The following is a 56,298-nucleotide window of genomic DNA, read 5'->3' on the forward strand; positions in this document are numbered from 1 at the left end:
CATGGCTTCATCTTCTCAGGAGTTGAAGCCTCCGCGAAACCCGGGGCGGTTCAGTGGTGGCAGTCCCTGTGCGTTCAGAGGCGTCGCCGACGCTTGGTGGTTCGAGTTGATTGAAGGTCCTCAACGCGTTCTAAATATTGCTGGTGTATGCGTCAAATCAGGATGCGACTGCGGGGTGAGGTAGTGATGGCAACCACAGGCTTTAGAAAGAGTGATAGTTAAGAGGAGGAGTTAGGCAATAACGTTGCTACATTTTTGCTAAATTGAATTTATTGAAATTTGTAAGGCCTTGAATTTAAAAGATTATTTTTGATTCTCTTTCCAGTCCATCATCGGCGCAACGCTGAAGCGGCGATTGGGCTCCGGTCGTTTTGTTGCTGGGCTGGATGGTGAGTCTGAGCGCATTTTTTACTGCCTTCGGGTGCTTGAGCGGTGCTGACAATAGCGGTTCGATCCGCCAAGGATGCATGTTCGTGGGCGCTGGCGTCGCGCCAAGCGGATCGGACGGCATTTTATCAGGAAAGCCGGCGCAGGGAGAGCAGGGCGCGGCGGCGTTGCAACCGCGCAGCATCATTCAGCTATCACTGTCCGTAAAGGAGTCACCTCCTTACAATGCGAGCCTTTTCGCAAAAGCTCAGTGTTTATGACGTCTCTGATCCGTTCGTTAGTGGTACTGCTGTTTACCTGCTCCTATGCATTTGCCGATGCGCCTGCCAGTTTCTCTGCGGCGAAAGCCGTGGCCAAGCAAAGAATATTCTTTGACCAACTAGCCGTGGATCAGGGGGATTTGTACTGCGGTTGCCGCTGGGATTGGGTGGGGCGCTCGGGCGGCCGTGTTGATGCCCGTTCCTGCGGGTATGAGACCCGAGCCCAGCAAACTCGGGCCGAGCGTATTGAGTGGGAGCACATTGTACCGGCCTGGGTGTTTGGTCATCAGCGCCAGTGCTGGCAGAACGGTGGCCGGGCCAACTGCGTGGCGAATGATGCGCTGTTCCGGGTGATGGAAGCCGATCTATTCAATCTGTATCCGGCGGTGGGCGAAGTGAATGGCGACCGCAGCAACTATCAGTATGCGATGGTGGGCGGGGCGCCTGTGCAATATGGCGCCTGCATGTCAAAGGTCGACTTTCGGGCACGCTCGGCTGAGCCGCGGGACGAAGTCAAAGGGTTGGTCGCTCGGGTGCATTTTTACATGTATGACCGCTACGGGCTGACGATGGCTCGTCAGCAGCAGCAACTGCTGATGGCGTGGGATCGGCAGTATCCGGTGACGGACTGGGAACGTGAGTGGAGTGATCGTACGGCGCGGGTGATGGGGCACGAGAACCCCTTCGTGACCGGTGCTGCGGTCTGGACGCGAGGTTACAAGCCGTCTCGCGCGGGGTTGATGCTTTCCAATCCGGGTACAGCGAGCGTCGCAACGGTCAGCGATGGCGCAATTATTGGTAACCGAAACAGTCGGGTGTACCACCTGCCGGAAGGGTGCCCAAGCTATGGTAGTGTCGCGGCGCGCAATCAGGTGCATTTCCAAACCGAGGCTGCCGCACAAGCCGCGGGATTTAGAAAGGCAGGCAATTGCCGGGATTGATCGCTGCGCAGGCGCTACGCGCCAAGGCGGGCTGTCTCAATAGAGCCAGCCCCGCCCCGGCGGGAATTACGGCTCGGCGCAGCTATTTGGGGAACAACGCGGTCACGATCAGTCGCGCACCTAACCCCTCTGGACCGTTCTCTGTGCTGTCGACCCAGTAACGTAGGCCTGCGCCGAAACTGAAAAGCTGCCCCCCTATGGGAACCACCTTGGAGACGACAAAGTTGACCGGCACCGCGCTGTCGTTGTTCTCCCAGTCGCGAGTAGCCTCGCTGTTCAACGTGTAGGTCACCGCAGACGGGGTGGTGTAGCTGGCGAAGGGCTGAATGAAGGTGGTGTTGATGTCGGTATCCCGGCCTGCATCGGCGACATCGACCAGATGATTGAACAGCATGCCAATGGTCCATGGGCCGCTCTGGCGCAGTGCAACGCCTGTTGGGCCGGCAGCCCAGGTGTCGGCGGTCAGCTCATCTTCGGAGCCAGTAGGCAACAGGAACACTGGACCGGCGCCCCAGATCCAGCCGCTGGCGGTCGGCTCCTTGGGCGAGAAAAACAGACTCTGAACGATATCGCCGGTGCCTGTCTGGCTGCCTGCGCCGGGGAAAATGTCGCTTTGGTGGGTGATCGGCAGGATGGTGCGGGAAATTATGTTCCAGTCATCAGTGATGGAGATCGGGACCACTGGCTGGATGTTAAGGGTATGTCGATCGCCATCGTTGTCAGGGCCAATGTTGTGGTCGTAGTTGTACTGGAACGGCACGCTGATCAGAGCGGCGACGGGGTTGCTCAGCGACTTGGCGAGGTCTTCGGCACTCTGCTGGGCCATCAGGTCGAGCGGCGTGCAGAGCAGCAGGGTGGCTATCGACGTTGCATAGACGGGGTATTTCATTAACGGTCCTCTTCCTTGGGCACCTATGGCCGGTATTCCGTCAAGCGTAGCGGAGCGCTCTGCATTCGTCATGGCGGTAATCCTCTTTACTCTCGATGTTTACCATTCATCCCGTTGATGGCGTTGTGATCACGTCAGGCCTAGTGCTATTCGACCGCCCCCTTGATCGTCCAGACTGCCTCTAAAATGCGTTCCAGAGGCGTTCAGCCTGCCAAGCAGCAAGGCGCTACAACAATAGAGAGGTCAGTCCATGCAACAGCCACAACAAGCCAAGAATGCCTGGCGGGTGCTCTTTCTGTTATTTCTGGCGAACATGTTCAACTTTTTCGATCGAACCATCCCGGCGATTATCATTGAGCCGTTGCGCATGGAGTGGGATCTCAGTGACTTTCAGCTGGGGCTCGGGGGTACCGCGTTTACCGTAATTTATGCGCTGGCTGGCATCCAGCTTGGGCGCATGGCCGATATTGGTTCGCGGCGCAAGATCATGGGCTGGGGCCTTGCGGTATGGAGCGGTTTTACCGCGCTGACCGGTGCTACCTGGAATTTCTGGAGCTTCCTGATCATTCGCATGGGAGTGGGTGTAGGGGAGGCGAGCTACGCGCCGGCGGCCAACTCATTGATCGGAGATCTGTTTCCTGCGCACAAGCGGGCTCGCGCCATGGGGATCTTCATGCTGGGGCTGCCGCTTGGTCTGCTGTTGGCGTTCTTTACGGTCGGGGCGATGGTGGAAGCGTTCGACAGCTGGCGAGCGCCCTTCTTCATCGCTGCCGTACCCGGGTTGGTGCTTGCGGTGTTTATCTTCTTGATCAAGGAGCCGGCACGCGGCGCCGCTGAGGTAGTCAGGACGAGCAGCGCGCCGGTCGACCAGCCGATCCGCAAAATTTTTGCCGTGCGCACGTTCTGGTGGCTAACGCTGGCTGGCCTGGCTTATAACTTTGCGTCGTATGCGTGTAGCTCGTTCATGGTGCCGATGCTGCAACGCTACTTTCATCTGTCGCTGCAGCAAGCAGCGGTGTCGACAGGTGTCATCGTTGGGGTGACCGGTTTGATTGGCTTGACTACCGGTGGCTGGATTGCTGACAAGGTGCATCAACGCTGGGCTACCGGTCGCTTGATGTTCGGAGCAATCAGCATGCTGATCTCCGCGTTGGCTACTGGTTATGCGCTGTTGGCAGGTGAAATCGAGATCGGTGTCTTTATTGGGATCTTCGCCTTTGGCTGGTTGTTCTCCTACAACTATTTCACCAGTGTTTACACGGCGATTCAGGATGTAATCGAGCCGCGTTTACGCGGCACGGCGGTAGCGCTCTTTTTCGCCTGCTTGTATCTGCTGGGAGGGGCTCTGGGGCCGGTTGTCGTGGGCTTGCTGTCGGATCATTTCGCCGAAGCTGCGCGTGTCGCTGCCGGTGCTGCGGAGATGAGCGAGGTGTTCAAGGCGCAGGGCTTGCATGATGCAATGATCTCCATTCCTGTCGCGTTGCTGGCGGCGATGGCAGCCCTGTTAGTCGGTGCACGGTACTTTGTTGCCGATGCGAAAAAGATGGAGGCAACGATGACCTCTGATGCGCAACTGGTGGATGACAGCGACGAGGCAGTTGCTCCAGCCTGACCTCCAGAGGCAGCAATAAAAAACCCGGCATTTGCCGGGTTTTTTATTGCTGCCAGTACAGAGTTACTGCTGGCCTTTCTCAAGGAACTCAGGTACCAGCTCCGACATGTTGAAGCTCTTGGCGGCCTGTACCGGCGGGTAGTCGGCCAGAGACTTCAGGTGGGCACCAAGTAGTTCACCCATCGGTGCCATCTGCCAGGAAACCTTCTGCAGCAGGTGACCATAGGCGTCGACGGTGTCATAGCTCTCGAACGGGTCCATGCGCAGGTTGAACACCATGGGTGCGGTGCGGCCGACCACGTTGTCGTAATAGTCTTCCTTGAGCGAGAAGTGCCACTTCCATTGGCCCATGCGTACTGCGGTCAGGTTCGACTCGTAGTAGTAGATCTCGGTATTACGCGCGGAGTGATCGGATTCGCCAGTCCAGTACGGAACATTGTTGATGCCGTCGATGTACTGCTTCTTCTCATTCATGACTTGAGCCGCGACGTCCTCAACGCCAGCAGCGGTAGCCAGGCTGGTGAACATGTCCTGGTGATCCTGGATGCCGTTGAGGATGATGCCCGGCTGGATCTTGCCCGGCCATTTGAGCAGCGAGATAACCCGTACGCCGCCTTCGTAGGTGGTCATCTTCTCGCCACGGAACGGGGTGGTTGCACCGTGCGGCCAGGAGTTGTGCTCGGGGCCGTTGTCGGTCGAGTACCAGACGATGGTGTTGTCCTCCAGGCCGGAGTCCTTGAGAAACTGCAGTACCACACCAATGTCGTGGTCATGCTGCAGCATGCCAGAGCCGTGCAGGTCAGCTTCACTGGTGAAGTTCTCGGCCGCATAGCGCCACTCATCATTCAGGCGGGTGTACACGTGCATGCGGGTCGAATTCAGCCAGACGAAGAAGGGTTTGTTTGCCTCCTGGGCTCTCTTCATGAAGTCGATGGCCAGAGGAGTAACTTCGCCGCCGTCAAAGTCTTTCATGCGCTCCTGGGTGAGCGGGCCGGTATCTTCGATGGTCTGTCGGCCAACCACGCCGAACCGGGGATCCTCGGTGCGGTCGTTTTTGTCGGAGGCGTAGGAATGAATGACTCCGCGCGCTCCAAACTTCTTGCGATACTCCTCTGCACCGCCTGGATAGGCGTTGGCAAAGTTCTGGTAGTCGCGCTGCTCTTCCTCCTCCATCACGTTCAGGTGATAGAGAATGCCGAAGAACTCGTCAAAACCGTGTGCGGTAGGGAGGTGCGCGTTGCGGTCGCCCATGTGGCTCTTGCCGAACAGGGCGGTGGCATAGCCTTCGCCTTTCAATACTTCCGCCAGGCTGGGTGACTTGTCGCTCCAGCCCAGTGCATCGCCGGGCTGGCCGACGGTAGTCATGCCGGAGCGAATCGGGAACTGACCCGTGATGAATGCAGCGCGGCCCGCGGTGCAGGAGGGTTGCGCGTAGTGGTCGGTGAAACGCACGCCCTGCATGCCAATGCTGTCAATGTTGGGGGTGGTGTAACCCATGGTTCCCATCCCATAGGCGCTGACGTTCTGCCAGCCGATGTCATCACCCCAGATGACCAGGATATTGGGCTTGCTGTCTGCCGCCTGCGCCCCGGTAGCGCAGACTAGTACTGCAGCGGCGAGCAGGCTGCGGGTTTTTGAACGGGTGTCCATGTGTGCTTCCTCGTAAATGACAGTCCATCGTCCCGCGCCGTACAACGTTCATCGGGCGAGCGTGGGAATCAGTCTAGACAAGGATTTTGCCGGCCGCGCTGACTTAGAGCACTTTTTGCAGGGCGTCGAGCAGATTGCTGACCTTGGTCAGGGTCTCCTGATATTCGGCATCCAGCTCGGAGTCGGCAACGATGCCGCCGCCGCCCCAGCAGTAGATCTGCCCCTCTTGGCAGACGAGGCTGCGGATGGCGATATTGAAGTCCATCTGGCCCTCGCAGCCGAGGTAGCCGACGCTGCCGCAATAGAGACTGCGACGCACGGGTTCCAGTTCTTCGATGATCTGCATGGCGCGAATCTTTGGTGCGCCAGTGATTGATCCGCCGGGGAATGCGCGCATCAGCAGGTCTATAGCGTCGCAATCACTGCGCAGCTGGCCGGTAATGCTGCTCACCAGATGGTGCACGTTCGGATAGCTTTCCAGGCTGAACAGCTCTGGCACTCGGATGCTGCCCGGCTCGCAGCTGCGGCCCAGATCATTGCGTAGCAAATCGACAATCATCAGGTTTTCGGCACGATCCTTCGCGCAGCCTTGCAGTTCAGCAGCTAAGGCTTCGTCTTGGGCCGGCGTCTGCCCGCGCGGTCGGGTGCCTTTGATCGGCCGGGTCTCGACGCGGCCGTTCTGGACTTCGATAAAGCGTTCCGGCGACAGGCTGAGCAGGGCGCCGCCGGCGGTTTCCAGATAGGCGGAAAACGGCGTTGGACTGCGCTCGCGCAGGGCCGCGTAGGCGGTCAGAGGATCGCCGCAGTAGCGGCTGCTGAAGCGTTGCGCGAGGTTGATCTGATAGCAGTCGCCAGCGTGAATGTAGTGTTGGATACGCGAAAACGCAGCGGCGTATTGCCCTTTGTCCTGTTCGGCGACAAAGGGCGCAGCCAGTTCAAAACCGTCTTGTGGTGGAGTGGCCTGATCGAGTTGCGCAATCAGCCGCTGCCGGCGTTCGGCGCTGACCTGTGGGTGGAATACCATCCAGCAGCGCTGAGTTTGATGATCGCTGACCAGGCACCAGTCATACAGGCCGAAGCTCAGATTCGGCAGGCCGATGTCGTGACGGGCGCTGCTGGGCAGGGTTTCCAGTTGGCGGCCGTAGTCGTAGGCCAGATAGCCCACCAGTCCGGAGCCGAACGGGAGCTGCAGGCCGTCAGGCCAGCGGGCAGGGCCAAGCTGTTGCAGCGCGGCGCGCATGAGCTGCTGTACGACTTCAGCGGGTTGGTCGTCGGTAATCTGCAGCAGCGGCCCCGCGCACAGCAGACTGTAGCGCCCGAGCTGGCTGCGCTGGTCGGCCGAGTCGAGCAGTACCGGTGCGCCCAGCTCCCGGACTGCATTGAGTCGCGGGACTGGGTTGGCCTGATAGCTGAGCGGGTGAAGCTGATACTCGGGAAGGGTGCCGGTCATGCGTTGCTGGCGTTCGCCTCTTCGCTGGACAACGGGGCGTCCAGCAGCTTGGCAAAATGCTTCTGGGAGAAGGCTACACGTTCTTCGACGGACTCTTCGCGGCCTTCTTTCTTGAGTTGCGCGATGTGCCGTTCGACGATGTGGGCGCGGGTGGTCAAGCCCGCGTCATTGGCGATCTGAATGTTCAGGCCGGGGCGCGCATTGAGCTCCAGAATCAGCGGGCCCTTGTCCTGGTCCAGTACCAGATCGACGCCGATGTAGCCGAGGCCGGACAGCTCGTAGCAGGAGGCAGCGAGACGCATGAAGCCGTTCCAGTCCGGCAGCTGTACGCCGTCCACCTCGTTGGTGGTGTCTGGATGCTTGCTGATGATCTTGTTCAGCCATGTGCCTTTCAGGGTGATGCCCGTTGCCAGATCCACGCCAACGCCGATGGCCCCCTGGTGCAGGTTGGCCTTGCCGCCAGATTGGCGGGTCGGCAGACGCAGCATGGCCATGACCGGGTAGCCCATCAGGCAAATGATGCGGATGTCCGGCACACCTTCGTAGCTGATGCTTTTGAAAATCTGATCCGGGGTGACTCGGTACTCAATCAGTACGCGATCACGGTGACCGCCCAGCGAGTACAGGCCGGACAGAATGCTGGAGATGTGGTGGCCGATCTCGTCACGGCTGATGATCTTGCCAGAGACGGTCCTGTACATGCCCTCAAAGCGGTCGGCGATGACGATGATGCCGTCACCGCCGGCGCCCTGCGCCGGCTTGATCACAAAGTCGCGGTGCTCGGCGACGATGCTGTCGAAGGTGTCGAAGTCCTTCTCGGTCTCGATAATGCCGTACAGCTCCGGTACGTGAATGCCGGCGGCAATGGCGCGCTCCTTGGTCAGGATCTTGTCGTCCACCACCGGATACAGGTGCCGCTTGTTGTACTTGAGCACGTAGTCGGCGTTGCGGCGGTTGATGCCCATCACACCGGCGTCGGATAGCGCTTTCCAGGTTTTCCAGAAGAACATGTCGTTTCCTCAGCTCTTGGTCAGCGCCTTGAAGCGCACCAGTTCGGTGAGGCGGTAACCGCGGTAGCGACCCATTGCCAGCATGAAAGCTACCAGGATCAGCAGCACTGCCGGGAAGGTAAATACGAAGTAGGTCAGCTCCGGAATGGTCATCAGCAGGTGCGCCAGTGTTGCCGCGATCAAGGTGCCAACGGCCGCCTTGAGTGACTGCGCGCCACCGCGCTCTTCCCAGGTAATGGACAGGCGCTCGATGGTCATGGTCAGAATCACCATCGGGAACAGCGACACGGCCAGAGCCTTTTCCATGCCCAGCTTGTGGCTAAACAGGCTGATGGCGGCGATGACTAGCACCACGAAGGTCAATACCACTGACAGGCGCGGCAGCATCTGCAACTTGAGGTGTTCGAGGTAAGAGCGCAGTGACAGACCCAGGGCGGTGATCAGAGTGAACAGCGCAATACCCCAGCCGAGCTCGGTCTCGCGGAAGGCGAGGGCGATCAGCACGGGGGTAAACGTACCCAGGGTCTGCATGCCGATCAGGTTGCGCAGAATCAGGATCACCAGCACGCCAACCGGGATCATGATCATGACCTGGTAGACGCGCTGGGCCTGCAGCGGCAGGCCATACAGGGAGTATTCCAGCAGCGCCGATGCGCTGTTCTGGGTAGTCAGCTTGGCCAGGCGCAGGGCGTTCATTTCACTGTTGCTGACAGTCAGGGTGACGTTCGCCTGACGACCGCCTTCCAGAGCCAGCAGCGGATCACTGCCAGTCCACCAGACCAGACGGTTGTCGGGGATGCCCTGTTGCCCGGTCTCCGGGTGGAAATACAGCCAGCGCTCGCCGTTGTAGCTGCGCAGCCAGAGTTCAGGCGTCTGGGCTTCGGTGTTTTCCAGGCGGATGGTGTGAACCAGCTCCAGCGGGATGCGCGCGTTGGACAGCAGCAGATCGATGACCCGGGCCTTGTCCATCGCAGAGGTACCACCGGCGAGCAGCAGCTTGACGTTGTCGTCAGTGATGTCGTTGACCCGGCGGATAGTTTCGCTGATGAAGGTTTCGATATCAGCCGAGTGCTGCCGAATTGGGTTGATCAGCGCGTCGGCAGCAACCTGTTCCGGGCCTTCGAGCTGGATCGGTTGTGGCGGTGGCGGCGGTGCGGCCTTGGCCTGCTCCTCGCTGTAGCGCTTGGTCAGTACCAGGCGGTAGTAAAGCGTCTGGGTGCCGCTGGCGCGACGAGACGACCAGGTCACGCGGCGGTTGCTTTTCTGGTTGTTGATGCTGACGCCGTAGTTGTTGGAGATAAAGCTCTCGTTCAGGCTGACGTAGTCCTGATTGAGCGGTGGAATAAAGAACTGCGCCTTGATCGGCGTGCCGGGTGCTGCGCGAAACTCCACTTTTGCGTCCAGACTCCAGATGTCGTCGGTTTCATCCTCGGTAACCGGGATATCGAGGACATAGATCTGGTAGCCGGTAATGAGTACGCCAAGGGCAACAAGCGTAGCGATCAGGATCTTCAGGTGCAGATTTATTGATTGCATAGTTATCTCAACAACTGTTGTAGGTCGGCCTGACTGTGGGGCACTCCGGCAGGCGCGGCAGGCTGGCGGCATCTTAGCATGCGCGCACGGCGCCTCGTAGATACCCCGCAGAGCCTTTTTTTCGGCCCATCGGCAGACCTGCACGACGCCGAGGGGTTCCCCTGACGTTGCTGACAATCGCTGCACGAATCGGCTGTTTCAGCATAGATCAAAGCCCGTTATTTGGTGGATTGTTGACAATCTAGTGTTTTTAGGCGCAAAATCTCGCCTGTTTTCAACCCCGTGAATAGGATTGTAGACAATTGGTTGATGCCACTCTTGAGTCGCCCGCCCAGACCCTGTCCGACGGTGCCTTTGAACGCATTCAGGCAGCGATCGTCAAAGGCGAGATCGCGCCCGGCACGCGTATCAGCGAGCAATACCTGTCCACTACCTTTGGTATCGGTCGCGGCCCTCTGCGTGAGGCGATCCGCCGCCTGGAAGGTCGGCGGCTGGTGGTGCGCATTCCCCATGCCGGGGTGCGAGTGGTGTCGCTGGACTACGCTGAGCTGATCGAGCTGTATCACGTGCGAGAGGCGTTGGAAGGCATGGCGTGTCGTCTGGCTGCACAGAACATGACCGACGAGGAGATCGCCGCGCTGCGCGATGTGCTCGCCATGCATGAGCAACACAGCGGGCTCAAGGCCAACAAGTCCTACTATCAGCAAGAAGGCGATCTGGATATCCACTATCTGATCGTGCAGGGGAGCAAGAATCGCACCCTGAGTCACATGCTCTGCGATGAGCTCTACCAGCTGGTGCGCATGTACCGCTACCGCTTCTCTACTACCCCTAAACGGCCAAAACAGGCCTTTGCCGAGCACCACAATATTATTCAGGCCATTGCTGATCGCGATGGCGAGCTGGCGGAAATGCTGATGCGCCGTCATATCAGCGCATCACGCCGCAACATCGAGCGTCGACTGCAGGAGCAGGGCGATGCTGTCACTTCCTCAGGAGGAACAGTCTGATGTCGAAAACCCCGGGTAAACGTTTCCGCGAAGCACTCGCCGCCGAAAGTCCGCTGCAGATTATCGGTGCCATTAACGCCAACCACGCGCTGCTGGCCAAGCGCGCCGGTTTCCAGGCTATCTACCTGTCGGGTGGCGGTGTGGCCGCCGGTTCGCTGGGTCTGCCGGATCTGGGTATCAACACTCTGGAAGATGTGCTGATCGACGTGCGTCGCATCACTGACGTTTGCGACCTGCCGCTGCTGGTCGACATCGACACCGGCTTTGGCCCTAGCGCGTTCAACATTGAGCGTACCGTCAAGAGCCTGATCAAGGCAGGCGCAGCGGCTGCCCACATCGAAGACCAGGTCGGCGCCAAGCGCTGCGGCCACCGTCCGGGCAAGGAAATCGTCTCCACCGAAGAGATGGTCAACCGCATCAAGGCGGCAGTCGATGCCAGGACCGATCCGGACTTCTTCCTGATCGCCCGTACCGATGCCATCCAGGCCGAAGGTGTCGATGCGGCCATCGAGCGCTGCAAGGCCTACGTTGAAGCAGGCGCCGACGGCATCTTCGCTGAAGCCGCCTACGATCTGCCGACCTACGAGCGTTTCGTGAAAGAGCTGAATGTACCGATCCTGGCCAACATCACCGAGTTCGGCGCTACGCCGCTGTTTACCCGTGACGAGCTGGCTTCGGTTGGTGTTGCGATTCAGCTGTACCCGCTGTCTGCCTTCCGTGCTGCCAACAAGGCTGCCGAGAATGTGTACAACGCCATTCGCACCGAAGGCCACCAGCAGAACGTGATTGACACCATGCAGACACGTGCCGAGCTTTACGATCGCATCGGTTACCACGCGTTCGAGCAGAAGCTGGACGCCCTGTTCGCTGCCGGCAAGAAGTAAGCACCGGTATTGGCCCCGCGCTGGCGGGGCCGTCATTCATTTATATAAGAACGATCCGTGAGGAGACCAACGCATGACGTCCAACACCGAGACCCCGACTTTCAAGCCGAAGAAGTCTGTCGCCCTGAGCGGCACGGCTGCCGGCAACACCGCGCTGTGCACCGTCGGTCGCAGCGGTAACGATCTGCATTACCGTGGCTACGACATCCTGGATGTCGCCACCACCTGCGAATTCGAAGAAATCGCCCACCTGCTGGTCCACGGCAAGCTGCCGACTATCGCCGAACTGGCTGGCTACAAGGCCAAGCTCAAAGCCCTGCGCGGCCTGCCTGCTGCGGTTATGGCTGCGCTTGAGCAGCTGCCGCCGTCTGCCCACCCGATGGACGTGATGCGTACCGGTGTCTCCGTTCTGGGTTGTGTGTCTCCGGAGAAGGATGATCACAACCACCCGGGCGCCCGTGACATTGCCGACAAGCTGATGGCTTCTTTCGGCTCCATGCTGCTGTACTGGTACCACTTCAGCCACAACGGCAAGCGCATCAACGTTGAGACCGACGATGACTCCATCGGTGGTCACTTCCTGCACCTGCTGCACGGCGAGAAGCCGCGTGAGTCCTGGGTTCGTGCCATGCACACCAGCCTCAACCTGTACGCCGAGCACGAGTTCAACGCCTCTACCTTCACCAGCCGTGTTATCGCCGGTACCGGTTCCGACATGCACTCGTGCATCGCCGGTGCCATCGGCGCACTGCGCGGTCCGAAGCACGGCGGCGCCAACGAAGTCGCCTTCGAGATCCAGAAGCGCTACGACAACCCGGATGAGGCTGAGGCCGACATCCGTGCCCGCGTCGAGAAGAAGGAAGTTGTGATCGGCTTCGGTCACCCGGTTTACACCGTCTCCGACCCGCGCAACAAGGTGATCAAGGAAGTCGCTCGCCAGCTGTCTGCCGAGCAGAACAACACCAAGATGTATGACATCGCCGAGCGCCTGGAAAGCGTGATGTGGGAAATCAAGAAGATGTTCCCCAACCTCGACTGGTTCAGCGCCGTGAGCTACCACATGATGGGCGTGCCCACCGCGATGTTCACTCCGTTGTTCGTGATTGCTCGCACCGCTGGCTGGTCCAGCCACGTGATCGAGCAACGTATCGACGGCAAGATTATTCGTCCGAGCGCCAACTACGTTGGCCCAGAAGATGTGCCGTTCGTGGCACTCAAGGATCGCAAGTAAGATGAATACCCAATTCCGCAAAGCCCTGCCGGGTACCCAGCTGGATTACTTCGACGCCAAAGAGGCGGTTGAAGCGATCCAGGCCGGTGCCTGGGCCAAGCTGCCCTATACCTCCCGCGTTCTGGCTGAACAGCTGGTGCGTCGTTGCGATCCGGCAGACCTGACCGCCTCCCTGGAGCAGCTGGTTTACCGCAAGCGCGATCTGGACTTCCCCTGGTATCCGGCGCGCGTGGTGTGCCACGACATTCTCGGTCAGACTGCGCTGGTCGACCTCGCTGGCCTGCGTGACGCCATCGCCGAGAAGGGTGGTGACCCGTCCAAGGTCAACCCGGTGGTGCCGACTCAGCTGATCGTTGACCACTCGCTGGCCGTTGAAGCGCCCGGTTTCGACCCGGATGCGTTCGAGAAGAACCGCGCCATCGAAGATCGTCGTAACGAAGACCGCTTCCACTTCATCGAGTGGACCAAGACCGCGTTCAAGAACGTCGACGTGATCCCGGCCGGGAACGGCATCATGCACCAGATCAACCTGGAGAAGATGAGCCCAGTGATTCAGGCGCGCGGCGGTGTTGCTTTCCCCGATACCTGCGTCGGTACCGACTCGCACACGCCGCACGTTGACGCTCTGGGCGTTATCGCTATCGGTGTCGGTGGTCTGGAAGCCGAGACCGTCATGCTGGGCCATCCGTCGATGATGCGCCTGCCCGATATCGTCGGTGTCGAGTTGACCGGCAAGCGTCAGCCGGGCATCACCGCGACCGACATCGTTCTGGCGCTGACCGAGTTCCTGCGTCAGGAGCGTGTGGTCGGTGCCTACGTCGAGTTTTTCGGCGAGGGCGCAGACAGCCTGACCATCGGTGACCGTGCGACCATCTCCAACATGTGCCCCGAGTACGGTGCCACCGCCTCGATGTTCTACATCGACGGCCAAACCATCGACTACCTCAAGCTGACTGGTCGCGAGCCCGAGCAGGTGGCGTTGGTCGAGACCTACGCCAAGGAGCTGGGTCTGTGGAGTGATGCGCTGAAGACCGCCGAGTACGAGCGCGTGCTGCGCTTCGATCTGGGCAGTGTCGTGCGTAACATGGCTGGCCCGTCAAACCCGCACCGTCGCCTGCCAACCTCGGCGCTGGCCGAGCGTGGCATTTCCGACGAAGCCAAGTGGGAAGCCGGCAAGGGTGAAGAAGCCCAGGGCCTGATGCCCGATGGCGCGGTGATCATCGCCGCCATCACCAGCTGCACCAACACCTCTAACCCGCGCAACGTGGTGGCCGCCGGTTTGCTGGCCAAGAAAGCCAACGATCTGGGTCTAGTCCGCAAGCCGTGGGTGAAAAGCTCCTTTGCGCCGGGTTCCAAGGTTGCCAAGCTGTACCTTGAGGAAGCAGGTCTGCTGCCGGAGCTGGAGAAGCTGGGCTTCGGTATCGTTGCCTACGCCTGCACCACCTGTAACGGTATGTCCGGTGCGCTGGATCCAAAGATCCAGCAGGAAATCATCGACCGTGACCTGTACGCCACTGCGGTGCTGTCCGGTAACCGTAACTTCGACGGCCGTATCCACCCGTACGCCAAGCAGGCGTTCCTGGCGTCGCCGCCGCTGGTTGTGGCTTACGCCATCGCCGGTACCGTGCGCTTCGACATCGAGCAGGACGTGCTGGGCACTGACAAGGACGGCAATCCGGTCACCCTGAAAGACCTGTGGCCGAGCGACGAAGAGATCGACGCCATCGTGGCCTCCAGCGTCAAGCCGGAGCAGTTCCGGCAGATCTATATCCCGATGTTCGATCTGGGCAGCGTGCAGGAAGCCGAAAGCCCGCTGTACGACTGGCGCCCGATGTCTACCTACATCCGTCGTCCGCCGTACTGGGAAGGCGCGCTGGCTGGTGAGCGTACCCTCAAGGGCATGCGTCCTCTGGCGATCCTGCCGGACAACATCACCACCGATCACCTGTCGCCGTCCAACGCGATTCTGATGAACTCGGCGGCGGGTGAGTACCTGCACAAGATGGGCCTGCCGGAGGAGGACTTCAACTCCTACGCAACCCACCGTGGTGACCACCTGACCGCGCAGCGCGCGACCTTCGCCAACCCGCAACTGGTCAACGAAATGGCCGTGGTGGATGGTGAAGTGAAGAAGGGCTCGCTGGCCCGGGTTGAGCCGGAAGGCCAGGTCATGCGCATGTGGGAAGCGATCGAAACCTACATGAACCGCAAACAGAACCTGATCATCATCGCCGGTGCCGACTACGGTCAGGGCTCCTCCCGTGACTGGGCGGCCAAGGGCGTGCGCCTGGCGGGGGTTGAAGTGATCGTGGCCGAAGGCTTCGAGCGCATTCATCGCACTAACCTGGTGGGCATGGGTGTGCTGCCGGTCGAGTTCAAGCCGGGTACTACTCGCCTGACGCTGGGGCTGGACGGTACTGAGACCTATGACATCAAGGGAGAAGTATCGCCGCGCTGCGATCTGACCCTGGTGATCAATCGCCGCAATGGTGAAGTGGTAGAGGTGCCGGTCACCTGTCGCCTGGATACCGCTGCCGATGTCAGCGTGTACAAGGCTGGCGGTGTGCTGCAGCGCTTCGCCAAGGACTTCCTTGAGTCAGAGCAAGGTTGATCCAGTACCGGGGCGCTTGCGCCCCGGTGTTCTTTTCAGGAGACGTTTTCATGGCTCATGCAGCCCAAGTCAAAATTCCCGCTACCTACATTCGTGGCGGTACCAGTAAAGGCGTGTTCTTCCGTCTGCAGGATCTCCCCGAGCGTTGTCAGGTGCCGGGCGAGGCGCGTGACAAACTGTTCATGCGCGTGATCGGCAGCCCCGATCCGTACAGTGCGCATATCGACGGCATGGGTGGCGCCACCTCGTCGACCTCCAAGTGCGTGATTCTGTCGAAAAGCAGCCAGCCCGAGCACGACGTCGATTACCTGTACGGTCAGGTCTCGATCGACAGCGCGTTTGTGGACTGGAGCGGCAACTGCGGCAACCTGTCGACTGCAGCAGGCGCCTTTGCCATTCACGCGGGCCTGGTTGACCCGGCGCGGATTCCCGATAACGGCATCTGCGTGGTCCGCATCTGGCAGGCCAATATCCAGAAGACCATCATCGCCCATGTGCCGATCACCAATGGTGAAGTGCAGGAAACCGGTGATTTCGAGTTGGATGGCGTGACCTTCCCGGCGGCTGAAATCGTGCTGGAGTTCCTTGATCCGTCCGACGACGGCGAAGAGGGCGGCTCGATGTTCCCCACCGGCAATCTGGTCGACGACCTGGAAGTGCCCGGTGTCGGTACCTTCGAGGCGACCATGATCACCGCGGGTATCCCGACCGTGTTCGTCAATGCCGAAGACATCGGCTATCAGGGCACCGAGCTGCGCGAAGACATCAACAGCGATCCGGCCCAGCTGGCACGCTTTGAGCAAATTCGCATCGCCGGCGCGCTGCGTATGGGGTTGATCAAAACCCCGGAAGAAGCCGCCAAGCGTCAGCACACCCCGAAGATTGCCTTCGTGTCGCCGCCCAAGACCTATCAGGCTTCCAGTGGCAAGCAGATCGAGGCATCTGACGTCGACCTGCTGGTGCGCGCCCTGTCCATGGGCAAACTGCACCACGCCATGATGGGTACCTGCGCGGTCGCCATCGGCACCGCAGCAGCCATTCCGGGCACGCTGGTCAACCTGGCTGCCGGTGGTGGTGAGCGCGAAGCGGTGCGCTTTGGTCATCCGTCCGGATCGCTGCGCGTCGGCGCTGAAGCCAAGCAGGTCGACGGTCAGTGGGTCGTTACCAAAGCCATCATGAGCCGCAGTGCGCGGATTCTGATGGAAGGCAACGTTCGGGTACCGGGCGACGCGTTCTGATGTGCTGCTCCCCGTCGCGTGCTAGGCTCGAGCGAGTCTGCTAACGCGGTGGGGAGGAGTGATGAATCTGGATCTGTCGGGCCGGCGTGCGCTGGTCTGTGGTGGTAGTCAGGGGCTGGGTGAGGCGTGCGCCCGGCAACTGGCCGAGCAGGGTGCAGAAGTGGTGTTGCTGGCCCGTTCGCTCGACAAATTGCACGCGGTGCGCGACAGCCTGGTGGCCGAACACGGCCAGCGCCATGCTGTGCTGGCAGTCGATGCCCACGACCGCGCTGCGCTGACGCTTGCGCTGGTTAACGAGCTGGAGCGGGGTGGAGCAATCCACATCTGGCTCAACAACACCGGTGGGCCGGCACCCGGGCGCGCCAGTGACGCCTCACCTGATGCCTATGCCGATGCGCTGACGCAACACATGGTGCACGCGCAGGTCATCCTCAAACACCTGCTGCCCGGTATGCGCGAAGCCGGTTACGGGCGCATTCTTAATGTGCTGTCTACCTCGGTAAAACAACCGTTAAGCAACCTTGGTGTATCCAATACCGTGCGGGCAGCCGTGGCCAACTGGGCCAAGACTCTGGCGAATGAATTAGCCGGTGATGGGATTACCGTCAATAACGTGTTGCCGGGGCTTACGCAGACACCACGGCTGGATAGCTTGATCGCCAATGCAGCCGCCAGTAGTGGGCGCTCGGTTGAACAGGTGGCTAAAGCCATGGCGGCCAGCGTGCCGGTCGGCCGTTTCGCTGAGCCTGCCGAGTTTGCCAATGCGGTCGGTTTTCTGGCTTCGCCCGCAGCAGCCTATATAAGTGGAATCAATCTGCCGGTGGATGGCGGGCGCACCGGCAGTCTCTGATTGGCTGCCTAGATACGAAAACGCCCGGCACTGGCCGGGCGTTCTTCTCTCTGCTGCTGCGAATTACTTGTGCAGGTGTTCGCAGGCGTGCAGGGTGTTTTCCAGCAGGCAGGCGCGGGTCATCGGGCCTACGCCACCCGGTACTGGGGTGATCCAGCTGGCACGCTCGGCCGCTGGGCCAAACTCGACGTCGCCAACCAGGCGGCCGTCGTCCATGCGGTTGATGCCCACATCAATCACGATTGCGCCAGGCTTGATCCATTCACCCTTCACTAGCCCCGGCTTGCCGGCAGCAACCACTACCAGATCCGAGCGACGGATATGGTCTTCGAGGTTCTTGGTAAAGCGGTGAGTCACGGTGGTGGTGCAGCCAGCCAGCAGCAGCTCCAGCGCCATGGGGCGACCAACGATGTTGGAGGCGCCAACGACCGTTGCATCCAGGCCATAGAGATCAACGCCAGTGCTCTTGAGTAGGCGAACGATACCCATTGGAGTGCAGGGGCGCAGCAGCGGCATGCGCTGGGCCAGGCGGCCAATGTTGTAAGGGTGGAAGCCATCGACGTCTTTATCGGGGCGGATACGCTCCAGCAGCTGGGAGGCTTCCAGGTGTGCCGGCAGCGGCAGCTGGACCAGAATGCCGTCGATCTCCGGATCGTCATTCAGGTTGTCGATCAGGTCGAGCAGCTCCTGCTGGCTGGTGGTTGCCGGCAGGTCGTGCGAACGGGACAGGAACCCGACTTCTTCGCAATCCTTGCGCTTGTGCGACACATAGACCTGCGAGGCTGGGTCGCTGCCGACCAGAATTACCGCCAGGCCCGGCAGGCGCTGACCGTTATTCTTGCGTTCGGTGACTTTGCTGGCGATTTCCTTGCGGAGGTTGGCGGCAATCTGCTTGCCATCAATGAGTTGGGCGTTCATGGGGTTCCTGACGCAGAAAAAAGTGGCGCTATTGTGGCACGCCGAACCCCGCGGAAAAAGGGCGAGCAGGGCAGGTTGTCGGAAAACCCCGATGACTGCGCTGAATCGTCGCGCCGATAGCCGCGAATAAATGAGGGAATCAGGATAACCTCCTCATGTGATTAAATTTTTTTGAAAGGGACGTTGACGTGGTGGGCGTCGCTAAGTATTATTCGCCCCGCTTCACAAACACAGCGACACCGGTTTGGAAGGCGACCAGGCAGCACCGAATGAGCGTCACAAGTTCACTCGGAAATCTGATCCCTAGCGGGTGATAGGTTGCACAGGGCGCCCGTAGCTCAGCTGGATAGAGCATCCGCCTTCTAAGCGGATGGTCGCAGGTTCGAGTCCTGCCGGGCGTGCCATTAAGGCAAGGCTGTGTTGGTCGAGAAGCATGTAGTGGTGGGCGTAGCTCAGTTGGTAGAGCACAGGATTGTGACTCCTGTTGTCGTGGGTTCGATCCCCATCGTCCACCCCACTTATTCAAGAAAATGCCAGGCACTGCCTGGCGTTTTCGTTTGAAGCGCTGCAAAGCGGACGTGGTGAAATTGGTAGACACACCAGATTTAGGTTCTGGCGCCGCGAGGTGTGAGAGTTCGAGTCTCTCCGTCCGCACCATATTGATGTACATGCTTGCTGCTGGATTGTGAGCAAGTGGCTTAAAAGCCGCCCTTCGGGGCGGCTTTTTTGTTTGCCTCTCAATTAAAGGGTGCTTCGGTATGTGGCGCTCTTTTGCTTCAGGGTGCGTCTTTGGTGTTCATCAGCGGGTCTCTTTGTGAAATACCGTTACGCGCTTTATCGCAGCGGTGATGACTTCTGTTATTCAAGCGACTAGAATGTCGACCCTTTGGAATTCACCAATAATCATTTTCTTTGTCTGTTGAACGAGGACTATCCATGCAAGTTTCGGTTGAAACCACTTCCGGCCTCGAGCGCCGTATGACCGTAGGCATTCCTGCCGATCGTATTGAAAACGAGGTCAACAAGCGTCTGCAGCAGACCGCCAAGCGCGCCCGCGTTGATGGTTTCCGTCCTGGCAAGGTGCCGATGAGCGTCATCCGCAAGCGCTTCGGTGCTTCCGCTCATCAGGAAGTTATCGGCGAAGTAATCCAGTCCTCCTTCTACGAAGCTGTCATGCAGGAAAAGCTGAACCCGGCCGGCGCGCCGAGCGTTGAGCCCAAGTCCATGGAAGCTGGCAAGGATTTCGAGTACATCGCTACTTTCGAAGTTTACCCGGAAGTCACCCTGGCTGGCTTTGAGGCCATCAGCGTTGAGCGTCCTGAGTCCGAAGTGACCGACGCTGACGTCGACACCATGCTGGAAACCCTGCGTAAGCAGAACACCCGCTTTGAAGCGGTTGAGCGTGCTGCCGAGAACGGTGACCAGGTCACCATCGACTTCGTCGGCAAGATCGACGGCGAGGCGTTCCAGGGTGGCACTGCCAACGGTACCAACCTGGTTCTGGGTTCTGGTCGCATGATCCCGGGCTTTGAAGAAGGTCTGGTTGGCGCGAAGGCAGGCGACAGCCTGACTCTGAACGTCACCTTCCCTGAGGACTATCAGAACCTGGATCTGGCTGGTAAAGCCGCCGAGTTCGAGACCACTGTTCAGGCCGTTGCTGCTCCGGCGCTGCCGGAACTGAACGACGAGTTCTTCGCTCAGTTTGGTGTTAACGAAGGCGGTCTGGAAGGCTTCCGCGCCGAAGTTCGCAAGAACATGGAGCGCGAACTGCGCCAGGCTATCAAGACCAAGGTCAAGGGCCAGGTCATGGACGGTCTGCTGAACACCAACACTGTTGAGGTGCCGAAGGCGCTGATTAGCACTGAAATCGACCGTCTGCGCGAGCAGGCAGTTCAGCAGTTCGGTGGTGCCAACATCCAGGCTAGCCAGCTGCCGGCGGAGCTGTTCGAAGAGCAGGCCAAGCGTCGCGTCAGCCTGGGTCTGATCGTTGCTGAAGTCGTCAAGCAAAACGACATCAAGCCGGACAACGATCGCGTTCGCGCCATGGTTGAAGAGCTGGCTTCCGCCTACCAAGAGCCGGAGCAGGTCATCAACTGGTACTACCAGAACGAACAGCAGCTGGGCGAAATCCAGTCGGTTGTGCTGGAAGAACAAGTCGTGGATACTGTGCTGCAGAAGGCGCAAGTGACTGATAAGAAAGTCGCTTATGAAGAGGCTGTGAAGCCGGCACAACCTGCTCAGGTTGAAGCTGGTGAGGCCGAGGAAGCTAAAGCAGACGAGTAATTCGCTGCTGCTTTCCGTAAACGCAAGCCAGCCTTCGGGCTGGCTTGTGCGTTTTTGCGACAAGCACATTCGGAGTGACAGGAATCCATGACCCAAAACAGCTTTATGCAGTTGCCCCCAGAAGTGAAGGCCGCAGGCGGCCTGGTCCCGATGGTGATCGAGCAGTCTGCTCGGGGTGAACGTTCCTATGACATTTATTCGCGGCTGCTGAAAGAGCGCGTGATCTTCCTCGTGGGTCAGGTGGAAGACTACATGGCCAATCTGGTTGTGGCGCAGCTGCTGTTCCTTGAGTCGGAAAATCCCGACAAGGACATCCACCTGTATATCAATTCGCCCGGCGGTTCCGTAACCGCAGGCATGGCGATTTACGACACCATGCAGTTCATCAAGCCCAACGTCAGCACCCTGTGTATTGGTCAGGCGTGCAGCATGGGCGCACTGCTGTTGGCTGGTGGCGCTGCTGGCAAGCGTTTCTGTCTGCCGCACGCGCGCATGATGATTCACCAGCCGCTGGGTGGCTTCCAGGGTCAGGCCTCTGACATCGAGATTCATGCCCGCGAGATCCTGTTCATTCGCGAGCGTCTGAACAAGGTGCTGGCGGATCATACCGGTCAGCCGCTCGACGTGATTGCGCGCGATACTGATCGCGACCGTTTCATGAGCGGTGCCGAGGCGGTGGAGTACGGTCTCATCGATCAGGTTCTGGAGTCCCGCTCCGGCGCTGAGTAAGGGTTGTTTAACGCCGGCGTGCCCTGTACGCCGTGCCTTAGCTGCAGGCGGGCGCGGTGTTGCATGACCGGTGCAAGTTGATCGGGTCGCACTTGCAAACTGGGGATAATGCCCCCATCTTTGTATTCGAGAGCGATTCAAGAGTAGGGGTTTTCGATGACCGATATGACTGGGAAGGGCGACGACAACGGCAAACTGCTGTATTGCTCCTTCTGCGGCAAGAGCCAGCATGAAGTGCGCAAGCTGATTGCCGGCCCCTCCGTGTTTATCTGCGATGAGTGCGTTGACCTGTGCAACGACATCATTCGCGAAGAAGTACAGGAAAGTCAGACCGAGAGCAGTCAGCAGAAGCTGCCGACGCCGGTCGAGATCTGCTCGATTCTGGACCAGTACGTGATTGGTCAGCAGCGCGCCAAGAAGGTGCTGTCTGTGGCGGTCTACAACCACTACAAGCGTTTGAATCAGCGTCAGGGCAAGGACGACGTTGAACTCGGCAAGAGTAACATCCTGCTGATCGGGCCGACTGGCTCGGGTAAAACGCTGCTCGCCGAAACGCTGGCGCGCTTGTTGAACGTCCCCTTTACCATCGCCGACGCGACCACCCTGACCGAAGCCGGTTACGTGGGTGAAGACGTTGAGAACATCATTCAGAAGTTGCTGCAGAAGTGCGATTACGATGTGGAGAAGGCCCAGATGGGTATCGTCTACATCGACGAAATCGACAAGATTTCGCGCAAGTCTGACAACCCCTCGATCACTCGTGATGTGTCGGGTGAGGGGGTGCAGCAGGCACTGCTGAAGCTGATTGAAGGCACCGTTGCCTCCGTTCCGCCGCAGGGTGGCCGCAAGCATCCGCAGCAGGAGTTTCTGCAGGTAGATACCCGCAACATCCTGTTCATTTGTGGTGGTGCGTTTGCCGGCCTGGAGAAGGTCATCCGTGATCGTTCCGAGAAGAGCGGTATCGGCTTTAACGCGACTGTCCGCAGTAAGGATGCCGGCAAGAAAGTCGGTGACACCCTGAAGGATGTCGAGCCGGACGATCTGGTACGTTTTGGTCTGATTCCGGAATTCGTTGGTCGTCTGCCGGTTATCGCGACGCTGAACGAGCTGGATGAAGATGCACTTATTCAGATTCTGACCGAGCCGAAGAACGCGCTGACCAAGCAATATGCGCGTCTTTTCGATATGGAAGACGTGGAGCTGGAATTCCGTACCGATGCGCTGAAGGCGATTGCCTCCCGTGCGCTGGAGCGTAAAACTGGCGCCCGTGGCCTGCGCTCCATTCTGGAAAGCGTGCTGCTGGAAACCATGTACGAAATCCCCTCTGCTGAGAACGTCAGCAAGGTGGTCATCGATGAAAACGTCATCAGTGGCGACGCCAAGCCGCTGCTGATCTATGAGACGCCGGAGCAGCCGCCCAAGGCTGTACCGGAAGACTGATCGTCGATGTTGCGACGCCGCCCCCGGGCGGCGTTGTTGTTTCCGGGCTGCTGTTCTGCAACCTGTTTGTCATTGATGCTGTTCCCGCGCTTGTAATTTTCCGCAGCAGCCCCCATGTTGAAACCATGACTTCTACACGTATCGGTGCCGCATTGCAGGGTACCCTTCACCGAGCGAGCCTCTGCCATGACGACTTCTAGCGAATTCCCGCTCCTGCCACTGCGTGATGTAGTGGTGTATCCCCATATGGTCATCCCGCTGTTTGTCGGGCGTGACAAATCCATTCAGGCGCTCGATGCGGCCATGTCGGCCAACAAGCAAGTGCTGCTGGTCGCCCAGCGTGACCCCGGTGATGATGATCCGAGCCGCGACGGCCTTTACGAGATGGGCACCCTGGCAACCATCCTTCAGCTGTTGAAGCTACCCGACGGCACGGTGAAAGTGCTGGTCGAGGGTGAGCGTCGTGCGCGCATTACCGAGCTGGATGATATCGACGGTTATCAGCGAGCCGACGTTGAGCTGCTGGACGATTCTGAGTTGGACGAGCGCGAGGCTGAAGTGCTTGTGCGTAGCCTGATGAGCCAGTTCGAGCAGTTCGTTCAGCTTGGCAAGAAGGTTCCTGCGGAGGTCGTTTCTTCGCTCTCGAGCATTGATGAGCCCGGTCGCCTAGTCGATACCATGGCAGCGCATCTGTCGCTGAAGCTGGACGAGAAGCAGAAGATTCTGGAAATCCTGCCGCTGCGTGATCGCGTTGAGCATGTGCTTGGCGTGCTTGATGGCGAGATTGATCTGCTGCAGGTCGAGAAGCGCATCCGTGGCCGCGTCAAGAAGCAGATGGAGCGCAGTCAGCGCGAGTACTACCTTAACGAACAGATGAAGGCCATCCAGAAGGAGATGGGCAATCTGGAGGACGGCCACAGCGAATTTGACGACCTGCGCCGCAAGATCGACGAGGCGGGCATGACCGAAGAGGCGCTGGCCAAGGCCAACGCTGAGTTGAACAAGCTGAAGATGATGTCGCCGATGTCGGCCGAGGCCACGGTTGTGCGCTCCTACATCGATTGGCTGACGGCTGTGCCGTGGAAGAAGGCGACCAAGGTCAAGCACGATATCCAGCGCGCCGAGAAGGTGCTGGAGACCGATCACTATGGCCTGGAAGAGGTCAAAGAGCGCATTCTCGAGTATTTGGCGGTGCAGAAGCGGGTACGTAAGCTGAAAGGCCCCGTGCTGTGTCTGGTGGGCCCTCCGGGCGTTGGTAAGACATCCCTGGGCGAGTCTCTGGCGCGTGCCACCAATCGTGAGTTCGTGCGTATGGCGTTGGGTGGGGTGCGTGATGAGGCCGAGATCCGCGGTCACCGCCGTACCTACATCGGTTCGATGCCTGGCAAGTTGATTCAGAAGATGACCAAAGCAGGGGTGAAGAACCCGCTGTTTTTGCTCGACGAAATCGACAAAATGGGTCAGGACATGCGCGGCGATCCGTCGTCGGCGCTGCTCGAGGTTCTGGATCCGGAACAGAATCACGCGTTCAACGATCACTACCTGGAAGTGGATTACGACCTGTCTGACGTGATGTTCATCTGTACTTCCAACTCGATGAACATTCCCGCGCCGCTGCTGGACCGGATGGAGATCATCCGTATTCCGGGCTACACCGAAGACGAGAAGATCAACATTGCCCAGCGTTATCTCGTGCCGAAGCAGACCAAGAATAACGGTCTCAAGAAGGACGAGTTGACGTTCACTCTGGAGTCGCTCCGCGACCTGATTCGTTACTACACCCGTGAGGCAGGCGTGCGTGGCCTGGAGCGCCAAATCGCCAAGGTTTGCCGCAAGGTGGTCAAGGAGCAGTCTGCTGAGCGCAAGCCCAAGCCGGTGGTGCTGGATGAGGCGTTGCTTGAACACTACCTGGGTGTACGCAAGTTCAAGTACGGTCTGGCCGAGGAGAGCGATCAGGTTGGTCAGGTAACGGGCCTGGCCTGGACCCAGGTTGGCGGCGAGTTGCTCAGCCTGGAGGCCGTTGTGGTGCCGGGTAAGGGGCGCCAGATCAAGACCGGTTCGCTTGGCGACGTTATGCAGGAATCGATCAGTGCTGCGCTGACCGTGGTGCGTAGCCGTGCTGCCAGCCTTGGTATTGCGGCTGATTTTCACGAGAAAAACGACATTCACATCCACGTGCCGGAGGGCGCCACACCGAAGGACGGCCCGAGTGCAGGCATTGGTATGTGCACCGCACTGGTGTCGGCGCTGACCGGTATCCCGGTGCGCGCAGATGTCGCTATGACCGGCGAAATTGCGCTGCGGGGGCAGGTTCTGCCCATTGGTGGCCTGAAGGAAAAACTGCTGGCTGCGCACCGCGGTGGCATCCGTACCGTGATCATTCCGCACGACAATGTGCGTGACCTGAAGGAGATTCCCGAGAAGATCCGCCAGGATATCGAGATCAAACCGGTAAAATGGATTGACGAAGTGTTGGCTATTGCGCTGCAATACTCGCCGGAGCCCTTGAAAGAAGGGGTTGAAGAGATGGTGGCAAAGGATGACAATCGCGAGACTGATGAAAAGGGACGCATCAGTACTCACTGATAAGACCATCAGAGTTTGGTGGGTGATGGATTCCGCTGTGGATGCTTTCACTGACCCGTCCAGAGCGCCGATGGCGCTCCTTGACACGGTTTTTGACCGCTTGCTATAAAGCGGCTTCGACCTAAGCAGGTATGCTGACTGGCCACAGCTTTGCTAAGACCAAAAGCTTACATAATGACTAACAACTCATTGAACTAGATAAGGGGACTTAGAGTGAACAAGTCTGAACTGATTGATGCCATCGCCGCATCTGCCGATATTCCGAAAGCTGCTGCCGGTCGTGCTCTGGACGCCGTCATCGACTCCATCACTGGTGCGCTGAAGGATGGTGATTCGGTTGTTCTGGTAGGTTTCGGTACTTTCGCAGTTAAAGAGCGTGCAGCTCGCACTGGTCGCAACCCGCAGACCGGTCAGCCGATCGAGATCAGCGCAGCCAAGATCCCCAGCTTCAAGGCTGGCAAGGCTCTCAAGGACGCTGTTAACTGATCGCGTCCCTGATCTGATGTGACACGTCCGCAGCTTTGCGGATGTGCTACGGGACCGATGACCAGTTCGCCAGCGATGGCCTCTCGAGTCGGCCCCGACAGTTACCAGAAAGGCGCATCAACCTGATGCGCCTTTTTTGTTGGACAAATAAAAAAGCGACGCCGGAACCATTCCGGAGGCCGATGGCCTTAAAGTCGTATTCTGCAGACGCTTCGGGGGCATGATGCTGCAAACAATGAGGGACAATGCACAGAGCTGGGTCGCCAAGGTGATCGTCGGCATCATCGTGCTGATTTTTGCGCTGACCGGATGGGAGTCCATCAACCGCTTTACCAACAAAGCGGACGAAGCAGCCGAGGTCAACGGTGAACCGATCTCCCGGCTTGAGCTTGAGCAGGCAGTCGCCCTGCAGCGCCGCCAATTGATGCAACAGCTTCAGCAGATGGGCGGCCAGTTTGATCCGAGCATGATCGATGAGGCGTTCCTGCGCAGTACTGTGCTGGACGGCATGATCGAGCGTGCGGTGCTGATTCAGGGTGCCAAGGATGCCGGCTTCCAGATTTCTGATCAGATGATCGACCAGTTGATTCTGACTCAGCCCGACTTTCAGGTTGACGGCAAGTTCGACGCCAACCGCTTTGATGTAGTGATTCGCAACATGGGCATGCCGTCGCGCATGGCCTTCCGTGACCTGGTTCGTCAGCAGCTGCTGATCACCCAGTATCGCAATGGCTATGAAGCCACTGCCTTTGCAACGCCGCTGGAAAGTAAGCAGTTGGCTGCGCTGGAAAATCAGACCCGTGACTTCGCAGCGCTGGCAATCCCGGTTGGTGAGGCCAATGGCGAGATCAGCGATGCCGAGGTTGAAGATTTCTACAATGCCAACGCTCAGCAGTTCATGACGCCAGAACGCGTTGTACTGGAGACGTTGACGCTGTCGCGCAAGGATTTCTTTGATCAGGTTGAGGTTGACGACGAGGCCGTTCAGCAGCTGTATGAGCGTGAAATCGGCAACCTGGCTGAGCAGCGTCGTGCGTCACATATCCTGGTCGAGGTAGGCGATGACGAGGCGGCGGCAAAGGCGCGTATTGATGAAGCGGCTGCCCGCATCGCTGCAGGCGAAGACTTTGCCAAGGTGGCTGAAGAGCTGTCTGACGATACCGGTAGCTCCCGTGATGGTGGTGACCTGGGTTACATCGTCAAGGGTAGCTTTGACGAGGCGTTCGACGATGCGCTGTTTGCTTTGCAGCCGGGTGAAGTCTCTGCACCGGTGCGCACCAGCTATGGTTTTCAGTTGGTCAAGCTGACCGACCTGAAGGCGCCTGAGGTACCCTCGCTGGACTCCATGCGTGATCAGCTGGTTCAGGAGCTGAAGGCCGAGCAGGTTGAGCGTCGCTTCGTGGATGCATCGCAGCAACTGGCGAACCTGGCTCACGAGGCGGCTGATCTGGTTGAGCCAGCTGCGGCGCTGGGGCTGACGATTGAGACTCTGGGTCCGGTTGAGCGTCTGGGCGGTGAAGGTCTGGCGGCCAATCCGAAGGTCATGAACGCCGCGTTCAGCGAGGAAGTGTTGGATAACGGCTTTAACAGCGACCTGATCGAGCTGGATGCCGATACTGTTGTGGTGGTCCGAGTGAAGCAGCATCTGACCCCTGAGCAGCGTCCTCTGGCTGACGTGAGCGCTGATATTCGCACTCAGCTGGCGAACAGCAAGGCCGATCAGGCTGCAGCGGCGCAAGCCGAGCAACTGGTTGAGCAGCTGCGCTCGCAAACCCTGTCTGGAGATGCGGCAGCCGAGCAGCTGGGCTCCGAGTGGCAGCAGCACGAAGCAGTTGGCCGCGGCACAAATCAGGTTGACCAAGCGCTGCTGCGCAACGTGTTCGCCATGCCCAAGCCTGCGTCCGATCAGCCGGTGTATGCCAGCTTCAAGCGTGCCGCCGGTGGGTACTGGCTGGTCAAGCTGAACGGTGTTGCTGTTGCTGAGGATGTGCAGTCGGCTGATGGTGCGAGCGATCAGTACAGTCTGTTCGTTGCTGGCCAGTCGGGCCAGCAGGACTTCGCCGCTGCTCAGCAACAACTGCGCAGTGAGGCCGAGATCGAGCGCTACTAAGCGAGCGGTCGCGGTTGTTGAAGAAAGGCGCTTCGGCGCCTTTTTTCATGTCTGCTGTTTGCGCTGTGGGGCAGTAAGGTCCTGCGGGGCGGATCTTTGCGCATAAAAAAGCCGCTGCGACCATCGGGGGAGTCGCAGCGGCAAGTCCAGGCAAATCGCGTGGGGGGCCTGGATGGAGCGGGATTACTTCAGAGCGATGGTGTAGCTCAGGATCAGACGGTTCTCGTCGATGTCACGGGTTGCGTCGGAGCGGACCATCGCATTGCGCCAGCGCACGGCCAGGTTCTTGAACGTGCCGCTCTGAACGGTGTAGCTGACGTCAATGTCGCGCTCCCATTCACTACCTTCGTTGCCGGCAACCTGGAAGTTATCGCCGGTCACATAGCGAGCAAAGGCGCTCAGACCCGGGACACCGAGGGAGGCAAAGTTGATGTCATAACGCGCCTGCCAGGACTGTTCCTCGGCACGGGTGAAGTCGAGGATCTGCACGTAGTTGACGACGTAGGGATCGGTTTCGGTCAGGTAGGGGAAAGCGGTGTCACCGTCGCTGTCTTGGTAGCCAACCCGGAAGGTGTGTGGGCCAGTCGCGGCTGACAGTGTCAGTGAGGTCAGCTGGTGATCAATGTCCAGCGGCTGATTGCCGTCATCGCTGCTGTCAAACCAGGCGAGGTTGACACCGAGCTTCCAGTTGCCGACCGGCTGAGTGTGAATCAGGTTGACCAGGTTCTGGTTGTAGACGTCCTGCAGCTCCGAGCGCCACAGGCCGATAGTGGTGTTCTTGCTGTTGAAGGCGTAGCTGCCGCCAAGATAGTTGAAGCGGTCGGATGCACCACCAACAGTGGAGCGGATGTCCTCGCGATCGCTGCTGTTGCGGTAGTTCACTTCACGGAGCTGGCCGGCTTGGATGTCGAGGTTCTCGATTTCGTTTATCGAGAGGCTGGCGCCAGTGAAACTCTGCGGCAGCAGGCGTGAGTCGCCGGAGCTGGCGATTGGCAGCTTGGGCATCAGCCCGCCAACCTTGAGCACAGTGTTCGACAGACGCGCCTTGAGAGCGGCAGTCGCCTCACTGTAGTGGCCCTTGCCTTCATCGCCAAAGCTGTTGGCCAGCAACCCGGAACCCGCGCGCTCGTCGTCTGAATCCAGCTTGAGGCCCAAGCCGGCATAGACGTCAACACCGAACCCCAGTGCGCCCTGGGTGTAGCCGGATTCAGCTTTGAAGATAAAGCCTTGGGCCCATTCCTCCGCCTTGGACTGTGCGCCGGGGTCTCTGAGATCGCGATTGAAGTAGAAATTGCGCAGTTGCAGTGACGCGGTAGCATCGTCAGCGAATCCGGCAGCCTGGGTCTGGCTGCAGGCGATCGCCGCGGTGACGGCAAGCGCAAGGGGAGTCACATGCTTCATTGTTATTCTCCTGATGTGAAGGGGGGCATGGGTCATGCCGAGGGAAATAAAGCATGAGGCTGCGCGCCTGACCTTACGACCATCGTCGAACTGTCATGCGTTTGTCGTGAAACTGCAGTGAAGCGTCTGGCGCGAGGGCTCTGTTTTGAGGGTTGCAGGGCGCCTGCTCTATGCGTGAGAGGCGCCCTGTACTTTAGTCTAATGCGGCTGTAATCAGGACATGCCGTTGGTGAAGGCGGGGTTGCTCATGTCAATCAGAGGGCGGATGCCAGCCAGTGCGCGGGTGTAATGCAGCAGCACGTCGAGGTTGTAATCCAGGCGTTGGCGCAGGCGCTCGTCGGCCTGAGACTCGGGTTCATCGCCGTTCATGACGTGGTTTACGTCGCGCACGATCAAGTGTTCCGGGATGTAGCACAGACGGCAATTCTTGTAGCTCGAGGCGCGTAGCTCGCTGATTGGAAAGGCGCCGCCAACACCGGCGGAGATGGCTCCGAGCATGGCGGGCTTATGCGCCAATTGGGCCTTGCTGGCATAGATGAAGAAGTTCTTGATCGCGGGACAGGCCATCCCGTGCCACTCCGGCGCCAGGATGATGGCTGCGTCTGCTGCGCTCAACAACGTTTCGTACTCGCTCCAAGGACCGTTGTCGTCGGCCGGCCACAAGGGTAGCGGCTGTTTGCCCAAGTCGATGATGGACACCGCTTCGGCAGCGAGCGCGTGCTTGTTGATCAGGGTCGTGCGAATGAAGTCGGCGACTTTGGCAGTCTGACTGTCCGTGCGGCTGCTGCCGGCGACGATGACGATTCGATGCATGGTGGGCCTCGACAAGTTGATTGGAGGGGTACTGTACCTGATATGACCGATTGGCTGCCTTTGGTCAGTGGTCTTTGACAGCAGCAGGGGAGTGGGGCAGAGTACGCGGCCTTCGGGGCGCCACGCGTGGCGTGCGGTTGTGGGGCTTGCTGCAAAGGGGCGGCGAGCGACATGCAGATGGGGAGTCAGAAATGAATGCAGTAGTAGCGGCGGTGGCCGTGATGCTGGTACTCAGCCTGTGCCGTGTGCACGTGGTGGTTGCGTTGATTTTCGGTGCGCTGACCGGCGGCCTGCTGGGCGGCCTGGGCCTGGAAACCACGCTGAGCACGTTTCAATCGGGTTTGGGCAAAGGGGCGAATATCGCTCTGAGCTACGCGCTGTTGGGCGCCTTTGCCGTCGCAATTGCCAAGTCGGGCCTGGCCCATGCCCTGGCAGACAAGGGGTTGACGCTGGTCGATAGCCGTCGTGATGGTGGTGGCGCCGTACTGAAGCTGATGCTGTTGCTGGTGCTGCTGGGCGTCGCTATCTCGTCGCAGAATATCCTGCCTATTCATATCGCGTTCATTCCGCTGCTGGTGCCGCCGCTGCTGTTTGTCATGGCGCGTCTGAAGCTGGATCGTCGCGCAGTGGCCTGTGTGCTGACCTTCGGTCTTATTACGCCTTACATGTTCCTGCCGGTCGGCTTTGGCGGGATCTTCCTCAATGACATTCTGCTGGCCAATGTGGCCGAAAGCGGTGTGGTGGTTGAGGGCGTTAACGTAATGCATGCGATGGCACTGCCGGCGCTGGGCATGCTGTTTGGCCTGCTGGTTGCCGTGTTCGTCAGTTACCGCAAGCCGCGTCAATACGACGAGAACCTTATCAGTGAAGTCGAGCGCGCTGAGGCCAGCTACAACCCGATGTCGCTGCTGGTTGCTCTGGGTGCGGTGGTTGCCGCGTTCGTTATCCAGCTCTGGCTGGACTCGATGATCATGGGGGCGCTGGCCGGTTTTGTGATCTTCTCGGTATCCGGTGTCGTGCGCTGGCGCGAGGCCGATGGTGTGTTTACCGAAGGCATGAAGATGATGGCCATGATCGGCTTTATCATGATCGCCGCGGCGGGCTTTGCCGAGGTCATGCGCGCCACCGGTGCGATTGCGACGCTGGTCGACAGCTCTGCCGCGATGATTGGCGATAATCGGGCACTGGCCGCGCTGCTGATGCTGCTGGTCGGTCTGCTGATTACCATGGGCATCGGTTCGTCGTTCTCGACCATTCCGATCATTGCCGCCATTTATGTACCGTTGGCGATGCACCTGGGCTTTAGTCCGGCCGCGATTGTTGCGCTGGTCGGTACTGCGGCGGCGCTGGGTGATGCAGGCTCCCCGGCTTCTGACTCGACCCTTGGTCCGACCGCAGGCCTGAACGTGGACGGCCAGCACAACCACATTTGGGACACCGTGGTGCCCACCTTCATCCACTACAACCTGCCGCTGATCATCTTCGGCTGGATTGCGGTGATGGTGCTCTGAGGCATTGAGGTACAAAAAAAGCCCTGCCGGTTTACCGGCAGGGCTTTTTTTATGCCGTTGATCTGGCGGCTCAGACCCTGAAGCGACGCACCAGCTCGTCGATCTGTCGGCCCAGGCTTGCCAGATGCTGGCCGGCCTGTGCGGTTTCGCGGGCGCCATCGGTGGTCTCGCGGGCCAGTTCGGCAGCCTCTGTGACGTTGCGGTTGACGTCCTCTACCACGGTCGACTGCTGGGTAGTCGCGCTGGCGATGGAGGCATTGAGCGCAACCAGTTGCTGCATCGACTGGGCGATCTGTTCCAGCGCAGCGCCGGCCTCGTTAACCTGATCCACACTGGCCTGTGAGTGGCGGCTGCTGTCGTTGATAACCCCAACCACGGTCTGGGTGTTGGTCTGCAGCTTGCTGATCATGTTGTGAATTTCTTCGGTCGACTGCTGGGTGCGCTGGGCGAGGTTGCGGACCTCGTCGGCGACCACTGCAAAACCGCGGCCCATCTCGCCGGCACGAGCTGCTTCGATGGCGGCGTTCAACGCCAGCAGATTGGTCTGCTCGGCGATGTTGCGGATGACATCCAGTACCTGGGTGATCTCCTGCGCATCGCTCGACAGCGTTTCCATGTGCTTGACGGCAGTGTTGACGCTATCGGACAGCAGGCGAATTTCGTGGATCGTCTTCTCAACCTGCTGACGGCCGTTGTCTGCACCCTGATTGGCGTTCTCGACCTCTTGCGCTGCGGCGTTGGCGTTCTGGGCTACGTCTTGCACACCGTAGGTGATCTCGTTAACTGCGGTGGCCATCAACTCCATGCGCTCGGACTGGTGGCTCATGTCGCTCAGACTCTTGTTGCTGATCTGGTCCAGTTGGTGGCTGGAGCTGATCAGCTGGCGAGCGCTGTCGCCCAGCTGACCGATGATGTCGGCCAGATTGCGGTTGAAGCGGTTGAAGTAACTGGCAATCTGCGACAGCTCATCACGGGCGTCGTCGTCCAGGCGACGGGTCAGGTCAGCTTCACCGCTGGCGATGCCGCGCATGGCGTTGACCACCTTGTCCAAAGGCTGCGAGATGCTGCGGCCAATGATGAACAGCAGGAGGAACATCACGCCGATCACGAGTGTGCTGACCACCAGTGAGGTGATAACCGCGTCGCGGAACTTGGCCTGCATGGCATCCACGTAGATGCCGGTGCCGACCATGTAGTCCCACGGCTTGAAGTGTTTGAATGCAGCAATCTTTTGCGAGCCGTCCTCTTCGCCCGGCTTGGGCCAGGAGTACTGGAAGCTGGCGGTGCCCTCAGCGCGGGCCTTGCGAACCATCTCGGCAATCACATTGACGCCGTCCTGGTTCTGCATGGTGGAGAGATCGGTGCCGACGGTTTGCGGCGCGAGCGGGTGCATGATCATGATGTTATTCATGTCATTGACCCAGTAATATTCGTTGCCGTCGTAACGCAGTGCGGCAAGGGCGCTCAAGGCCTCCTTGCGTGCTTGGTCGCCGGTCAGCTCACCGTTGAGTTCTTTCTGGTGGTAGAACGCCATCAGGTCATGGGCAACCTCGACAAGGTGGGTTGCCTTGACGATTTCGCCGTCACGGATTTCCCGATGCAGATGGGAGAGGGAGATGCCTTCCGTTGTCAGGGTACTGGCCAGTGCGATAATCAGGATCAGCCAGATCCGCTGACTGATACGAATGTTGCGCAACAGCTTCATGTAACCTCCACGCGCCTAATGGTCGTGTCTATTATTTTTGTGATGCCGGCAGCGAATACTGTTCGCATTGGCTTGTCTCATTGTCGGCCGATGCCGTCAAAACCTGAGCGGTATTTTTTCGTCATCGGTGCTGGCGATTTGACTGCATGCAGGCGGGGCTTGCAAGGGGTTATCTGTTTTTGTGATCTTTACTCATAAGGAGCGCGGTGTGTGCGCTCTATTTCGCCGGCTGCGAGGCTGGTGCCCAATCAATGTTAAGGGTGTCTCATGCGGTCAGTAGTGAAGGTGGCGGGTCTTTCGGTTGGACTGTTGATGGCTGTGATTGGCGCTGGCGCCGCGCAGGCCGCAGACGACGCTGTGCAGTTCGGTCCTAGGGTGGTTGGCTGGATCGAGAAGGGTTTGATTCTGCCGGAGTACACAGCGGTCAAAATCAAGGTCGATTCCGGGGCGCTGACGTCCTCCATGCACGCGGTTAATCTGGAGGAGTTTGAGCATCTGGGCCACGATTGGGTGCGCTACGACGTGCCGGTACGCGACGCCGATACCAACGAGATGGTCACCATGCATTTTGAGCGCCCGGTATTTCGGCGCATTCTTGTGCGGGGTGCAGGTGGGTCCGATCGTCGACCGGTGGTGAAAATGTCGATCTGCATGGGCGACCGGGTCTACGAAGAGCAGTTTTCACTGCGTGACCGCGGCGACATGAACTACCCGGTGCTGATTGGCCGCCGCACTATTGAGCACGTTGGTTTGATCGATGTATCCAAGACGTTCATGCACAAACCGAGCTGCACGGAAGAGGATTACGACGAGGAGCGGCAGCGCCAGCACGACCGTGAGGAGAAGGGGGCAGGCAATCAGCCGGCCGAGACCGGCGAGGCGGATGCCTGAAAACAGATCGGCCGCCTTGCTGGCGGCCGATTTGCGTTACCACATGAGGTCGTCTGGGATCTCATAGCCAGCGTAAGGGTCATCCTCGGCGGCGGTTTCCTTTTTCACTTCAGCGATATGCACCGGCCAATGCGGCACGCGTTCGCGGACCTTTTCCGCGATCTCAAGCGGAATCAGGACAAAGCCGCCTGACAGGCGAGTAATGCCGAGGCGGCCGCGGCTGAGCAGACCGAACTGTTCTTCGGTAACGTGGATCTTCTTGATCTTGTTCTTGCTGACGAACTGATAGGGCGTTTCGCCGCCGGCACGATCAACCACGTTCTGTTCGATCATCTGTTTCGCCTGGGCCTCGGCGGCCTTGCGCGCGGCCTCCGCTTCGCGCTGCTGGTTCAGCTCGCGGTCGCGTTCAGCTTTCTGTTCGCGGGCTTTCTGGGCGGCACTGGGGCCGTTGTCGCCGGGTGGCTGGGCCTTGGCTTCTTTCTTTTTGGCGCGCTGCGCCTGCTTGAGTTTCTTCTCGTCGACCAGTCCGGCCTTGAGCAGTTGAGCTTGCAGTGAATTGACCATGGTTTGTCAGCGTCGTAATCATGCGGCGCCGCGGTGGCGGCACCTGGTTGAAGTCTGGCGTTACAGGCGCCTAGTCTACCGCGTTGTTCAGCGCTTTTCTTCCTCGGCTTCCTCAGCCTTGAGCTGCGCTTCGCGGGCCTTGACCTTGGCCAAGGTCTCGGGGCTTACCCGGTTACTGCCGGCATTGTCGCGCAGCAGAAGCAGGCTGCCGATCACGCTGCCGAACGCGAGCGCCATGAACAGCCATCCATACCAAGGCATGGGAATCTCCTTGAGATAAGTACGTGACCCCATCATGGGCGCAGGCACCACGGATAACAAGTGCGGGGGTCAGGCGCGCATGGAGTGGTGAAGCATCTGCAGGGTATAGCCAATCAACTGCTCTGCAGGCAGCTGGGGCTGCTCACACGGATCGGGCTGGCGCGTCTGCAATATCACCCCATGCAAGGCGCCGCGCAGGTAACAGGCGGTCAGTACGGGGTCGGCGACTCGCTCGGGGTGGAGACTGCCATCGGCGACGCCGTCGGCGAGCGATTGGATCATGCAGGCCATCGACTGGTCGTAGCAGTTGGCCAGTTCCTGCAACTGTTCGTCGCTGTCGACCAGATGCGCGAAGGTGCTGGCGTCGGTCAGCAGGTCGAAGTAGTCCGGTGCCTCGATACTGAAATGGTAATAACTCCAGCCAATACGCTGCAGCTGCTCGAGTCCGCTTCCGCCCTCGGCCTGCGCGGCCTGGAAGCGCGCAAGCAATTGTTGGCCGGCACGCAGCATCAGCCCCCGCATGATCGCCGCCTTGTCCTTGAAATAGACATACAACAGCGCGCGGCTCAGCTGCGCGCCGCGGGCGATTTCGTCCATGGCGGTGCGTTCGTAGCCCTTGCTGAAGAAACACTGTTCGGCACTGTCCAGAATGCTCTCGCGGCGTTCCTGTTTTTCCCGTTCTCTGCGTTCGGTGGCGCTCATCGGCTCTCTCGATTGCGGTGACGAAAAACATTCTGTCAGTTGTTGACAAAATGTCAATGTCTGACAGAGTGTTAATCAGGTTTGTTTTCCGGGAGCAGGATGATGTTCAGAGCATCGGGTTGGCAAGAGCGGCGTGGCCGTTTATTGACTCTGGCGTTGGCGGTGACCGCGGGGCTGTCTTTGGCAGGCTGCCGCGCTGAGGGCGTGGATGGGGCAGGTGTTGATGAGCAGGCGCGGGTGGCTGTCAGGGTTGCTGAGGTGGTGGCCGCTGGGCAGGCGGATGTGCTGCGCTTCGCGGGTAGTGCGAGGGCGCTGCAGCGTGCGAGCCTGACCTTCCAGGTCGGTGGCACGCTGGCAACTCGGCCGTTGCAGATTGGCCAGGCCGTAACCGCGGGTGACGTTCTGGCAACGCTGTACAACCCGCAGCTTGGGCCGGCGCGGGATGCTGCTCAGGCGCGGCTGGCGGAGTTGCAGGCGCAGGCAGCGCAGGCGCGGCGCGATCTTCAGCGCACCGAGCAACTGTTCGAGCGTGGCGTGCTGTCAAAGGCGGATCAGGAACAGCAGGCGGCGCGGCTGGAAGCATTGCAGGCGGGTGTCCGCAGTGCGCGTGCCAGTCTGCAGCAGAGCGAGCAGTTGAACCGTGAAACCCGCCTGCGTGCGCCCTTCGACGGCACCATCGAAGACTTGCTGGTCGAGCCGGGCGAGTTTGTGGCTGCAGGTCAACCAGTCCTGCAAATGGCCGCGAGCGGCGGCGCAGAAGTTGAGGTTCTGGTACCTGCGGAGTTGCTGCAAGGGCTTGAGGTTGGGCAAGTAGTACCGGTGTGGTCGGTGCTCAGTGATCGGCAGCTGGAAGGACGCTTGGCAGAGATCGGCCGCGGGGCGTCGGTAGGGTCGGTGCTGTATCCGCTGGTGGTCAGCCTGGATGCGCAGGTGCTGGCGGGGGAGGCATTGGAGGTTGGGCTGCAAACGGTTCGCACGGAGGGTTTGAGTGTGCCGCTGGCGGCGGTGATGCGCTCGGCTTCGGGTCTGTCGGTGTTTCGTTTGACCGGAGAGCGGGTAGCCCGGGTCGGCATCGAGGTGGCCGGCTTTGAGGGTGAGCGGGCGCTAGTCGCCGAGGGCGCACTGTCTGCTGGTGACCAGGTGGTGTATGCCGGCCTCAGCCGACTGGCTGACGGCGATAGCGTGGAGTTGCTGCCATGAACCTGCGCCGGGTGTTGCGTCCACGTCTGCTGGGTATGGTGGTAGTGATGCTGGCACTACTGGGTGTGGCCGCCTACCTGACCATGGCGCGTCAGGAAGACCCGAGCTTCCCTTATCGGGCTGGTTTGATCACGGTGATCTATCCCGGCGCAGTGGCGGAGTCGGTCGAGCGCCTCGTGCTTGAGCCGCTCTCCGATGAGTTGTCGCAGGTGTCGGAGGTCGATTTCATCAAGGCCACCGCCCGGACTGGCGTGGCGCTGGTTTCCGTCATGCTGGACGACAATATCTATGACACCGATGCGGCTTGGGATCGCGTGCGTCAGGCGATGACGCGCGCCGAGCTGTCGTTTCCCGCGGGGGTGCGCAGCATTGAGCTGGATGATCGGCTGCTGGATATTCCGGCGGTGGTATTGGCGCTGCGCGGTGATGCATCGGTGGTGCGTTTGAGTGACGAGGCCGAGCGCCTGAAGCGCCAGTTGATGGACCTGCCGGGGCTGGCGCGGGTCGAGTTGTATGGCGACACCGATGAGCAGATTACCATCGCCTTGCACGATGCCGAGCTGCGCCGGCTGGGCTTGTCGCCGCAGGCTCTGTCGGGGGTACTGGCCCAGCGCAATCAGGTTATTCCGGGCGGTTTTGTGGTGGTTGGTGCGCAGCGGCTTGGCGTGCTGCCCAATAGCGAATTTGTTGATCTGGCGGCGCTCAGGGCGACCCAGATTCCGCTGCCGCAGGGCGGCAGCGTGCCGCTTGCCGCGATTGCCGATATTTGGCGCGGGCCGGTCGAGCCGATTGGCGAACGGGCCTGGTTTGATGGGGATCAGAGTGTGCTGGTTGGGCTGATTCTGGAGCGCGGCCAGGTTGATGCCATCCGCTTTGGCGAGCAGCTGCGCGCGCGGCTGGATACGCTGCGTCCCGCTTTCGCGCCGCTGCAGATCGACGAGATGTTCTTTCAGCCGGATCAGGTCAAGGAGCGGCTGGAAGGGCTGGAGCAGAGCTTACTCAGCAGTGTGCTGATCATCATTGGTGTGGTGCTGCTCGGCATGGGGTGGCGGATGGGGATTCTGGTCGCAGCCATGCTGCCGCTGGTGGCGCTGATCAGTCTCGGGCTGTATGACCTCGGTGGCGGTATCCTGCATCAGATTGCGGTGATCGGCATGGTCATCTCGCTGGGGATACTGATCGATAACGCCATTGTCATGGTCGAGAATATTCAGGACCGTCTGAACGCCGGCGAGTCACGCTGGCAGGCGGCCCTGGGGGCTGTTCGCGAGTTGGCTGGCCCGCTGGGCGCATCCACCGCTACTACGTTGGCAGCGTTCACGCCGATGCTGCTGTCGAAGGGCGGAACGGCGGACTTCACCCGCGGGATTCCGGTGATGATCATGCTCACGCTGATTGTCAGTTATTTGCTGGCGATCAGCGTGGCGCCGATGCTGTCCGGTCACTTTCTCAAACCGGCAGCGACTCGAATGAACCCACGGATGGAGGCATTCTCGTCAGGGCTGGCGCGCCTCAGCGAACGCGCGCCTAAGGGTATGCTGGTGCTGGGTGTCGGTGTGGTTGCGCTGAGTCTGGCGTTGGCACCACTGGTCAAACTGCAGTTCTTTCCCAATGCGGATCGGCCGCAGCTGGTGGTTGAGCTATTCATGCCGGAGGGGACGGACCAACTGTACACCACGGAGGTGGCGGCCCAGCTGGAAGGGGAGTTGATGACGCAGCCGGGCGTGCTGTCGGTGCATCGCTTCGTCGGTGCCACCGGTCCGAGTTTCTACTACAACCTCAATCGCTATCCCAAGGCGCCGAATCGGGCGCGACTGGTGGTCAATACCGGCTCGCTGGGTGACACCGAGCCGCTGCAGCATTGGGTGCGCGAGCGTGTTGCTACGCAGTGGCCGGAACTCGACGTGGTGGCTACCACGCTGGGGCAGGGGCCACCGCGCGAGGCGCCGGTCGAACTGCGGGTCTATCACCATGACGACCGCCAGCGCATCGCCGCAGCCGAGCAGCTCTTTGCCGTCCTCAAACAGGTTCCGGGAGCAGTAGACGTGCGCCACGATATCGACCTCGGCGTGCCCACGGTCAAGATTGAGGTAGATGATGCTCAGGCGCAGCGCTTTGGTCTCAGCCGCGCAGACGTTGCCCAGGCGCTGTTCCGTCAGAGCCTGGGAACGACGGTTGAGCAGTATCGTCAGGAGCTGGACCCGATCCCGATCCTGCTGCGCACCCACGAGGGCAGCCAGCAGTCTCTGCAGCGTCTGTTGTCAGCGAGCGTATTCAATGCTGAGGGGCAGGCGGTGCCGTTGACTGCAGTAGCTCGGGTGGTGCCAGCCTGGCAGCCGGCGAGCATTCGTCAGCGCGATGGCGTGCGCGTGCTCACCGTTACCGCGGGGCTTGAGCGGGGCTACAGCTTCAGTCAGGTGTTGGGCGGCTTACAGGCGCGGCTGGCGGATGCGGCGCTGCCTGAAGGCACCCGGATGGAAATCGGCGGTGACAGCGAAGGTTCCGGCGACGCCAACCGTGCGCTGTTTACGACCGCACCGATCGGCATCCTGTTGTTGCTGTTCTTCCTGCTGCTGCAGTTCAATTCGTTCAAGCGCCTTAGCATTGTGATGTTGACGGTGCCTTTGGCCAGCGCCGGCGTGTTGCCGGGGTTGGTGTTCTCCGGCGTGCCGTTTGGTTTCCAGTCGCTGCTCGGGGTGATTGCCCTGGTCGGCATTGTGGTTAACAACGCGATTGTGCTGATCGATGTGGTGGATCAGGGATTGGCGCAGGGCAGGACCATCGATCAGGCGGTCTCGGATGCGGTGATGCGTCGAACTCGGCCGATTCTGTTGACCACCGCCACGACCATCGCCGGGTTGCTGCCACTGGCATTCTCAAGTTCGACACTCTGGCCGCCGATGGCCTGGGCGATTATTTCCGGGTTGCTGGCGTCTACCGTACTGACCTTGTTGGTGGTGCCGGCGGTCTGTCGGCTGTGGTTGCAGCCGGCGGCAGTGACTGCTGAAAAAGGGGCAGTGCAGATGAACTGAGGGCTGCACGGACGTGCTGAAGAAATTTTCAATAAATCTTCTGCAAGTGCTTGACTCGGTTGGTGGAATCTATAAAATGCGCGCCAGTTCCGACGGACAAGTTGATCGACTTCAAGGCGATTTACAGAGTCCAACAGAACGATGCGCAGCGGTAGTTCAGTTGGTTAGAATACCGGCCTGTCACGCCGGGGGTCGCGGGTTCGAGTCCCGTCCGCTGCGCCATTATTCAAGAAGCCCCAGTTCGCAAGAACTGGGGTTTTTTTGTGCCTGTTTTTCGCTGCATTTCGCGACGGCTACCCGAGGTGCTGCGGATCAATCGGCTCACCGTTCCAGGCGCCCAATCTGCCGCGAATATCCTCAAACATGGCGTCGTACTCGTGGTGCGTCGCCAGCGACATGAATTCCGGTGTCAGCACGCCGTGCCGGCGCAGAATGTGATCCACATTACTGGCGAAGTTGAACGCGGTGTCGCGCGGTAGCGAAAAGGTTTCGCGAACCTCGTTATCGTTGACCTTGCCCTCGACTGTGAAATCGACGGTCTTGCCTTGGCCTTCTATGTCGTAGCGAATGTCGATGCTGAATCCGGTGTCGCTCGGCAACAGACGCATGCGACTGATATGCAGGTGGCCGGGTTCGAACATGTCATCCTCCCGTGAACGGTGTGAGCTATCTCATTGGTTATAGGCCGATTTTGCTCTGATGTGAACCGGCCCGCTGGCACAACTCTTGCTCTGGACGGGTAGATCAATCGCGACGGAGAACCCCCATGTCATCAGCGCTCGACTTCATGCTGGCAGCGCGGCGCAGCGAAATGCAGGGCCTGCAGGCCCTGTCGCTGACCTGTGCGCTGGTTACCGAGGTGAGCCGCCTGGTGCATGCGCTGCAGCGTGAACGTGGTTACTCCAATTTCTGCTTGGGCGGTGAGGCCGAAAGCCATCGTGATTCGCTGGATGCGCTCAGTCAGGCGGCCGCCGAGCAGGAGCTGCTGGTCCGCAACGCCTTCGAGCAGATTCACCCGGAAACCAGCGTCGGGGCCGATAAGGCCCGTCTGTTCACGCGTATTGCTTATGTATTGCATAGCCTGGACGGCCTTCCCGGCCTGCGTGAGCGCGTGCGCGCCGAGTCGCTGTCGGCGGCTGAAGCCACGCGGCTGTTTTCTCGGCAGATCGCGGGATTGCTGGCCGTGGTGTTCGATGCGGCTGATACGGCGGTCGACCCGCGGGTAACGCGTGCGCTGGTGGCGCTGTTCAACTTCATGCAGGGCAAGGAGCTGGCCGGGCAGGAGCGCGCGACGGGCGTTGCGGGGTTCATGGCTGGTTATTTCGATCCGGCAGTTCAGGGCAAGCTGCGGTTTCTGCAGGACGGCCAGGTGCGGTGCTTTGAAAGCTTTCAGGAGGCGGCAGACGCGCAGTCCCTGGTGCTCTGGCAGGCGCTGTGCGCGGATGAGCTGATCGAGCAGATTGCTCGCCTGCGGCAGATGACCGAGCGCACCAGCGCTGAACAGCGGGTGCAAGGCGCGCTGGGGGATGTCTGGTTCGAATTGACCACTCAGCGCATCGACGCCATGAAGCGCATCGAAGATCAGTTGGCAGATCATCTGCAGCAGCTGTGTGCCGAGAAAACAGCGCAGGCACAGGCTGATCTCGACAACCAGCGCCGGTTGATACGCCAGCTGGATAAGCTGGATGACGGCAGTGCCGATCCCGCCGTGAAGCTCTACAACGTGCAGGCAACGGATTTCCAGAGCCTGCCAAGCGAGGCGCCCGGCGGGCAGGTCAACCGTTCGCTGCTGGATCTGCTGCACGAGCAGACCGCGCGCCTGCAGCAATTGCAGGACGAGCTGGAGGACGCCCGCCAGACGCTCAACGAGCGCAAGCTGATTGAGCGGGCCAAGGGGCTGTTGATGAAGCAGCACGGGCTGAACGAGCAAGATGCCTACCGCGCCCTGCAGAATGCGGCGATGGAGCGCAATCAGCGGCTAGCCGAGGTGGCCCGCACAGTGCTGAACTACAACGAGATGATCAAGGGTACCGGTAGCAAATCCGGTTGATAGATGTGAGTCGTGCACCTCGGTGGTGCGGTTCGCGCATCACTATGGTGCGATTTGTTTCATGGGTAAGGCAGTTGACACGACCGAGGTCGGTCACTACTCTCTGCCTCGCTTCAGGTTCCCTCCAATCCGAGGAGGGTGAAACTGGGAAGCCGGTGCGTCTGCCAGAGCAGACAATTCCGGCGCTGCCCCCGCAACGGTAAGCGACGTCCGCCAACATGGCGAGACACCTGAAATACGCCACTGTGCTGAATGCATGGGAAGGCTCAGGTAGTCGGACTCACGTCCAGTCGCAAGCCCGGAGACCGGCCTGATGCTATTCACGACAGTGCGGTGGGCGCTGTAGGTGTACGGCGTCCTTCCTTTTGTGCATGCCGTGTTCCTGCCGCTCCAGCCTGTCCCGATCAGACAATGTCGTACGGGTCGGTACGACGGAGCAGCCAAGCAGCATGACTATCTTTGCGCGCGCCCCTCTGGCGCTGGGCCTTATTGGCCTTTCTTCCCTTTCTTTCGCCAGCACCCTGGATCTCGGCAGTGATGTCGTCACCGCCACTCGCACCAGCCAGGCCAGCAGTATTGCCGCCACGACCGTTTTCGAGCGGACCGATATCGAGCGGTTGCAGGTCAACACCGCTGAAGAGCTGTTGCGCCGGGCGACCGGGGTCAACCTGATCAACAACGGCGGACCGGGCAAGAGCACCTCGCTGCAGATTCGCGGCAGCAACGACAAACACGTACTGGTGATGATCGACGGTGTTCGCGTCGGCTCCGCGACTTCGGGGGTGGCGGCGCTACAGAATCTGCCGGTTGAGCAGATTGAACGGATCGAGATTGTCCGTGGCCCGCGCTCAAGCCTGTACGGCTCCGAAGCCATTGGTGGCGTAGTGCAAATCTTTACCCGCAAGGGCGGTGACGGCCTGACTCCGTACTTCTCGACCACCGTCGGCAGTCGCCAGCATCGCGCCGGTACTGCGGGTGTGTCCGGTGGGGATGACAACGCCTGGTTCAACCTGGGCGTCAGCAGTCTGGATACCGAAGGCTATGATGCGCGCCCGTCGCGGGAAGTGGACCACGACGGCTACCGCGAGCTGTCGGCCAGCCTGTCCGGCGGCTATCGGTTTGCCAACGGTTTGTTGCTTGATGCCAACCTGCTGCAGGTCGAGTCGCACAACGACTATGACTCCGGCAACAAGGCCAATGCCGACAGCGTGCTCAAGGCCTACGGCGCGCGCGCGCGATTTGCGCCACTGTCGTTCTGGGATGTAACGCTGCAGGCCGGTCGCAGTGAAGATCAGAACGAGAACTTCAAGGGCAGCACATTTGATTCCCGCTACGACACCCGCCGCGATACCGCCAGCTGGCAGAACGATTTTGCCCTTAGCGAGAAGCAGCTGCTGACCGTCGGCTATGACTGGCAGCAGGATAGCGTCAGCAGCAGCGTCGATTACCCCGAAGACAGCCGCTATAACCACGGCCTGTTTGCCCAGTATCTGCTGCACGCTGGCCGTCACGAATGGCAGTTGGGTCTGCGTCACGACGACAACGAAGCCTACGGCGAGCACACCACTGGCAGCGTTGGCTATGGCTACGCGCTGACCGACAGCATCAGCCTGACATCCAGCTACGGCACCGCGTTCAGCGCGCCGACCTTCAACCAGTTGTACTTCCCGGGTTACGGCAATCCGGATATCCAGGCCGAAACCTCGCGCAACATCGAAGTCGGCCTGCGCGGTCAGCACCGCTGGGGCAGCTGGTCGGCCAATGCCTTCCGCAATGACGTCGACGACATGATTGCCAGCGTCCGGGTGGGCGGTGTGTCGATGGCCGAAAACGTCGACAAGGCCCGTATCACCGGTCTGGAACTGGAAGTCTTGACCCAACAACTGGGCTGGAACTGGCTGGCCAACTTGACCCTGCAGGATCCGGAGAACCGTTCCAGCAGCGCCAATGATGACCTGCTGCTGCGCCGCGTACCGGAGCAAATTTTCAATCTGGATGTGGACCGCCGCTTCGGCCGCATCGGCCTGGGCGCAAGCGTTCATGCTGAGGGGCGCCGTTGGGACAACGCCACCAATACCAATGACCTGCATGGCTACAACACCGTTGAATTGCGCGCCGAGTATTGGCTGAGCCATGCCTGGCGAGTGCAGGCGCGGGTCAGCAACCTGTTCGACAACGAGTATGAAACCGCCGCGACCTACACGCAGCCGGGCCGGGCAGGGTATCTGACTCTGCGCTACCAGCCGCTGTAATTGCTTCGTTTGACTGGCGTCACCGCTTTGCGGTGGCGTCGCGAATAAAAAGCCGGGCTCTGCCCGGCACTGACGTTTGTAAAAACCGCAAAGGAGAAAGGCTGTGCTGAAAACCTCGAAAAATACCCAATTGGTGGTGGGGGCGCTGCTGCTGGCGCTCTTGATCATGACCCGTGGTAGCCACTTCCCGCAGCTCAACCTGCCAAGCGCCTCCTGGGCGGTGTTCTTTCTGGTCGGTGTGTTTCTGCGTCCGCTCTGGGCGTATCCGCTGTTCTTTGCCGCGGCTGCTGTCGTGGATGTGATGACGGTCGGCTGGGTGAATGCCGGTCACCACTGCATGACCATCGCCTATTGGGCGCTGCTGCCCGGCTACGCCGCGTTGTGGTTCGGTGGCCGTCTGTACGCCGGCTGGCACCGTGAGCAGGCGTCTTCGCTGCTGGTTCTGGTGCCGACCGTGGCCATCAGTGCGCTGGTTTGCCAGGTCTTCACCAGTGGTGGTTTCTACTGGTTCTCCGGCCGTTATGCCGAGCCGACCTTCGCTGGCATGCTCGAGCGCCTGGCGCATTACTACCCGTCCTACCTGAGCACTATGGCTGCTTACGTTGCTGTCGCCGCCGTGCTCTACGTGGGCGTGCGCAGCGCCGCTGCGCTGCTGGGCCATTCGAGCCAGCGCGCATGAGTGAGTCTGCCGAACGGGATCAGCGCCACCGCGAGCGCATGCAGCGCAAGAAGGAAGTGGTCGATCAGAAGATCGCCCAGGCACCTGATGAGCGCGGTGTGCTGCTGGTGCTGACCGGCAACGGCAAGGGCAAGAGTAGCTCCGGTTTCGGCATGGCCGCGCGGGCGCTGGGGCATGGTCTGCGGGTGGGTATCGTGCAGTTCATCAAGGGCGCACGCAGCACCGGCGAGGAAACCTTCTTCCGGCGCTTTCCCGATGAGGTGCGCTACCACGTGATGGGTGCCGGTTTCACTTGGGAAACCCAGGACCGGCAGGACGACATCGCCAAGGCCGAGGCGGCCTGGGCGGTGGCGGTCGAACTGATGCGTGACCCGGACGTTGCCCTGGTGTTGCTGGACGAACTGAACATTGCCCTGAAGTATGGCTACCTGCAGCTCGATCAGGTGATTGCCGATATTCAGGCGCGCCCGGCACATCAGCACGTGGTAGTCACCGGCCGCGGAGCGCCGCCGGCGCTGGTCGAGGCGGCCGACACGGTGACCGACATGGGCATGACCAAACACGCCTTCAAGGCGGGTATTAAAGCGCAGAAAGGGGTGGAGTTTTGAACGCGCGCATGTGCCCGGCGATGTTGATCGCCGCACCGGCTTCCGGGCAGGGCAAGACCACGGTAACGGCCGCACTGGCGCGGCTGCACAGCCGTCAGGGCCGTAAGGTGCGAGTATTCAAATGCGGCCCGGATTTTCTCGATCCGATGATTCTGCAGGCCGCCAGCGGTGCACCGGTGTATCAGCTGGATCTGTGGATGGTCGGTTTGGAACAGTCTCGTCGGCTGCTCTGGGAGGCTGCCGCGGAAGCAGACCTGATCCTGATCGAGGGGGTGATGGGGCTGTTCGACGGTACCCCGTCGGCAGCTGATCTGGCGCGCCAGTTTGGCGTGCCGGTGCTGGGCGTGATCGACGGTTCCGGTATGGCGCAAACCTTCGCGGCAATGGCCTGGGGGCTGGCGAACTTCCAGCCGGACCTTGGCTTTGCCGGGGTGCTGGGCAACAAGCTCGGCAGTGTCCGTCACGGTGAGATTCTGCGCGACAGTCTGCCAGACAGCCTGCACTGGTACGGCGGCCTGCCGAGGGCGGCGGATCTGGAGCTGCCCAGCCGGCATCTCGGTCTGGTGCAGGCGGCAGAGCTGCCGGATCTGCTGGCGCGGCTGGACGCGGCGGCCGATGCGTTGGAGCAAAGCAGTGGTGCGCCCTTGCCGGAGCCGGTGAGCTTCCCGGCGCCGAGTGCCGAGGCCCTGCAACCGCTGCTGGCGGGTGTGCGTATCGGTGTGGCGCGGGATCAGGCCTTTGCCTTCATCTACCAGGCCAATCTGGCGCTGTTGCAGGCAATGGGCGCCGAGCTGATCTTCTTCTCGCCGCTGACCGACAGCGCACTGCCTGAGGTCGACAGCCTGTATCTGCCCGGCGGCTACCCCGAACTGCATGGTGAAACGCTGGCGGCCAATGCCGCGATGGCGCAGGCGCTGCATGCCCATCATGTTGCTGGCAAACCGCTGGTCGCTGAGTGCGGCGGCATGCTCTATCTGTTCGATGCCCTGATTGATCGTGATGGCGAGCAGCACCGTATGGCCGGCTTGCTGCCGGGCAAGGCAACCATGCAGTTGCGTCTGGCGGCATTGGCGCTGCAGGAAGTACGGCTGCCCGAGGGCACTCTGCGCGGGCATACCTATCACCACTCGTTGCTCGACTGCGCGCTGCAGCCGCTGGCACAGGGTGAATGCCCGAACTACCGGCGCACCAGCGAAGCGGTATTCCGTGAGGGCAGGCTGACGGCTTCCTATATCCACTTCTACCTGCCGAGCAATCCGCAGGCCGCGGCAGCACTGTTCCGGCCATGAATCGCTACGCCTTTGACCCGCAGGAGCGTGACGCGGTCTACCGCGCCATACGTGAGCGCCGCGACATGCGCCACTTTGCTGCGGGCGAGGTGCCGGCGGAACAGCTGCAGCGGCTGCTGCAGGCGGCGCATCAGGCGCCGAGTGTCGGTCTGATGCAGCCGTGGCGCTTTGTGCGTATTACCCGTCAGGCGCTGCGTGAGTCGATTCACCAGTTGGTGGAGCAGGAGCGGCTGGAGACGGCGCGGGCCTTGGGCGAGCGGGAAGACGAGTTCATGCGGCTCAAGGTTGAAGGGGTGCTGAGCTGCGCCGAGCTGCTGGTTGTGGTCTTGCCGCCGGGGCGTGAGGCGCACGTGTTTGGCCGCCGCACCATGCCCGAGATGGATCTGGCTTCGACGGCCTGCGCGATCCAGAACCTCTGGCTGGCGGCGCGCGCGGAAGGGCTGGGCATGGGCTGGGTGTCGTTGTTTGATCCGCCAGCGTTGGCAGATCTGCTCGCATTGCCGGCGGGCGCGCGGCCGGTCGCGGTGCTTTGTCTGGGGCCGGTCGATGCGTTCTACAGCAGACCCATGCTGGAGCAGGAGGACTGGGCCACGCCTCGGCCGCTGCAAGACATGCTGTTTACTGATCAATGGGAGGAGCGCTGATGAGCGCGTTCGGGCCGCAACGTATTGTTTGCCTGTCGACTGAAACCTGCGAGGTGCTCTACCGGCTCGGTGAGCAAGAGCGCATCGTCGGTATCTCCGGGTTCACCGTGCGCCCGCCGCAGGCGCGTAAGGAAAAACCCAAGATTGGTGCGTTTACCAGCGCCAAGCACGACGAAATCCTCGCCCTGCAGCCGGATCTGGTACTCGGTTACTGCGATCTGCAGGCGGACATTGTGGCCGAGCTGGCGCGCGCCGGGCTGGAAGTTCACCTGTTCAACCAGCGCAGCATCGCCGGCATTCTGCGCATGATTCGCACGCTGGGCGCGCTGGTGGGTGCGACCGAGCGTGCCGAGGCGCTGATTCAGGAACTGGAGCAGCGCATGGCGGCGGTTGCCGCTCAGGCAGCCACGTTGCCGCGTCGTCCGCGTGTCTATTTCGAAGAGTGGAATGAACCGCTGATCAGCGGTATTGGTTGGGTCAGCGAGTTGATCACGCTGGCCGGCGGTGAAGATTGTTTCAGCGATCTGGCCACCTTGCCACGGGCCAAGCAGCGGATCATTGCTGACCCGCTGGAGGTGGTGCAGCGTGCGCCGGATATCATTATTGGTTCGTGGTGCGGCAAGCGGTTTCGCCCTGAACAGGTGGTCGAGCGCGACGGCTGGGGCGGGGTCCCGGCGGTGGCGCAGGCGCAGCTGTTTGAAATCAAGTCGGCTGACATTCTGCAGCCCGGCATTGGCGCGCTGACCGACGGGCTGGATCAGCTCGCCACATTGATCCAGCGCTGGGCACAGTCATGAGCCTGCTCGGCCCACTGGTCGTAGCCGGAGTGGCGCTGGATGCGCTGCTCGGCGAGCCGCGCCGGCATCATCCGCTGGTCGGGTTTGGCAATCTTGCCGCCGGGTTGGAACGGCGGCTAAACAACGCGGCAGGCGGTAGTATCGCCCGCGGCGCGCTGGCCTGGATGCTGGCGGTGGTGCCGCCGGTAGTCCTGGTCTGGTGGTTGGCAGCACAGCCGGTGATCGGCTGGCTGGTGTCGCTGGTCTGCCTGTATGCCGCCATCGGTTGGGAAAGCCTGGGCGCACATGCGCGGCCTGTTGCCCGGGCGCTTGAGCGTGGCGATCTGACCCGTGCGCGTGAGCTGGTCGGGCGGATGGTCAGCCGCGACACCCGCGAGCTGGACGAGGAGGGTGTCGCCCGCGCCACCGTCGAGTCGGTGCTGGAGAACGGCAGTGATGCGGTGTTTGCAGCGCTGTTCTGGTTCGCTGTGGCTGGCGCGCCCGGTGTCGTTTTGTACCGATTGGCCAACACCCTGGATGCCATGTGGGGCTATCGCTCACCGCGCTTTCTGCTGTTTGGCCGTGTCGCCGCGCGGCTGGACGACCTGCTCAATTTCATTCCTGCGCGCTTGGTCGCCTTGAGCTATGCGCTATGCGGCAACGCGCGACTTGCCTGGCGTTGCTGGCGCAAGCAGGCCCCGCTGTGGGACAGCCCCAATGCCGGGCCGGTGATGGCCGCGGGCGCCGGCGCGCTGGGGCGTGAGTTGGGCGGCCCGGCGATGTACCACGGCCGCCTTGAAGAGCGCCCGCTGCTGGGTGAAGGCCCGCGCGCCTGTGCGGCCGACATTGATCGTGCGCTGACGCTGGTGCGCCGCAGCGTGCTGCTGTGGGTGCTGGTGATCGTATTGGTCTGGGGGCTGAGCCATGCTTGAACACGGCGGGCGTTTGCGCGAGGCAGCCCGGCGCTTCAAGCGTCCCGTGGAGCAATGGCTGGATCTGTCGACCGGCATCGCACCCTTTGCCTGGCCAGTGCCGGCACTGCCGCAGTCGATCTGGCAGCGTTTGCCGGAAACCGATGACAACCTGCAAGGCGTTGCCTGCGACTATTATGGTGCCCCCGCCGCGCTGCCGGTGGCCGGCTCGCAGGCGGCAATTCAGGCGCTGCCAGCACTGCGGGCAAACAGCCGGGTAGGGGTGCTGGAGCCGACCTACGCCGAACACGCCGAGGCCTGGCGCCGCGGCGGCCACGCGGTGCGCAGCGTCACCTTGGCGGACCTGCCGCAGGTGCTCGGCGAACTCGATGTGCTGGTGGCGGTGAACCCGAACAACCCGACCGGGCAGCGGCTGAGTGCCGAACAGCTGCTTGGCTGGCATGCCGATCTGGCCGCTCGCGACGGCTGGCTGGTGGTCGACGAAGCCTTTATGGATGTTACCCCTGAGCACAGCCTGGCCGGATATACCGACCGTACCGGGCTGATCGTGCTGCGCTCGCTGGGCAAGTTCTTCGGCTTGGCCGGGTTGCGCCTCGGCTTTGCATTGGCGCAGCCAGCGTTGCTCAGCCAATTGGAGCAACAGCTTGGTCCATGGGCTGTCAGTGGTCCAGCCCGAGCGGTTGGCCTCGCCGCGCTGATGGATGGCGGCACCCAGCAGCTCTGGCGTTATCGGCTACAGGCCGCCAGCGCGCGACTCGATGCGCTGCTGACGCAGGCCGGTTTGAGCGGTGGCGGGGGCTGTGGTTTGTTCCAATGGCGCGAGTCCCCGTGCGCCGAACAGCTGTATCTCAATCTGGCCAGGCAGGGCGTACTGGTGCGCCTGTTCCCGGCCCTCAATGGTCTGCGCTTTGGCTTGCCCCATCACCAGCGTGATTGGGAGCGGCTTGAGCAGGCCCTGAACACCCGCATGAGAAAACGTACATGACGACGCTGATGGTGCAGGGCACCACCTCCGATGCCGGCAAAAGCACGCTGGTCAGCGCCTTGTGCCGCTGGCTGGTGCGCCAGAATGTGGTGGTAGCGCCGTTCAAGCCGCAGAACATGGCGCTGAATGCCGCGGTGACCGCCAATGGCGGCGAGATTGGCCGGGCGCAGGCGGTACAGGCGCAGGCCGCGCGCCTGCCGACCCACACCGACATGAATCCGATTCTGCTCAAGCCTAATACCGATGTGGGCGCACAGGTGATTATCAACGGCCACCCGATCGGCACCATGGACGCGGTGAGCTATCACGCCTATAAACCGACCGCGATGCAGGCGGTGCTGGCTGCCCACGGTCGTCTCTGTGAATGGGCGCAGGTGGTGATGGTTGAGGGCGCCGGTTCGCCGGCCGAGATCAATCTGCGTGAAGGCGATATTGCCAATATGGGCTTTGCCGAGGCAGTCGATTGCCCGGTGATCATCGTGGCCGATATCGACAAGGGCGGCGTATTCGCGCATCTGGCCGGGACGCTGGCGCTGCTATCCGAGTCCGAGCAGGCGCGGGTAAAGGGCTTTGTCATCAACCGTTTCCGTGGCGACATCGCGCTGCTGGAGCCGGGCCTGCGTTGGCTGGAGCAGTACACCGGCAAACCGGTGCTTGGCGTGCTGCCGTATCTGCACGATCTGCATCTGGAAGCCGAAGACGCGGTCGAGACCCGTCAGGTTGGCAGCGCTGCCGATGCCCTGCGGGTCGTGGTGCCGGTGTTGCCGCGCATCAGCAATCACACCGACTTCGACCCGTTGCGCCTGCATCCGCAGGTCGATCTGCGGTTCGTTCCGGCCGGGCAGACGTTGCCGCCGGCTGACCTGATCATTCTGCCCGGCTCCAAGAGTGTGCGGGCGGATCTGCAGCACGTGCGGGCGCAGGCCTGGGATCAGGACATTGCCCGCCATCTGCGCTATGGCGGCCGGGTACTGGGAATCTGTGGCGGGTTTCAGATGCTCGGCAGTCTGATTGCCGATCCGCTGGGGCTGGAAGGCGCGGCTGGCTCCGAGCCGGGTCTGGGCTTGCTGGCGATGACCACCGAGCTGCGCGCGGAAAAACAGTTGCGCAACGTGCACGGACGGCTGCGCCTAGATAGTGGTGAGGTCAGTGGCTACGAAATTCACGCAGGTGTCAGTGAGGGCGAGGCGCTGGAGAATCCGCTGGTGCTGCTGAATGACGACCGGGCCGACGGGGCGCTGAGTGATGACGGGCAGGTGGCAGGTACCTATCTGCACGGCCTGTTTGAGTCTCCCGCCGCGCAGCAGGCGCTGCTGGGTTGGGCCGGACTGCGGGCGGCGCAGGGGGTGGACTATGCGGCCCTGCGCGAACGCGATCTGGATCGGCTTGCCGATCTGGTCGAACAGCATCTGGATACGGCCGCCCTGCGTGCGTTGTGTGGGGTGAGCCATGGCTGAGCTGATTCTGGGCGGTGCTCGCTCGGGCAAGAGTCGACTGGCAGAGCAGCTCGCGACCGCCAGCCGTCTGGAAGTGGTGTATATCGCGACCTGCCAGCCGCGCGATGCGGAAATGCGCGAGCGCGTCGAACGCCACCGTGATCAGCGTCCGGCTCATTGGGCGCTGGTCGAGGAGTCGTTCGCGCTGGCACAGGTGCTCCGTGAGCAGGCCCGTGAAGGCCGCTGTCTGCTGGTCGATTGCCTGACGCTGTGGCTGAGTAACCTGCTGCTGGCCGACGACCCGCAGGCGTGGGCGCGTGAACGCAGCGCGTTGCTGGAAACGCTGCCCACTTTACCGGGGCGGGTGTTGCTGGTGAGCAACGAGACTGGGCTCGGCGTGGTGCCGATGGGCGAGTTGACGCGCCGCTTTGTCGACGAGGCCGGGTGGTTGCATCAGGCGCTGGCGGCCGACTGCGAGCGAGTGGTGTTTTGCGTCGCGGGCTTGCCGCAGGTGTTGAAAGGAGAGCCATTGTGAGCGCGTGGTGGCAGCAGCCGGCGCAGCCGGTCGATATGGGACGGCGGGCGCAAGCGCTGGCACGTGAGGCGCAGCTGACCAAGCCGGCTGGCTCACTCGGTCGGCTGGAGCAGGTTGCGGTGACGCTCGCCAGTCTGCAGCGGCGCGGCGCGCCCAGTCTGGAGCGGCTGTGGATCAGCATTTTTGCCGCCGATCACGGTATCGCGGCGGAGGGCGTTTCGGCGTTTCCGCAGGAGGTAACCGGCCAGATGCTGGCGAACTTCGCTCACGGCGGCGCCGCGATCAGTGTTTTGGCGCGACACCTGGGAGCGCCGCTGGAATTGATTGATCTGGGACTGGCGCTCGAGATCGCGCCGCTGCCGGGCGTGCGCCATCTCAATATCGCTGCCGGAACAGCAAGTTTTCTGCATGGCGCGGCGATGACTACCGCCGAGTGCGATGCGGCGCTGCAGGCCGGAGCAGCTGCGATTGAGCGGGCTGCCGCCGCTGGCGCCGAGCTGTTTATCGGCGGTGAGATGGGTATTGGCAACACCAGCAGTGCCTGCGCGCTGTCGGCCTTGCTGATGAATCGCCCGGTGGCCGAGCTGGTGGGCGTGGGGACCGGCCTGTCGCCGCTCGCGCTGCGCCACAAGACCAAGGTAATTGAACGGGCCGTCGCGCATCACCGACCGTATGCCGATGAGGCATACGAGGCGCTGCGCCGGGTTGGCGGACTGGAAGTGGCCGCGCTTGCCGGGGCGTATATCGCGGCTGCGCAGCAAGGCATTGCGGTGCTGGTCGACGGTTACATCACGACGGCGGCTGCGCTCTGCGCGGTGCGCATGAACCCGGATGTGGCGGGCTGGCTGCTTTACAGTCACCGCGGCGCCGAGCCCGGGCATTGCTTGTTGCTGCAGGAGTTGGATGCCGAGCCGCTGCTGTCGCTGGATCTGCGGCTGGGTGAGGCGAGCGGGGCGGCACTCGCGGTGCCGCTGCTGCAGGCGGCCTGCCGGCTGCACAATGAAATGGCGACCTTTACTGAAGCGGCGGTGTCCGGGAGTCTCAAATGAGTTTGACCCTGCTGTTACTGCGTCATGGTGAGACCGAATTGGGTGGCGGCCTGCGCGGCAGTCTGGATGACGACCTGACCGAGCAGGGTTGGCAGCAGATGTGGGCGGCGTTGCCGGAGCAGCCGCAGTGGCAGCGCATCGTCAGCTCCCCGCTGCGCCGCTGCGCCCAGTTCGCGCTACAGCTGAGCCTGCGTGACCGGCTGCCGCTGAAGTACGCAGAGGGCCTGCGCGAGCTGCACTTCGGCCTGTGGGAAGGGCGTCATCCCCGCGACCTGATGGTCGACCAAGTTGATGCGCTGGCCGCATTCTGGAACGACCCCTACGGTTTCACTCCGCCGGATGGCGAGCCGATGACCCAATTTTCCGAGCGTGTCTGGGCAGCATTGGCACAGCTGGAGCAGGAGTATGCCAATCAGACTTTGCTGCTGGTTACCCACGGTGGGGTGATGCGATTGCTGCTCGCGGCGGCACGTGGCTTGCCGCCGAGTCAGCTGTTGCAGGTGGAGGTAGAGCACGGCGCACTGCATCGGCTGCGCTACGCTGGCGGCACTGTTGAGGAGCTGCACGCGTGATTGCGTTTGGTCTGGCGCTGCAGTTGCTCAGTCGTATCCCGGTTCGCCTCTGGCGCGCACCCACTGCGCAGGAGCTGGGGCGTTCGCTGCTGTGGTATCCGGCGGTGGGCGTGTTGCTCGGGTTGGCACTAGCGCTGTGGGCCGCACTGCTGGGTGATCTTGACGCTCCGCTCAAGGCGGCGCTAATACTGGTGTTCTGGGTTTGGTTCAGCGGCGGGCTGCATCTGGATGGTTTGGCGGACACGGCAGACGCCTGGGTTGGCGGTATGGGCAGTGTCGAGCGCACCCTGGCGATCATGAAAGACCCGGCTTGTGGGCCGATGGGTGTGATCTCGTTGGTGCTGGTGTTGCTGCTCAAGTGGGCGGCGTTGGTCAGCCTGCTTGAATCTGGTTTCTGGCCCGCACTGCTGCTGGTGCCTTGGGTGGCACGCGGCGCGCTGGCCGGCTTGTTGCTCTGCACTCCCTACGTGCGTCCGCAGGGTATGGGGGCGCAGCTGGTCGAGCAGATGCCCCGCAGTCGTCTGTTGCAGGTACTGCTGCTGCATGCCGTGCTGGTGCTGCTGTTTGGTTGGAGCGGGTTACTGGTGCTGCTGGTCGCGGTGTTGCTGACGCTGCTCTGGCGCCAGCGCCTGCGTGCGCGGATCGGTGGTACCACCGGTGATACCGCAGGCGCATTGGTCGAAGTGCTGGAGGCGGCGCTGCTGGTAGCTCTGGTTGTGCTGCTTGGCTGATGCAGATCAATCCCTTGGGGAACCTCTGTGGTTAACCTTCATCTGACTGTCATCTGCGGCCGCTAAGGTCGATCTCACAACAGACAAGCAAAGAAGGAAGATCACATGAGTGATTACATTGAAGAGTTGATCGAGCTGCAATCCCAGCAGTGGGACGACGACGTGGAAGATGCCGAAGAGCTGTAATTGCTCTTCGCGTCATTTCTCCAATTATTGCTTAACTATCTGTTCTAAAAGCTATTCCGCTTTGTTTTCTGCAAAGATTGCTTTCCGGTAACTGCCGGGCGCAGCGCCTGTCCAGCGCTTGAAGGCGCGCTGAAACGCCTCCGGCGACGAAAACCCCAGCAAGAACGCAATTTCCCCTAGCGCTATCTCGGTATCGCGGATGTAGGTCACCGCGAGCTCGCGGCGCATCTCGTCGATAATGCTTTGATAGTGGGTCCCCGCTTCCTGTTGCAGGCGTCGGCGCAGGGTCCAGGCGGGCAGCCCGAGTTCTGCCGCAACCTCTGCCAGCGTTGGCGGCTGGCCGTCGAGCTGCGGTGCAACCAGCGTCTCGACCCGCTCACGCAACCCCCGATGGCGGGTCAGCTCAGTCAGGCGCTGCTGGCATAGCTCGCGCAGATCGGCGTGGGTGGCAGCGGCGCTTTGCTCCAACGGTAGGTCGAGGCTGCGCGGCTCCCAGACAATCTGGTTGTGCGCCTGCTCGAAATGCACCGGGCAGCCGAATACCGCCTCGTAGCGCGCGGCATAGGGGGGCGCCGGAAACTCAATGTGCACCTCGCGCAGCTGCGCCCGCCCGCCGGTCAGGTCACGGCCAATCTGCGCTCGCGCCGCCAGCGCCGAGTCCACTACGAACAGGTTGAACATGTTGTACGGGCTGATCGAGTAGAAGCGCACGGCCGGTGGTTCGAAGCTCGAATGGCCACGGTAGTTCTGACTGCCCAGCAGCTCAAACTCGATCATGGTGCCGAACGCAGCGCGCAGGCTCGGGGCGCACTGCGCTGCCATGCCTGCCAGGCCGAGGTGGCTGATGCGACTGAACTGGCCCATCAGCAGGCCGATGGCTGGTTCGCGGGTATAGCGAATCGCTGCGTTACCGAGGCGCATGAACCGCGGGATGCTGATCCTGCCCTGGGGCTGGGCCAGCAGCTCGTCACTGATCTTGAAGCGGCTCAGCAGCGGCGCTGGATCGTGGCCGAGGCGCTGGACGACGTCGCGCAGGCTGAGCAGATATCCAACGGAGATGTCACCGAGTTTCATGGCAGAGGTATTCGCTGTGGAGGGCTCGGCGCCAGTGTAATTCAGGGTTATAAAAGTGTCACTTCGGGTTATTGAGTAAGTGCTGGGCTCGGCCTATTGTTGGCTCCATAACGAGGCGCCGGACAGGTATCCGTAGCGCCGATCCTGATGACGATGCCGGAGTATCCGATGAGCGAACAATCTCTGTATCCGCACCTGCTGGCCCCGCTGGACCTGGGCTTTACCACGCTGCGTAACCGTACCCTGATGGGCTCGATGCACACTGGCCTGGAAGAGCGCCCGAACGGCTTTAACCGCCAGGCTGCCTAC

General features: G+C 61.0%; 48 protein-coding genes, 4 tRNA genes and 1 riboswitch (1 of these 53 only partly in view). Of the genes, 37 read left to right on the forward strand and 15 right to left on the reverse strand.

Annotated features, from left to right (window positions below):
* Window positions 1-295: 295 nt before the first annotated feature.
* Window positions 296-574 carry a hypothetical protein gene (locus AAFM31_RS01580; RefSeq protein ID WP_341706147.1) on the reverse strand — a complete coding sequence of 93 codons (279 nt, stop codon included), beginning with the start codon at window positions 572-574 and terminating at the stop codon, window positions 296-298.
* Between the two features lie 69 nt (window positions 575-643).
* On the opposite strand from AAFM31_RS01580, the gene AAFM31_RS01585 reads away from it, so the two are divergent.
* Window positions 644-1,588, forward strand: a complete 945-nt coding sequence (locus tag AAFM31_RS01585) for an endonuclease (RefSeq protein ID WP_341706148.1) — start codon at window positions 644-646, stop codon at window positions 1,586-1,588.
* Between the two features lie 82 nt (window positions 1,589-1,670).
* Here the strand turns inward: AAFM31_RS01585 and AAFM31_RS01590 are convergent, their stop codons facing one another.
* Window positions 1,671-2,477 (reverse strand): transporter, encoded by an 807-nt coding sequence (locus tag AAFM31_RS01590; RefSeq protein WP_341706149.1) that lies wholly within the window; start codon window positions 2,475-2,477, stop codon window positions 1,671-1,673.
* 250 nt (window positions 2,478-2,727) lie between these two features.
* Between AAFM31_RS01590 and AAFM31_RS01595 the strand changes: the two genes are divergently transcribed.
* Complete coding sequence (locus AAFM31_RS01595) at window positions 2,728-4,089, forward strand: MFS transporter (RefSeq protein WP_341706150.1); 1,362 nt, start codon at window positions 2,728-2,730, stop codon at window positions 4,087-4,089.
* A gap of 63 nt (window positions 4,090-4,152) precedes the next feature.
* Here the strand turns inward: AAFM31_RS01595 and AAFM31_RS01600 are convergent, their stop codons facing one another.
* From AAFM31_RS01600 to AAFM31_RS01615, 4 genes are all read right to left on the reverse strand, one after another.
* On the reverse strand, window positions 4,153-5,739 hold the full coding sequence (locus tag AAFM31_RS01600) for an arylsulfatase (protein ID WP_341706151.1): 1,587 nt from the start codon (window positions 5,737-5,739) through the stop codon (window positions 4,153-4,155).
* 103 nt (window positions 5,740-5,842) lie between these two features.
* Window positions 5,843-7,189, reverse strand: a complete 1,347-nt coding sequence (pabB, locus tag AAFM31_RS01605; RefSeq protein ID WP_341706152.1) for an aminodeoxychorismate synthase component I — start codon at window positions 7,187-7,189, stop codon at window positions 5,843-5,845.
* Window positions 7,186-8,199: an alpha-L-glutamate ligase-like protein gene (locus AAFM31_RS01610; protein ID WP_341706153.1), complete on the reverse strand. Its 1,014-nt coding sequence runs from the start codon at window positions 8,197-8,199 to the stop codon at window positions 7,186-7,188. The genes pabB and AAFM31_RS01610 overlap by 4 nt, the downstream gene beginning before the upstream one ends.
* Window positions 8,200-8,208: 9 nt before the next feature.
* Window positions 8,209-9,735, reverse strand: a complete 1,527-nt coding sequence (locus AAFM31_RS01615) for an inactive transglutaminase family protein (protein ID WP_341706154.1) — start codon at window positions 9,733-9,735, stop codon at window positions 8,209-8,211.
* Window positions 9,736-10,037: 302 nt separating this feature from the next.
* Between AAFM31_RS01615 and AAFM31_RS01620 the strand changes: the two genes are divergently transcribed.
* The 6 genes from AAFM31_RS01620 to AAFM31_RS01645 all read left to right on the forward strand — a co-directional run bounded on the left by AAFM31_RS01620 (window position 10,038) and on the right by AAFM31_RS01645 (window position 17,559).
* Complete coding sequence (locus tag AAFM31_RS01620) at window positions 10,038-10,745, forward strand: GntR family transcriptional regulator (protein ID WP_341706155.1); 708 nt, start codon at window positions 10,038-10,040, stop codon at window positions 10,743-10,745.
* Window positions 10,745-11,629 (forward strand): methylisocitrate lyase, encoded by an 885-nt coding sequence (prpB, locus tag AAFM31_RS01625; protein WP_341706156.1) that lies wholly within the window; start codon window positions 10,745-10,747, stop codon window positions 11,627-11,629. The genes AAFM31_RS01620 and prpB overlap by 1 nt, the downstream gene beginning before the upstream one ends.
* 73 nt (window positions 11,630-11,702) lie before the next feature.
* Window positions 11,703-12,860, forward strand: a complete 1,158-nt coding sequence (prpC, locus tag AAFM31_RS01630; RefSeq protein ID WP_341706157.1) for a 2-methylcitrate synthase — start codon at window positions 11,703-11,705, stop codon at window positions 12,858-12,860.
* A gap of 1 nt (window position 12,861) precedes the next feature.
* Complete coding sequence (gene acnD / locus AAFM31_RS01635) at window positions 12,862-15,471, forward strand: Fe/S-dependent 2-methylisocitrate dehydratase AcnD (protein ID WP_341706158.1); 2,610 nt, start codon at window positions 12,862-12,864, stop codon at window positions 15,469-15,471.
* 50 nt (window positions 15,472-15,521) lie between these two features.
* Window positions 15,522-16,709, forward strand: coding sequence for a 2-methylaconitate cis-trans isomerase PrpF (gene prpF, locus AAFM31_RS01640; RefSeq protein ID WP_341706159.1), 1,188 nt, complete (start codon window positions 15,522-15,524; stop codon window positions 16,707-16,709).
* Window positions 16,710-16,770: 61 nt separating this feature from the next.
* Complete coding sequence (locus AAFM31_RS01645) at window positions 16,771-17,559, forward strand: SDR family oxidoreductase (protein ID WP_341706160.1); 789 nt, start codon at window positions 16,771-16,773, stop codon at window positions 17,557-17,559.
* Between the two features lie 63 nt (window positions 17,560-17,622).
* On the opposite strand, the gene folD is transcribed toward AAFM31_RS01645, so the two are convergent.
* The gene (gene folD / locus AAFM31_RS01650) at window positions 17,623-18,477 is read right to left on the reverse strand and encodes a bifunctional methylenetetrahydrofolate dehydrogenase/methenyltetrahydrofolate cyclohydrolase FolD (RefSeq protein WP_341706161.1); all 855 of its coding nucleotides are present in this window, start codon (window positions 18,475-18,477) and stop codon (window positions 17,623-17,625) included.
* A 327-nt stretch (window positions 18,478-18,804) separates the two neighbouring features.
* On the opposite strand from folD, the gene AAFM31_RS01655 reads away from it, so the two are divergent.
* From AAFM31_RS01655 to AAFM31_RS01695, 9 genes are all read left to right on the forward strand, one after another.
* Window positions 18,805-18,881 (forward strand) — tRNA-Arg (locus AAFM31_RS01655).
* A gap of 37 nt (window positions 18,882-18,918) precedes the next feature.
* Window positions 18,919-18,994: transfer RNA gene (locus AAFM31_RS01660), tRNA-His, on the forward strand.
* 55 nt (window positions 18,995-19,049) lie between these two features.
* A tRNA-Leu gene (locus AAFM31_RS01665) sits at window positions 19,050-19,134 on the forward strand.
* A 279-nt stretch (window positions 19,135-19,413) separates the two neighbouring features.
* Window positions 19,414-20,760, forward strand: coding sequence for a trigger factor (tig, locus tag AAFM31_RS01670; RefSeq protein WP_341706162.1), 1,347 nt, complete (start codon window positions 19,414-19,416; stop codon window positions 20,758-20,760).
* 87 nt (window positions 20,761-20,847) lie between these two features.
* On the forward strand, window positions 20,848-21,489 hold the full coding sequence (gene clpP / locus AAFM31_RS01675; RefSeq protein WP_341706163.1) for an ATP-dependent Clp endopeptidase proteolytic subunit ClpP: 642 nt from the start codon (window positions 20,848-20,850) through the stop codon (window positions 21,487-21,489).
* Window positions 21,490-21,645: 156 nt separating this feature from the next.
* Window positions 21,646-22,929, forward strand: a complete 1,284-nt coding sequence (gene clpX, locus AAFM31_RS01680) for an ATP-dependent Clp protease ATP-binding subunit ClpX (protein ID WP_341706164.1) — start codon at window positions 21,646-21,648, stop codon at window positions 22,927-22,929.
* 186 nt (window positions 22,930-23,115) lie between these two features.
* Window positions 23,116-25,515, forward strand: a complete 2,400-nt coding sequence (gene lon / locus AAFM31_RS01685; RefSeq protein ID WP_341706165.1) for an endopeptidase La — start codon at window positions 23,116-23,118, stop codon at window positions 25,513-25,515.
* Window positions 25,516-25,728: 213 nt separating this feature from the next.
* Window positions 25,729-26,001 (forward strand): nucleoid-associated protein HU-beta, encoded by a 273-nt coding sequence (hupB, locus tag AAFM31_RS01690; RefSeq protein WP_088274022.1) that lies wholly within the window; start codon window positions 25,729-25,731, stop codon window positions 25,999-26,001.
* A gap of 223 nt (window positions 26,002-26,224) precedes the next feature.
* Complete coding sequence (locus AAFM31_RS01695; RefSeq protein WP_341706392.1) at window positions 26,225-28,111, forward strand: SurA N-terminal domain-containing protein; 1,887 nt, start codon at window positions 26,225-26,227, stop codon at window positions 28,109-28,111.
* A 183-nt stretch (window positions 28,112-28,294) separates the two neighbouring features.
* Here the strand turns inward: AAFM31_RS01695 and AAFM31_RS01700 are convergent, their stop codons facing one another.
* Together AAFM31_RS01700 and AAFM31_RS01705 are read right to left on the reverse strand one after the other, a co-directional pair.
* Entirely contained in the window at window positions 28,295-29,512 is a 1,218-nt protein-coding gene (locus tag AAFM31_RS01700; protein ID WP_341706166.1) for an OprD family porin, read from the reverse strand.
* Window positions 29,513-29,725: 213 nt separating this feature from the next.
* Complete coding sequence (locus AAFM31_RS01705) at window positions 29,726-30,325, reverse strand: NAD(P)H-dependent oxidoreductase (RefSeq protein ID WP_341706167.1); 600 nt, start codon at window positions 30,323-30,325, stop codon at window positions 29,726-29,728.
* 191 nt (window positions 30,326-30,516) lie between these two features.
* Between AAFM31_RS01705 and AAFM31_RS01710 the strand changes: the two genes are divergently transcribed.
* The gene (locus AAFM31_RS01710) at window positions 30,517-31,836 is read left to right on the forward strand and encodes a Na+/H+ antiporter NhaC family protein (protein ID WP_341706168.1); all 1,320 of its coding nucleotides are present in this window, start codon (window positions 30,517-30,519) and stop codon (window positions 31,834-31,836) included.
* Between the two features lie 70 nt (window positions 31,837-31,906).
* Here AAFM31_RS01710 and AAFM31_RS01715 read toward each other — a convergent pair whose 3' ends face one another.
* Window positions 31,907-33,541 carry a methyl-accepting chemotaxis protein gene (locus AAFM31_RS01715; RefSeq protein WP_341706169.1) on the reverse strand — a complete coding sequence of 545 codons (1,635 nt, stop codon included), beginning with the start codon at window positions 33,539-33,541 and terminating at the stop codon, window positions 31,907-31,909.
* 267 nt (window positions 33,542-33,808) lie between these two features.
* Here AAFM31_RS01715 and AAFM31_RS01720 point away from each other — a divergent pair, with 267 nt between their 5' ends.
* Window positions 33,809-34,432: an ATP-dependent zinc protease gene (locus tag AAFM31_RS01720; RefSeq protein ID WP_341706170.1), complete on the forward strand. Its 624-nt coding sequence runs from the start codon at window positions 33,809-33,811 to the stop codon at window positions 34,430-34,432.
* Window positions 34,433-34,468: 36 nt separating this feature from the next.
* On the opposite strand, the gene AAFM31_RS01725 is transcribed toward AAFM31_RS01720, so the two are convergent.
* The 3 genes from AAFM31_RS01725 to AAFM31_RS01735 form a co-directional block, all read right to left on the reverse strand.
* Window positions 34,469-34,996: a DUF2058 domain-containing protein gene (locus AAFM31_RS01725; protein WP_341706171.1), complete on the reverse strand. Its 528-nt coding sequence runs from the start codon at window positions 34,994-34,996 to the stop codon at window positions 34,469-34,471.
* Between the two features lie 87 nt (window positions 34,997-35,083).
* On the reverse strand, window positions 35,084-35,257 hold the full coding sequence (locus tag AAFM31_RS01730; protein WP_341706172.1) for a DUF2897 family protein: 174 nt from the start codon (window positions 35,255-35,257) through the stop codon (window positions 35,084-35,086).
* Between the two features lie 69 nt (window positions 35,258-35,326).
* Window positions 35,327-35,959: a TetR/AcrR family transcriptional regulator gene (locus AAFM31_RS01735; RefSeq protein WP_341706173.1), complete on the reverse strand. Its 633-nt coding sequence runs from the start codon at window positions 35,957-35,959 to the stop codon at window positions 35,327-35,329.
* A gap of 102 nt (window positions 35,960-36,061) precedes the next feature.
* Between AAFM31_RS01735 and AAFM31_RS01740 the strand changes: the two genes are divergently transcribed.
* The 3 genes from AAFM31_RS01740 to AAFM31_RS01750 all read left to right on the forward strand — a co-directional run bounded on the left by AAFM31_RS01740 (window position 36,062) and on the right by AAFM31_RS01750 (window position 40,413).
* Window positions 36,062-37,159 (forward strand): efflux RND transporter periplasmic adaptor subunit, encoded by a 1,098-nt coding sequence (locus AAFM31_RS01740; protein ID WP_341706174.1) that lies wholly within the window; start codon window positions 36,062-36,064, stop codon window positions 37,157-37,159.
* The gene (locus AAFM31_RS01745; RefSeq protein WP_341706175.1) at window positions 37,156-40,191 is read left to right on the forward strand and encodes an efflux RND transporter permease subunit; all 3,036 of its coding nucleotides are present in this window, start codon (window positions 37,156-37,158) and stop codon (window positions 40,189-40,191) included. The genes AAFM31_RS01740 and AAFM31_RS01745 overlap by 4 nt, the downstream gene beginning before the upstream one ends.
* Before the next feature lie 145 nt (window positions 40,192-40,336).
* Window positions 40,337-40,413 (forward strand) — tRNA-Asp (locus AAFM31_RS01750).
* Window positions 40,414-40,484: 71 nt separating this feature from the next.
* Here the strand turns inward: AAFM31_RS01750 and AAFM31_RS01755 are convergent.
* Window positions 40,485-40,832 carry a DUF5064 family protein gene (locus AAFM31_RS01755; protein ID WP_341706176.1) on the reverse strand — a complete coding sequence of 116 codons (348 nt, stop codon included), beginning with the start codon at window positions 40,830-40,832 and terminating at the stop codon, window positions 40,485-40,487.
* A gap of 125 nt (window positions 40,833-40,957) precedes the next feature.
* Between AAFM31_RS01755 and AAFM31_RS01760 the strand changes: the two genes are divergently transcribed.
* The 14 genes from AAFM31_RS01760 to AAFM31_RS01825 all read left to right on the forward strand — a co-directional run bounded on the left by AAFM31_RS01760 (window position 40,958) and on the right by AAFM31_RS01825 (window position 54,729).
* Window positions 40,958-42,241 (forward strand): nitrate- and nitrite sensing domain-containing protein, encoded by a 1,284-nt coding sequence (locus tag AAFM31_RS01760; protein ID WP_341706177.1) that lies wholly within the window; start codon window positions 40,958-40,960, stop codon window positions 42,239-42,241.
* A 98-nt stretch (window positions 42,242-42,339) separates the two neighbouring features.
* Window positions 42,340-42,570, forward strand: a riboswitch (cobalamin riboswitch).
* Between the two features lie 120 nt (window positions 42,571-42,690).
* A complete protein-coding gene (gene btuB, locus AAFM31_RS01765) occupies window positions 42,691-44,493 on the forward strand; it encodes a TonB-dependent vitamin B12 receptor (protein WP_341706178.1) in 1,803 nt (600 codons plus the stop codon).
* A gap of 166 nt (window positions 44,494-44,659) precedes the next feature.
* On the forward strand, window positions 44,660-45,172 hold the full coding sequence (locus AAFM31_RS01770) for a hypothetical protein (protein WP_371833003.1): 513 nt from the start codon (window positions 44,660-44,662) through the stop codon (window positions 45,170-45,172).
* Window positions 45,169-45,780 carry a cob(I)yrinic acid a,c-diamide adenosyltransferase gene (gene cobO, locus AAFM31_RS01775; RefSeq protein WP_341706180.1) on the forward strand — a complete coding sequence of 204 codons (612 nt, stop codon included), beginning with the start codon at window positions 45,169-45,171 and terminating at the stop codon, window positions 45,778-45,780. Before AAFM31_RS01770 ends, cobO begins: the two co-directional genes overlap by 4 nt.
* Before the next feature lie 8 nt (window positions 45,781-45,788).
* The gene (locus AAFM31_RS01780; protein WP_341706393.1) at window positions 45,789-47,069 is read left to right on the forward strand and encodes a cobyrinate a,c-diamide synthase; all 1,281 of its coding nucleotides are present in this window, start codon (window positions 45,789-45,791) and stop codon (window positions 47,067-47,069) included.
* Window positions 47,066-47,713 (forward strand): 5,6-dimethylbenzimidazole synthase, encoded by a 648-nt coding sequence (gene bluB / locus AAFM31_RS01785; protein ID WP_341706181.1) that lies wholly within the window; start codon window positions 47,066-47,068, stop codon window positions 47,711-47,713. The genes AAFM31_RS01780 and bluB overlap by 4 nt, the downstream gene beginning before the upstream one ends.
* Window positions 47,713-48,510, forward strand: coding sequence for a cobalamin-binding protein (locus tag AAFM31_RS01790; protein ID WP_341706182.1), 798 nt, complete (start codon window positions 47,713-47,715; stop codon window positions 48,508-48,510). Before bluB ends, AAFM31_RS01790 begins: the two co-directional genes overlap by 1 nt.
* Complete coding sequence (gene cbiB / locus AAFM31_RS01795; protein WP_341706183.1) at window positions 48,507-49,421, forward strand: adenosylcobinamide-phosphate synthase CbiB; 915 nt, start codon at window positions 48,507-48,509, stop codon at window positions 49,419-49,421. Before AAFM31_RS01790 ends, cbiB begins: the two co-directional genes overlap by 4 nt.
* On the forward strand, window positions 49,414-50,406 hold the full coding sequence (gene cobD, locus AAFM31_RS01800) for a threonine-phosphate decarboxylase CobD (RefSeq protein WP_341706184.1): 993 nt from the start codon (window positions 49,414-49,416) through the stop codon (window positions 50,404-50,406). Before cbiB ends, cobD begins: the two co-directional genes overlap by 8 nt.
* On the forward strand, window positions 50,403-51,863 hold the full coding sequence (locus tag AAFM31_RS01805) for a cobyric acid synthase (RefSeq protein ID WP_341706185.1): 1,461 nt from the start codon (window positions 50,403-50,405) through the stop codon (window positions 51,861-51,863). Before cobD ends, AAFM31_RS01805 begins: the two co-directional genes overlap by 4 nt.
* Window positions 51,856-52,377 carry a bifunctional adenosylcobinamide kinase/adenosylcobinamide-phosphate guanylyltransferase gene (gene cobU, locus AAFM31_RS01810; RefSeq protein ID WP_341706186.1) on the forward strand — a complete coding sequence of 174 codons (522 nt, stop codon included), beginning with the start codon at window positions 51,856-51,858 and terminating at the stop codon, window positions 52,375-52,377. The genes AAFM31_RS01805 and cobU overlap by 8 nt, the downstream gene beginning before the upstream one ends.
* Window positions 52,371-53,426 carry a nicotinate-nucleotide--dimethylbenzimidazole phosphoribosyltransferase gene (gene cobT / locus AAFM31_RS01815; protein WP_341706394.1) on the forward strand — a complete coding sequence of 352 codons (1,056 nt, stop codon included), beginning with the start codon at window positions 52,371-52,373 and terminating at the stop codon, window positions 53,424-53,426. Before cobU ends, cobT begins: the two co-directional genes overlap by 7 nt.
* Complete coding sequence (locus AAFM31_RS01820; protein WP_341706187.1) at window positions 53,423-53,998, forward strand: alpha-ribazole phosphatase family protein; 576 nt, start codon at window positions 53,423-53,425, stop codon at window positions 53,996-53,998. The genes cobT and AAFM31_RS01820 overlap by 4 nt, the downstream gene beginning before the upstream one ends.
* Window positions 53,995-54,729: an adenosylcobinamide-GDP ribazoletransferase gene (locus AAFM31_RS01825; protein WP_341706188.1), complete on the forward strand. Its 735-nt coding sequence runs from the start codon at window positions 53,995-53,997 to the stop codon at window positions 54,727-54,729. Before AAFM31_RS01820 ends, AAFM31_RS01825 begins: the two co-directional genes overlap by 4 nt.
* 237 nt (window positions 54,730-54,966) lie before the next feature.
* Here AAFM31_RS01825 and AAFM31_RS01830 read toward each other — a convergent pair whose 3' ends face one another.
* A complete protein-coding gene (locus AAFM31_RS01830; protein ID WP_341706189.1) occupies window positions 54,967-55,989 on the reverse strand; it encodes an AraC family transcriptional regulator in 1,023 nt (340 codons plus the stop codon).
* Window positions 55,990-56,157: 168 nt separating this feature from the next.
* On the opposite strand from AAFM31_RS01830, the gene AAFM31_RS01835 reads away from it, so the two are divergent.
* Window positions 56,158-56,298 carry the 5' end (the start) of an NADPH-dependent 2,4-dienoyl-CoA reductase gene (locus AAFM31_RS01835; protein ID WP_341706190.1) on the forward strand. Its footprint extends 1,896 nt past the window's final position, so the window shows 141 of its 2,037 coding nt (coding positions 1-141); the start codon lies at window positions 56,158-56,160; the stop codon falls past the right edge of the window.

The sequence above is a fragment of the Halopseudomonas sp. genome (assembly GCF_038130085.1).
In the GTDB taxonomy this organism is placed as follows: Bacteria; Pseudomonadota; Gammaproteobacteria; order Pseudomonadales; family Pseudomonadaceae; genus Halopseudomonas.

What these genes read in the sequence shown, in the direction of transcription:
- AAFM31_RS01580 (WP_341706147.1), bottom strand. Translation starts at nt 574, where the DNA reads ATGATGCTGCGCGGTTGCAACGCCGCCGCGCCCTGCTCTCCCTGCGCC.
- AAFM31_RS01585 (WP_341706148.1), top strand. Translation starts at nt 644, where the DNA reads ATGACGTCTCTGATCCGTTCGTTAGTGGTACTGCTGTTTACCTGCTCC.
- AAFM31_RS01590 (WP_341706149.1), bottom strand. Translation starts at nt 2,477, where the DNA reads ATGAAATACCCCGTCTATGCAACGTCGATAGCCACCCTGCTGCTCTGC.
- AAFM31_RS01595 (WP_341706150.1), top strand. Translation starts at nt 2,728, where the DNA reads ATGCAACAGCCACAACAAGCCAAGAATGCCTGGCGGGTGCTCTTTCTG.
- AAFM31_RS01600 (WP_341706151.1), bottom strand. Translation starts at nt 5,739, where the DNA reads ATGGACACCCGTTCAAAAACCCGCAGCCTGCTCGCCGCTGCAGTACTA.
- pabB (WP_341706152.1), bottom strand. Translation starts at nt 7,189, where the DNA reads ATGACCGGCACCCTTCCCGAGTATCAGCTTCACCCGCTCAGCTATCAG.
- AAFM31_RS01610 (WP_341706153.1), bottom strand. Translation starts at nt 8,199, where the DNA reads ATGTTCTTCTGGAAAACCTGGAAAGCGCTATCCGACGCCGGTGTGATG.
- AAFM31_RS01615 (WP_341706154.1), bottom strand. Translation starts at nt 9,735, where the DNA reads ATGCAATCAATAAATCTGCACCTGAAGATCCTGATCGCTACGCTTGTT.
- prpB (WP_341706156.1), top strand. Translation starts at nt 10,745, where the DNA reads ATGTCGAAAACCCCGGGTAAACGTTTCCGCGAAGCACTCGCCGCCGAA.
- prpC (WP_341706157.1), top strand. Translation starts at nt 11,703, where the DNA reads ATGACGTCCAACACCGAGACCCCGACTTTCAAGCCGAAGAAGTCTGTC.
- acnD (WP_341706158.1), top strand. Translation starts at nt 12,862, where the DNA reads ATGAATACCCAATTCCGCAAAGCCCTGCCGGGTACCCAGCTGGATTAC.
- prpF (WP_341706159.1), top strand. Translation starts at nt 15,522, where the DNA reads ATGGCTCATGCAGCCCAAGTCAAAATTCCCGCTACCTACATTCGTGGC.
- AAFM31_RS01645 (WP_341706160.1), top strand. Translation starts at nt 16,771, where the DNA reads ATGAATCTGGATCTGTCGGGCCGGCGTGCGCTGGTCTGTGGTGGTAGT.
- folD (WP_341706161.1), bottom strand. Translation starts at nt 18,477, where the DNA reads ATGAACGCCCAACTCATTGATGGCAAGCAGATTGCCGCCAACCTCCGC.
- tig (WP_341706162.1), top strand. Translation starts at nt 19,414, where the DNA reads ATGCAAGTTTCGGTTGAAACCACTTCCGGCCTCGAGCGCCGTATGACC.
- clpP (WP_341706163.1), top strand. Translation starts at nt 20,848, where the DNA reads ATGACCCAAAACAGCTTTATGCAGTTGCCCCCAGAAGTGAAGGCCGCA.
- clpX (WP_341706164.1), top strand. Translation starts at nt 21,646, where the DNA reads ATGACCGATATGACTGGGAAGGGCGACGACAACGGCAAACTGCTGTAT.
- lon (WP_341706165.1), top strand. Translation starts at nt 23,116, where the DNA reads ATGACGACTTCTAGCGAATTCCCGCTCCTGCCACTGCGTGATGTAGTG.
- AAFM31_RS01695 (WP_341706392.1), top strand. Translation starts at nt 26,225, where the DNA reads ATGCTGCAAACAATGAGGGACAATGCACAGAGCTGGGTCGCCAAGGTG.
- AAFM31_RS01700 (WP_341706166.1), bottom strand. Translation starts at nt 29,512, where the DNA reads ATGAAGCATGTGACTCCCCTTGCGCTTGCCGTCACCGCGGCGATCGCC.
- AAFM31_RS01705 (WP_341706167.1), bottom strand. Translation starts at nt 30,325, where the DNA reads ATGCATCGAATCGTCATCGTCGCCGGCAGCAGCCGCACGGACAGTCAG.
- AAFM31_RS01710 (WP_341706168.1), top strand. Translation starts at nt 30,517, where the DNA reads ATGAATGCAGTAGTAGCGGCGGTGGCCGTGATGCTGGTACTCAGCCTG.
- AAFM31_RS01715 (WP_341706169.1), bottom strand. Translation starts at nt 33,541, where the DNA reads ATGAAGCTGTTGCGCAACATTCGTATCAGTCAGCGGATCTGGCTGATC.
- AAFM31_RS01720 (WP_341706170.1), top strand. Translation starts at nt 33,809, where the DNA reads ATGCGGTCAGTAGTGAAGGTGGCGGGTCTTTCGGTTGGACTGTTGATG.
- AAFM31_RS01725 (WP_341706171.1), bottom strand. Translation starts at nt 34,996, where the DNA reads ATGGTCAATTCACTGCAAGCTCAACTGCTCAAGGCCGGACTGGTCGAC.
- AAFM31_RS01730 (WP_341706172.1), bottom strand. Translation starts at nt 35,257, where the DNA reads ATGCCTTGGTATGGATGGCTGTTCATGGCGCTCGCGTTCGGCAGCGTG.
- AAFM31_RS01735 (WP_341706173.1), bottom strand. Translation starts at nt 35,959, where the DNA reads ATGAGCGCCACCGAACGCAGAGAACGGGAAAAACAGGAACGCCGCGAG.
- AAFM31_RS01740 (WP_341706174.1), top strand. Translation starts at nt 36,062, where the DNA reads ATGTTCAGAGCATCGGGTTGGCAAGAGCGGCGTGGCCGTTTATTGACT.
- AAFM31_RS01745 (WP_341706175.1), top strand. Translation starts at nt 37,156, where the DNA reads ATGAACCTGCGCCGGGTGTTGCGTCCACGTCTGCTGGGTATGGTGGTA.
- AAFM31_RS01755 (WP_341706176.1), bottom strand. Translation starts at nt 40,832, where the DNA reads ATGTTCGAACCCGGCCACCTGCATATCAGTCGCATGCGTCTGTTGCCG.
- AAFM31_RS01760 (WP_341706177.1), top strand. Translation starts at nt 40,958, where the DNA reads ATGTCATCAGCGCTCGACTTCATGCTGGCAGCGCGGCGCAGCGAAATG.
- btuB (WP_341706178.1), top strand. Translation starts at nt 42,691, where the DNA reads ATGACTATCTTTGCGCGCGCCCCTCTGGCGCTGGGCCTTATTGGCCTT.
- AAFM31_RS01770 (WP_371833003.1), top strand. Translation starts at nt 44,660, where the DNA reads ATGACCCGTGGTAGCCACTTCCCGCAGCTCAACCTGCCAAGCGCCTCC.
- cobO (WP_341706180.1), top strand. Translation starts at nt 45,169, where the DNA reads ATGAGTGAGTCTGCCGAACGGGATCAGCGCCACCGCGAGCGCATGCAG.
- AAFM31_RS01780 (WP_341706393.1), top strand. Translation starts at nt 45,789, where the DNA reads ATGTGCCCGGCGATGTTGATCGCCGCACCGGCTTCCGGGCAGGGCAAG.
- bluB (WP_341706181.1), top strand. Translation starts at nt 47,066, where the DNA reads ATGAATCGCTACGCCTTTGACCCGCAGGAGCGTGACGCGGTCTACCGC.
- AAFM31_RS01790 (WP_341706182.1), top strand. Translation starts at nt 47,713, where the DNA reads ATGAGCGCGTTCGGGCCGCAACGTATTGTTTGCCTGTCGACTGAAACC.
- cbiB (WP_341706183.1), top strand. Translation starts at nt 48,507, where the DNA reads ATGAGCCTGCTCGGCCCACTGGTCGTAGCCGGAGTGGCGCTGGATGCG.
- cobD (WP_341706184.1), top strand. Translation starts at nt 49,414, where the DNA reads ATGCTTGAACACGGCGGGCGTTTGCGCGAGGCAGCCCGGCGCTTCAAG.
- AAFM31_RS01805 (WP_341706185.1), top strand. Translation starts at nt 50,403, where the DNA reads ATGACGACGCTGATGGTGCAGGGCACCACCTCCGATGCCGGCAAAAGC.
- cobU (WP_341706186.1), top strand. Translation starts at nt 51,856, where the DNA reads ATGGCTGAGCTGATTCTGGGCGGTGCTCGCTCGGGCAAGAGTCGACTG.
- AAFM31_RS01820 (WP_341706187.1), top strand. Translation starts at nt 53,423, where the DNA reads ATGAGTTTGACCCTGCTGTTACTGCGTCATGGTGAGACCGAATTGGGT.
- AAFM31_RS01830 (WP_341706189.1), bottom strand. Translation starts at nt 55,989, where the DNA reads ATGAAACTCGGTGACATCTCCGTTGGATATCTGCTCAGCCTGCGCGAC.